This window comes from Streptococcus sp. HMSC071D03, from assembly GCF_001812125.1.
Lineage (GTDB): Bacteria > Bacillota > Bacilli > Lactobacillales > Streptococcaceae > Streptococcus > Streptococcus pseudopneumoniae_N.
In genome coordinates this window covers 40,289-81,840 of the sequence record NZ_KV807718.1, presented here as the reverse complement: position 1 = coordinate 81,840, position 41,552 = coordinate 40,289, and the positions used below count along the sequence as shown (strand labels likewise).

Sequence of the window (41,552 nt, the reverse complement as noted above, 5' to 3'; positions counted from 1 at the left end):
AGAAACCGTATTATACTTGACAAATGGTAGAAAATAGAAGCGTCAAATCATAAAAAAGCCTGCCCTGATTCAATCAAGAGCTGACGCTATTTTCAATCTATTTTACAAAGACCATTTCCTTGTCACTAGACAGGTCTTCTCGATAGTGGAAACCTACAAAGCTGAGCTTTTTGATTTCTTCTACCGAAGTTACCTGATCTTCCATCAAGGCTGTTAAGAAACCACCTCTAGCTTTCTTTGAAATGGTTGAGTGGACTTTAAGTTTTCCATCTCTGTCTTCCATAAACTTAAAGGTCACCATTTTTTCACGGATATCTTTTGGAAAGACAGTTTCAAACTCCGAAGACAAGAGTGAAAAGATTAGTTCTTCACCCTTCACCGACTCTTCATAAGCTGACTGCCAGTGACTTTTCAGGCTTTTCCCAGCGATTTTAAGCTTCATCAAAAAGTCCAGTCTGTGAGGTGCAATCGATGCAAAGGCTGGAATCACACCGTAAAGAGCTGACGTTATCATGAGGTGATTCTCCAGATAGGCTTCTTCAGCCTTGCTTAGATTGTCCCGTTTGATGTTGCGATACATGAGTCCATCAAAGAGGTGCAAGGCTGGATAGTTTATCGCAGTTCCATTTTCTAAGGCCTGGATATGGTCATACTCCTCTTGCGCTTTTTCGGCAGATATTTTGTAAAAGTTCTCCAGCTCTTGGGCAGAATATCTGGCCAATTCATCCAGCACCGCCTGACTTTCAGGACGCAATGGTTTAGCCTCTAAACTAGGGATTTCGGTATTCATTTCTTTTGCAGTTGGGATTAGAATTTTCATAGTGTTAGTGTAGCATATTTTTTTAGGACTACCAAGGATTTGCACCTAAAAACCTCGGTGAATACCGAGGCTTCTTTCCTTATTTTGGCAATCCTAACCAGATTGCAAAGAGAACGAGTGCTGTCCCAAGGCAGCTTGTCAAGATAGATGACAGATTAAACTTTTTCTCCTTTAGGTGAGAAAATCCTATCTTCAAAGCGAAAAGACCAAGCAACATCGAACCAATCATCAGATAAAATCCCATTTGACTGTCCTCCATTTATTATTCTTTCATCCATTATCACAAATTTCAAACAAGAGTGCAAGAAAAACGAATTTTTTTAGTTATTTAGCTTGAAAAATCATCCACTATTCTAGTGAAAGATAATCTGAACCTGCTTATATGATAATCCCTTCTAAATGATCCAGTTCATGCTGACAGATCTGAGCAGGAAATCCTGTCAGGGTAATGGTTTGCTCTTGCCAATGGATATCTCGATAAGCCACGGTAATCTTTTCATACCGAGTTATTGGTCTCACTCCTGTCAAAGACAAACAACCTTCCTCTGTTTCGTATAAGCCTTCAAAAGATTGGAGAACCGGATTAAACATAACCATGGGAATCATTCCGATATTAAAAATAATAACACGTTTTTGTACCCCAATCATATTGGCTGCTAGTCCAACACAGGTTTCTCGGTTAGCCAATAGGGTATCCTGCAAATCCTTTGCTAGGGGTAAATCTTCCTGACTAGCAGGCTGGGATACCTGCGACAAAAACAAGATATCTTTTACAATTTTCTTTTCCAAGTCTTCTTTCCTCCATCTTTTTCTCTACTTGATTATAGCACAAAATCTATTGACATTTATCTTATATAAAAGCAAAAAAGCCATCCGAAGATGACTTTTCAATGCTTAAATAGCGTTTTTATCTTTTCCAAGTGCTCGTTGAACTGCTTTGACAATCTCAACAAGGACTACAATCATAAGCGCTCCTACAGCGACCACCATCCATTGAGTCAAACTCAAATGTGACACGTGGAAGAGATTATTAAATCCAGGAACCAAAATTGTCACCACAAAGAGAACAAAGGCAACTGGGATAGACCAGTTAAAGGTCTTGTTAGTAAAGAGTCCCACTTTAAAGATCGATTGGTAAACCGACTTAACGTTAAAGGCATGGAGCAATTGGATCAAACCGAGAGTTGCAAAAGCCATGGTAAGGGCATCCGCATGGATTTCAGTATGACTTTGGTGCTCTGGGAAAAGAAGAGCCCAACCATAAACACTTAGAACTAGCATGGTTTGGAAGATTCCTTGATATATAATAGCTCCAAAGACACCACCGTCAAAGAAGTTAGATTTACGTCCACGAGGTTTGTGGGTCATAACTCCTGGCTCAGCTGGTTCTACACCAAGAGCAATGGCTGGAAGCGTATCTGTTACCAAGTTAATCCAGAGAAGATGCACTGGTTGCAATACATCCCAACCAAACAAGGTTGCAAAGAAGATCGTGAAGACTTCAGCCATATTAGCAGACAAGAGGTATTGGATTGATTTTTGGATATTTGAGAAGACTTTACGTCCTTCTTCAACCGCTACGATAATGGTTGCAAAGTTATCATCAGCAAGGACCATATCCGAAGCTCCCTTAGAAACTTCTGTACCAGTAATCCCCATACCGATACCGATGTCCGCTGTCTTAAGTGAAGGCGCATCGTTGACCCCATCACCCGTCATGGCAACAACCTTGCCTTCATTTTGCCAAGCTTTAACGATACGAACCTTGTGCTCAGGCGATACACGCGCATAAACAGAGTATTGCTTGAAGACTTTTTGGAATTCTTCATCCGTGAGTTCATTCAACTCAGCACCCGTGAAAACATGGTCTTCTGTATCATTTGAATCGATGATACCGAGACGTTTGGCAATAGCTTCTGCTGTATCTTGATGGTCACCCGTGATCATGATTGGACGGATACCCGCTTCCTTAGCGACACGAACAGCTTCTGCAGCTTCTGGACGCTCAGGGTCGATCATGCCGACCAAACCAGAGAAGATCAGGTCAGATTCAACAATTTCAGATTCCAAGGTTGGAATTTCGGCGCTTGTCTTATAAGCCATCATCAAGACACGAAGGGCTTGTTTAGCCAAGTCTTTGTTGGTAGCAAGGATGGCATTTTTATCTTCTTCTGTGATTGGGCGAACTTCCCCATTGACTTCAATACGAGTCACGCGCTTGAGCAATTGGTCAGGCGCACCCTTGACAGCGATAAAGTAAGAACCGTCAGATTCCTTATGAATGGTAGACATGAGTTTACGGTCTGAGTCAAATGGCAATTCAGCTACACGTGGCTCATCCTTCAAGACTTCACGAACATCAAAGTTGTGGTCCAAACCAAACTGTACCAAAGCTGTCTCAGTTGGGTCCCCAATCAGCTTGCCAGATGGGTCCACCTTGGTGTCATTGGCAAAGTTCATGACACGGAGCGTATTATTGTTAGCAGCAATCTCAGTTGCTGAGCTTTGCACTTGACCGTTGGTATAAACCTTTTCAACAGTCATTTGGTTCATGGTCAAAGTACCTGTTTTATCAGATGCAATGATTTCTGTTGAACCAAGCGTTTCAACCGCTGGCAATTTACGGACAATCGAATTGCGTTTAGCAAGGGTTGTAGTTCCCAAAGATAGAACGATGGTTACAATGGCAGGAAGCCCTTCTGGAATAGCCGCTACTGCAAGAGCAACCGCAACCATCAAGCCTTCTAATGGATGTTCGCCACGAACAAAGACACCAACCAAGAAGGTAATCACTGCAATCACAATGATTAAGTAAGTCAAGGCCTTAGATAATTGTTCCAAGCTTTGCTTCAACGGTGTTTCTGTTTCGTCTGCATTGGCTAACATATCCGCAATCTTACCAACTTCTGTGTACATACCAGTGTTGGTCACGACACCAATACCACGACCGTATGTTACGTTTGAGTTTTGGTAACCCATATTAACACGATCCCCGATACCAGCATCTGCTTCAACAAGTCCTGTCACATCTTTTTCAACTGGGACAGACTCCCCTGTAAGAGCTGCTTCTTCGATTTTAAGAGAAGCTGCTTCAAACAAACGCATATCTGCAGGCACGACATCTCCCGCTTCAAGCAAGACGATATCTCCAGGTACTAATTCTTTCGAGTCAATCTCAATAACATGACCATCACGACGAACACGAGCCATCGGGCTAGACATATTTTTCAGAGCTTCAATGGCTGCTTCTGCTTGACCTTCTTGGTAAACACCAAAGGCAGCATTCAAGACAACTACGGCCAAGATGATAATGGCGTCTGTTAAGCCATCCATCCCTTCTGTAATGACAGAAAGTGCCGCTGCCGCAAGCAAGATGATAATCATCAAATCCTTAAATTGATCAAGGAATTTAGCTAGTAGGCTACGTTTCTCTCCCTCTTCCAACTCATTACGACCATAAGTCGCTAAGCGTTCTTGAGCTTGAGCAGTTGACAAACCTTCGATAGATGAGTCCAAGTTCTCTAGGACTTCTTCTGCAGTTTGTGTGTAAAACAAGTCTTTATTTTGTTCTTTTGACAAAACAGTCTCCTCCTTTTTGGCCTCTTTTTACAAAAAAAGAGACCTGTTTTTTAAAAAAACAAGTCTCGCTGTTTAATATAGTGCCGGAAATAATTCGTAATGACGACACTATCGCGGTTTCCCGCCAGCTACTCCCTTGAGTAGTTCTATTATAACAGAATTTCAAAAGTTTTCAAGTGCTGGAGTGGAGTGAGTCACCTCCATTTGAATTTTCCTTACAAAACCAGTATAATGATAGAATACAAAAATTCTAGGAAGAGAGTCAGATGAATCAATCCGTTTCAAACTTGAAATTAGCTGAACGAGGTGCTATTATAAGCATCTTGACCTACCTTTTCTTGTCAGCAGCTAAGTTAGCAGCAGGCCACCTCCTTCACTCGTCCAGTTTAGTAGCAGATGGTTTCAACAACGTTTCTGATATCATCGGAAATGTTGCCCTCCTCATTGGGATTCGTTTGGCCCGCCAACCAGCAGATAGAGACCATCGTTTCGGTCACTGGAAAATCGAGGACTTGGCAAGCCTCATCACTTCCATCATCATGTTTTACGTTGGTTTTGATGTCTTGCGAGATACGATTCAAAAGATTATTAGTCGCGAAGAAATAGTGATTGACCCACTGGGAGCGATTCTAGGAGTGATCTCTGCTGTAATTATGTTTGCTGTTTATCTCTACAACACCTACCTCAGCAAGCAGTCCAAATCTAAGGCGCTTAAAGCGGCTGCCAAGGACAATCTATCAGATGCAGTCACTTCACTTGGAACCACTATCGCCATCCTAGCCAGCAGTTTTAACTTCCCTCTCGTGGATAAATTGGTTGCCATCGTTATTACCTTCTTTATCCTCAAGACTGCCTATGATATCTTTATCGAGTCATCCTTCAGCCTTTCTGATGGTTTTGATGAACACTTGCTCGAAGATTACCAAAAATCTATCATGGAAATTCCTAAGATTAGCAAGGTCAAATCTCAACGCGGTCGTACTTACGGAAGCAACATTTATCTGGACATTACTCTGGAAATGAACCCAGATCTCTCTGTTTATGAGAGTCATGAAATTGCGGACCAGGTTGAATCAATGTTATCAGATCGATTTGGTGTCTTTGATACAGACATTCATATTGAACCAGCACCAATCCCTGAGGATGAAATCCTAGATAATGTCTATAAAAAATTGCTCATGAGAGAGCAACTAATCGACCAAGGAAATCAACTGGAAGAGTTACTTGCAGAAGATTTCATATATATCCGCCAGGACGGACAAGAACTGGACAAGGATGCCTATAAGGCTGAAAAAGAACTGACCTCTGCCATTAAAGAGCTTCATTTAACCTCTATCAGCCAGAAAACAAAACTCATCCGCTACCAAGTCGGTGATACCATTCATACCAGCATCTGGCGCCGCCACGAAACTTGGCAAAATATTTTCCATCAGGAAACGAAAAAAGAAAAAGACTAAAAATGAGGCCGGGATAATTTCCAACCTCATTTTTCATGTTTATTTTGCAACGCTCTTAGCAAGAACGAAGTTTCCAAGTGTAGCCGAACCATTACCTGCAACAGCTGGTGTTACGATATAGTCACGTACATCTGGAACTGGTAGGTAACCATTGAGAAGAGATGTGAATTTCTCACGTACTCGGTCCAACATGTGTTGTTGAGCCATAACCCCACCACCAAAGACGATGACATCTGGACGGAAAGTTACAGTTGCGTTTACAGCTGCTTGAGCGATATAGTAGGCTTGAACATCCCATACAGGGTTGTTGAGTTCAATGTTTTCCCCACGAACACCTGTACGAGCTTCCAAACTTGGACCAGCTGCATAGCCTTCCAGACATCCCTTATGGAAAGGACAAACACCGTTGAATTCTTTTTCAATATCCATTGGGTGTCTAGCCACATAATAATGACCCATCTCAGGGTGACCAACACCGCCGATAAACTCGCCACGTTGGATAACACCTGCACCGATACCTGTACCGATTGTGTAGTAAACCAAGTTTTCGATACGGCCACCAGCATTGTTACGGGCAACCACTTCACCGTATGCAGAACTATTTACGTCTGTTGTGAAATACATCGGAACGTTTAGAGCGCGACGGAGAGCACCGAGCAAGTCTACATTTGCCCAGTTAGGTTTTGGAGTTGTTGTGATAAACCCGTAAGTTTTTGAGTTTTTATCGATATCGATTGGACCAAATGAACCAATGGCAAGTCCTGCAAGATTGTCGAATTTTGAGAAGAACTCGATAGTTTTATCGATTGTCTCGATAGGAGTTGTTGTTGGGAATTGTGTTTTTTCTACAATATTAAAGTTTTCATCACCGACAGCACAGATAAATTTTGTACCGCCCGCTTCCAAACTTCCGTATAGTTTTGTCATGATTAACCTCTTGTATTTATTTTCTTTATTATAGCATATTTCCAGACTGAAAATTGCTCAATATTTTAGATTTTCCTCTGTAAATTTTACCATTCAATCAAAAACGAACAAACATGACATTTGTTCGTTTTTATAAATCTATTAAGCTTTAACTTCGATGATTGCATCACCTTTAGCAACTGATCCAGAAGCAACTGGATTTACTGAAGCAAAGTCTGCAGTGTTTGTCACGATAACCATTGTTGTGTTATCAAGACCTACAGCAGCAATCTTAGCTGAGTCAAATGTTCCAAGAACATCTCCAGCTTTAACCTTGTCACCTTGAGCAACTTTTTGGTCAAATCCTTCACCGTTCATTGAAACAGTGTCGATACCCACGTGGATCAAGATTTCAGCTCCGTTTGCAGTTTTCAAACCATAAGCATGTCCTGTTGGGAAGACGATTGTCACTTCAGCATCAGCTGGGGCGTAAACAACATCTTGACTAGGTTTTACAGCGATACCTTGTCCCATAGCTCCACTTGAGAAGACTGGGTCATTAACATCTGAAAGGGCAACTACGTCACCAACGATTGGTGTTTGGATTGTTTCGTCTGTTAGCTTAGATGCAGTTTCTACTACTTCTTCGCTAACTTCAGGCTTTTTTACAGTTGATTCTCCATCAGTTTCATCTTCATAACCAAACATGTAAGTAAGAGCAAAACCAAGAGCGAATGATACAGCTACCATAAGAAGGTATTGTGGAAGTTGTCCGTTACCAATGTAAAGCATTGTACCAGGGATGATTGTGATACCATTACCAGTACCAGCAAGACCAAGGATAGATGCCAATCCACCACCGATTGCACCAGCGATCAATGAAAGGAAGAATGGTTTACGGAAACGCAAGTTAACCCCGAAGATAGCAGGCTCAGTAATACCTAGGAAGGCAGAAAGAGCAGCTGGGAAAGCAAGTGTTTTAAGTTTTGGATTTTTAGTTTTCACACCAACGGCTACTGTTGCAGCACCTTGAGCAGTCATGGCAGCTGTGATGATAGCGTTGAATGGGTTAACATGGTCAGTAGCAAGCAATTGAACTTCAAGCAAGTTGAAGATGTGGTGAACACCTGATACGACGATAACTTGGTGAACTCCACCAATCAAGAAACCACCAAGACCAAATGGCAAGTTAAGGATAGCTTTTGTTCCAAGAAGGATATAGTTTTCAACAACGTGGAAGACTGGTCCGATAACAAACAAACCAAGAATTGACATTACGAGGAGTGTTACGAATGGTGTTACCAAGAGATCAAGTACATCTGGAACCACTCTACGAACAGCTTTTTCAAACTTAGCTCCGACAACCCCGATGATGAAGGCCGGAAGAACTGAACCTTGCAAACCAACAACTGGGATAAATCCGAAGAAGTTCATAGCAGTTACTTCACCGCCAGAAGCAACAGCCCAGGCATTTGGAAGTGAACCAGAAACGAGCATCATACCAAGAACGATACCAACAGCTGGGTTACCACCAAATACACGGAAGGTTGACCAAACAACCAAACCTGGCAAGATAATGAATGCTGTGTCAGTCAAGATTTGAGTGTAAGTTGTAACATCTTCTGGAAGTGTCATTCCAAGAGCATTCAAGAGACCACGAACACCCATGAAGAGACCAGTTGCTACGATAACTGGAATGATTGGAACAAAGACGTCACCAAAAGTACGGATGGCACGTTGGAACCAATTTCCTTGTTTAGCAGCTTCTGCCTTCATCTCATCCTTAGATGTCGTTGGCAAACCAAGAGCTACGACTTCATCGTACATCTTGTTAACTGTACCTGTACCAAAGATGATTTGGTATTGACCTGAGTTAAAGAAAGCACCTTGAACTTTTTCCAAGTTCTCAATAGCATCTTTGTTAATCTTCGCTTCATCTTTCACCATAACACGAAGGCGAGTAGCACAGTGAGCTACACTGTTAACATTCTCACGTCCGCCCAAGGCTTCGATGACTTTTTTTGCAATTTCTGTATTGGTCATTTGCAAAAATCTCCTTATAAAAAAATTTGTTCTTGTTTGAAAGCGATTTTACTCGCCCCACGAATATTATTCTATCACGTTTAAAAAATATGTCAAGCGTTTTGCAGAAAAAATTTTGCTATTTTTTATTTTTTGATTGTTTTTGCTATTTTTTTCATCAACACAGCCATAACACCCTCTAAAATCAAGGTTTTTACTTTAAAGTTTTTCAAAAACTTTCATATTTTCATCATTTTCCATAAAATTACGTTTCCAAACTCTGTCAATCGTTTGACATTTTTTTCTTTAATTTAGTGTAAAAGACTTGCTTTTTTATAAGGAAACGTTTACTATTAAGATAGTAGAATTTATGGAGGAAATAGAAATGGAATGGACTACTGAACGTCGTTACAGACGTTATGAAGATTGGACACAAGAAGAAAGAAAAGAAATCCAAGAAAAGATGGTGCAATCCCCATGGCATGTCAGCTATCACATTGAACCAAAGGAAGGACTTCTCAACGATCCAAACGGTTTTTCTTATTTTGATGGTAAGTGGATTGTATTTTACCAAAACTTCCCCTTTGGAGCAGCCCACGGCTTGAAATCTTGGGTTCAACTTGAGAGTGACGATTTGGTGCACTTTACTGAAACAGGTGTAAAAATCTTACCTGATACTCCACTGGATAGCCACGGCGCTTACTCAGGATCTGCTATGCAGTTTGGTGATCAATTGTTCCTATTCTATACAGGAAATGTCCGTGATGAAAATTGGGTTCGCCACCCTTATCAGATTGGTGCCTTGATGGATAAGGATGGAAATATTAAAAAGATTGATAAGATCTTGATTGATCAGCCTGCTGATGCTACTGACCACTTCCGCGATCCACAGATTTTTAACTTTAAAGGACAATACTACGCTATCGTTGGTGGTCAAGACTTGGAGAAAAAAGGGTTTATCCGTCTTTACAAAGCTGTCGAAAATGATTATACAAACTGGCAAGAAGTTGGTGATCTTGACTTCAACAATGACCGTACTGCCTATATGATGGAGTGCCCAAATCTTGTCTTTGTTGGAGAACAACCTGTCCTTCTCTACTGCCCACAAGGTTTGGATAAAAAGGTTCTTGACTACGATAATATCTATCCAAATATGTATAAAATCGGTGTTTCCTTCGATCCTGAAAATGCTCGTATGGTAGATGTGTCTGAACTACACAATCTAGACTATGGTTTCGAAGCATATGCCACTCAGGCCTTCAATGCTCCTGATGGACGTGCTCTGGCAGTTAGTTGGCTTGGTTTGCCAGATGTGTCTTATCCATCTGATCGTTTTGATCACCAAGGGACTTTCTCATTGGTCAAGGAACTTACCATTAAAGATGGCAAACTCTATCAGTATCCTGTAGCTGCTATCAAAGAACTCCGTGCTTCACAAGAGGAATTTTCAAATCGTTCTGAAACCAAAAACACCTACGAGCTCGAGCTTAACTTAGCAGCCAATAGTCAAAGTGAAATCGTTCTTCTTGCTGACAAAGATGGCAAAGGACTCTCTATCAATTTTGACCTTGTCAATGGTCAAGTTACTGTTGACCGCAGTCAAGCAGGTGAGCAATATGCTCAAGAATTTGGAACTACTCGCTCATGTTCAATCGACAACCAAGCTACTACTGTAAATATCTTCATCGATAATTCAGTCTTTGAAATTTTCATCAATAAAGGAGAAAAAGTATTTTCTGGTCGTGTCTTCCCTCACAAAGATCAAAATGGAATCCTCATTAAATCTGGAACCCCAACTGGAACTTACTACGAATTAGAATATGGTCGCAAAACTAACTGATGTCGCAGAACTAGCAGGCGTCAGCCCAACTACTGTCTCACGTGTTATCAATAAAAAGGGCTACCTGTCAGAAAAAACTATTCAAAAGGTCAATGAGGCCATGCGGGAGTTAGGCTACAAACCCAACAACCTTGCTCGTAGCCTCCAAGGGAAATCAGCCAAGTTAATTGGGTTGATTTTCCCAAAAATCAGCCATGTTTTCTATGCTGAATTGATTGACAAACTGGAGCACGAACTCTTCAAAAACGGCTATAAGACCATCATCTGTAATAGTGAGCACGATTCGGAAAAAGAACGTGAATATCTTGAAATGCTAGAAGCTAATCAAGTGGATGGCATTATCTCTGGTAGCCATAACTTAGGGATTGAGGACTACAATCGCGTAACGGCTCCAATCATTTCTTTTGACCGAAACCTATCACCAGACATTCCTGTCGTTTCCTCTGATAACTATGCTGGTGGAGTCCTAGCAGCTCAAACCTTGGCTAAAACTGGATCCAAGTCTGTCATTATGATTACAGGTAATGACAACTCCAATTCACCAACTGGACTTCGCCATGCAGGCTTTGCTTCTATCTTCCCAAAAGCTCCCATCATCAATATTTCCAGTGACTTTTCACCCCTCCGCAAGGAAATGGAAATCAAAAGTATTCTGAAAAAACAAAAACCAGATGCTATTTTCGCATCGGATGATTTGACTGCCATCTTGGTAATGAAGATCGCCCAGGAACTTGGCATCTCTGTTCCAGAACAACTCAAGGTTATTGGTTACGATGGAACTTATTTTATCGAGAATTTCTATCCTCACCTTACTACCATTAAACAACCCTTGGAAGAAATTGCTCGCCTGACAGTTGATTTACTACTTCAAAAAATCGAAGGAAAAGAAGTTGCCACAACCGGTTATTTCTTACCAGTTTCCCTCCTACCAGGAAAAAGTATTTAAACAAAAAGAGTCTGAGACAAAATAGTTCTCAGACTCTTAATTTAGTATACTATCAATAAATAATATTATAGAAGCAATAATAACTATAATTTTACCTATTTGGATAAGCTTATTTTGAGATTTAAATATATTTTCTAACAAAAATATTTGGATCACACACATTATAGGAATTAAATTTTTTGAAATCGAGAAGTATCCAAACAAATAGACTATAAATAATAAAAATAAAACTACATTGTATTTCTTATTCAAAACAGTTATCACCAATTTCCTTAATTCCCAAAATAGTAGACCCCATGTCAACTACAGCATATCCAAATTTTGTAATATTTTCGTAATTAGCTCCAGATTCAGCAATGGATATTAAAGCAGAAGCGGCTGCCTTGATACCTCCTACTGCTGCTATAAATTGTTTAATTTTAACAAGCATACCAATACCAACAGCAGCAGATCCTACCGCCCAAGCAACTGCACCGACACATCCCCAAAAGTCCCTGAACTGTACTTCATTATCAAATTTTAAATCTATACCTTTACTAAGCATATATTTATCAATTTCTTCCTGATTTCCTCTTTCCAACATTCCTTGTGGCATTTCATCTACTGCTTTTAAAATTAATAAAATAGATTCTTCCGATAAATCTTTAAAAGTATTTCCAAGTTTTGTAGCTGAAGCCACCTCATTAGCATGAACAACTGAAACACCTTCTGTAAGTGCTATATTCAATATTACTGTACTAAGTAATGCAACACTCAGCATTTTAATTTTTTATTCCTAATCAAAAATCCTCCTCTCTATATTTTTTTGATTAGGAATCTTAATAATTTACAGTTATATTATAATAAAAATCAAAGCGTCATCAATGCATACATCTTGTTTTTTTGAACAAAAACAGAAAAACTGTCAAATAATGTCATTGAATTAAGAAACTCAAATACGATTCTGTATTTGAGTTTCTTTTATTTGAAAAAACAGTAAAAAGCGCAAAAAATCAAACCAGTCTGAGTTTTTCTTATGATCTTAAGTTTTTCAAAAGAGTTTGGGCTTTTTCTAAATTAAAAGTTTTTTCAGCAATCAAGCTTTCTGCTAGCTTAGGTACTTCTTTCTCTGTAGCTCCTGCTAAAAGTGCTAGAGATTTTGCTTGAAGTTTCATGTGTCCATGCTGGATCCCTGTGCTGACCAGAGCTTTAAGTGCTGCAAAGTTTTGAGCGAGACCAATCGAAACGATAATTTGAGCCAATTCTTTGGCAGATGGATGACCAAGCAACTCATGGCTGAGAACGACTCTAGGATTGAGACCAATTGATCCACCCTTGGTAGCAACCGGCATCGGCATGGTCAGCTCTCCTATTAGCTCTTCTGTTTCCAAATCCATCGTCCAACGACTGAGACCTCGATAGGAACCATCATGACTGGCATAGGCATGCGCTCCCGCTTCGATAGCCCGCCAATCATTTCCAGTAGCAATCAAGAGAGCATCGATTCCATTAAATATTCCCTTATTGTGAGTAGCTGCTCGATAAGGATCTGCCTGAGCAAACTGGCTGGCTAAAACCATTTTTTCAGCTAGTTCACGCGCTTCATCCTTCTGGCGACTCAAATAACGAAAGGCAATCCGACAAGTTGCAGTTACTAGAGAATCTGTTGCGTAGTTGGATAAAATGCCCATTAAACTTTGCCCTTGACTTAGAGCCTCTAAGCTAGGTTTTAAAGCTTCAAGCATGGTATTGAGCATATTAGCTCCCATGGCTTCCTGAGTATCCACATGGAGATAAACCACTAAAAAATCAGCCTCACCAGAAATTTTCTCAACTGTTAGCTCTCTGGCTCCACCACCACGTTTGACAATAGATGGATAGGCTTGGTTTGCTTGTTCGAGCAGCTCTGCTTTCTGACTCAAAATAGCCTGACATGCTTTATCCCTATCTGGAACCTGATAAAGAGCTACCTGACCAATCATTTGGCGTTGATGAACCTGAGCAGTAAAACCACCCGCACGTTTGATAATCTTACTAGCAAAACTAGCTGCAGCAACAACAGATGGCTCTTCGGTCACATAAGGAACGGTGTACTCTTGACCGTTTACCAGTACTTCTGGAACTATTGAGTATGGAAGCGAGAAGGTCCCCACCACATTCTCACTCAGCTGGTCCGCAACTGCTAGACTAAGATTTTCATTTTGCTCAAGACTGTCTTGGGCTTCCATAGAAGTAAGCGCCTGAGACTTAACGAACTCAAGGCGCTCTTGAATTGATTTTTTAGCAAATCCATTCCAATTTTTTTTCATTATTTTTCAACCTTGCTGTAGCGACGTTGGTGTTCTACAATCTCAACCAGAGCATAGTCCTGTCCTTCATAGCCTGACATGGTTGCAGAACCAGACTCATCAAAGTTTGCTTCCTCAAAGAAGATTCGTTCATAATCAGCTACGCTCAATGCTTGACGCTGGTCTAGCAAGTCTAAGCGATTTTTCTGCAATTGCTGTTCATAGCCTTCGACCAATTCCACACTGAAGAACTCAGATACAGCACCACTACCATAGCTGTAGAGGGCAATCTTATCCCCAGCTTTCAGACTATCAGAATTTTCAAGAAGAGACAAGAGTCCTAAAAAGAGTGAACCCGTATAGATATTTCCAACTTTTTGACTATAAATAATGGATTCATCAAAGTGCTTTTGAAGTAAATCCTTTTTCTCTTGAGGTAGAGATTTATCGAGGATTTTTTTCAATCCCTTGAGAGCTAGTTTTGGATATGGCAAATGGAAACAAATAGCTTCAAAATCATTCAAGTCGCAATCATAACGCTTTTGGTACTCTTCCCAAGTCGTTTTTAAGCTATCAAGATACTGCTGTGTTGAGTAAACCCCATTTACAAATGGTGTCGTTGAATAATTTGGACGCCAAAAGTCCATAATGTCACGAGTCTGCGCAACGTTATCGTTGTTGAAGACCATAACGCGTGGATTTTGGCTAATCAACATGGCAACACAGCCTGCACCTTGAGTTGGTTCTCCAGGAGTTTCAACACCATACCTTGCAATATCACTGGCTAGTACCAAAACTTTTGATTTTGGAGAATTTTCTACGTGTAACTTAGCATAGTGAAGTGCTGCAGTTGCACCATAGCAAGCCTCCTTGATTTCAAAACTACGAGCAAAAGGTTGAATTCCAAGCAAACCGTGTACAAAGACAGCTGCAGCTTTACTCTGGTCAATCCCAGACTCTGTCGCAACGATAACCATATCAATCTCTTGCTTCTCTTCTTCAGTCAGGATAGAATTTCCTGCACTAGCAGCCAAAGTAACAATATCCTCTGTTAAAGGAGCGATACTCAATTCTTTTAAAAGGAGTCCTTTACTCAATTTTTCAGGATCAATTCCTCGGGTTTCTGCTAAATCTTGTAATTTCAAAACGTATTGACTGGTCGCAAAACCAATCTTATCAATACCGATTGTCATATTTACCTCTATTTTTATCATTCATTGTAAAAATTCGTTCACCTCTATTTTATCACAATTGAAGTCAAAAGCGCTAAAAAAGACTTGATTCCCCAAATCAAGTTCATTTTCAAAACCTTATCTCATTTTTAGGCTAGTCCAACAAACAGAACTTTAGGGCTACAAAAAATCGAGTCTTAGCTAGCTCGATTCTTTTTGAGATAATGATACAATTTCAACAAAACTGTTCCACTGGCCATTCCAATGGAGATAACGAGAGCCGACATCATGACTAACATGGCACTAGAAATGGCATGACTGTAGTCACCTGTAACGAAGAAGGAAGTGGTTCGATAGGACAGATAACCTGGTACTAGTGGTGCCAATATAGCCAGAGCAAAAACAACTGCTGGTGTCTTATAGAGGATACTCATAATCTGGCTGACACAAGAACCAATCACCGCAGCAATAAAGGTTGCCAAAATAACATTGGTTGGTTCCTTGAGTATCAGATAGAGTAGCCAGATAGACATTCCCAAAACACCACCAGGTATGAGCATGGAACGCTGGACATTTAAGACGATTAAAAAGGTGATAATAGCAAGCAGACTTGCCAGAGCTTGCAATAAAAATGTTGTTAGTGTCATATTAGTTCATGAGTAAGAGGGCGACTGATGTTCCAGCCCCTAAGGCAAGGGTAATCAGCAAGGATTCAAACATCTTGCTCATACCAGAGTTGATATGGTTGGTCATAATATCTCGAACAGCATTGGTAAGGGCAATTCCAGGCACAAAGGGCATAACCGCACCTGCAATCACTAAATCCGCCGTCGATTGTAAACCAGAATAGCGCGCCCAAAATTGTGCAATCAAACCAAAGACAAGAGCTCCTGCGAAAGCAGTCATAAAAGGGATACGAATAAACTTTTCTACATAGAGAGAGCAAGTAAAAGCAAACAAGGTCGCCACTCCTGCTCCGATTGCATCGTAGACATTCCCACCGAACATGATTGAAAAGAAAGGAGCACTGAGGGTCGCTGCAGCAGTTAGTTGAACATTGGTATAGGGAGATGCCTTGGCATTTAATTCCTTTAGTTGGATAAAGGCTGTCTCCAAATCCAGCTGTCCTGATACAAGCTGCCGTGAAATCTGGTTGACATCACACACCTTCTCAATATTATAAGCAGAGGAGGTCACTCGCTTCATACGAGAGATATTTGTATTTTCAATGGAGAAAAAAATGGCGGCAGGCATGGCTAAAACATTACAATCCATAATGCCCTGTGAATGAGCAATCCGAATCATGGTATCTTCAACACGATAAATCTCAGAACCATTACGAAGTAAAATCGTTCCTGCCAGCATGATGACATCAATAACTGCATTCAGTTTTTTTGATTCTTCCATGTTTCCCTCCTTTTTCAAACTCCATTTTATTTTATCATAATTTCGGAGGAAAAAAAATCTTTGCCACAAAAACTGTGACAAAGATTATTTAGTTATCCGTGTTATGTTCGTCCACATGAGTTGGTGTAGACGAAGATGGTGTCGATGGTCTTTGAGACGGCACCGTATTATCTGTCCTGTTAGAGTTACGCTGGCTCGAAGATGGAACAGAAGAAGATGATGGTGGGGTTTTTGGTTTATAAATAGAAATCTTTATACGGGTCGTAGCTAAATCAACTTTCTCACCTAGTTTTGGACTTTGATCCACAACAGTTCCTTCAGCAGTACCCTCAGGAGCTGTCGATACCTCTACTACTTCGATATTGGCTTCTTTGACACCAACAATTTGAATTAAGTTATTCTTTGTAAATTCAAGACTTGAGCCAATATAACTTGGCATGGTCACGGTTGTCACCTTTTTAGCAACAGTCAAAACGATAGAAGTTGCCTTGCTAAGATCATAGGTTGTACCTTCTGCTAGACTCTGTTTTAAAATCACACCTGATTCTGATTCACTGGACTCTTCTTCTTCAATCTTAATCAGATTTTCAGGAACCTTTTTCCCTTTCAATTCTGCAATAACATCAGTAGATTTGCGTCCAATATAGTTTCCAATCTTAAATGATTGTTTACCTGAAGATATGATTAGATTAACTTTAGACCCTTCTTTGCGAGCTGAGCCAGCATCTGGATCTGTACGAATAACTCTCCCTTCTTCTACCGTATCACTCGCTTCCGTTTTCTCATCACCGACTTCAAAGTTGGCTTTTTTCAAGGTTTCCTTAGCTTCAGCGACTGTTTGTCCTGCAACTTTTGGAATCTCAACAGTAGCTGGTGTTCTGGATAAAATCCACACCAAAGAAGCGGCAACCAATACGAAACTTGCTAGTAGAACTAGATAACGTGCTTTAAAACGACGGTTTTTCACTGGTTTTTCCACAGATTTTTTAGTACTTACTTCTGAGCTAGCTTTAGTTGCCTGATGGCTATCTGTCTGTGGTTGAACCTTAGGAATAGAGGTCAAGGTTGTTTGAGAAACCTTTGGCAATGTCTTTGTGTCCGCCTTAGTAGCATCATCAAAAACAAGTTTAGGTTCATTTCTACGGTTATAAGATAGACTGCTAGATAAATCAACATACATCTCTGAAACCGACTGGTATCGATCTGTTAGCTTTTTAGCAGTTGCTTTGATAACCACATTCTCCAAAGCTTGGGGAACAGATGGGTTTTCAGCGATAACTGACGGCAGTGGTTTCTGGAAATGCTGGAGAGCGATGGTTACTGCACTATCGCCATCATAAGGGATATGCCCTGTCAGCATTTCATAGAAAATAATCCCCATGGCATAGATGTCACTTTGGAACGTTGCTTTAGAACCACGAGCCTGCTCAGGTGACAAATAATGCACAGAACCCAACATAGAGTTGGTCTGAGTCAGACTGGTCTCTGCAAAGGCTACGGCAATCCCAAAGTCCGTTACCTTGGCCGTCCCATCCGGAGTTAAAAGAATGTTTTGAGGTTTTAAGTCACGATGGACAATACCTTTAGTGTGCGCTAAGCGCATAGCTAAGAGAATCTGACCCATGATACGGACAGCTTCTTCATTTGATAGGGGATAGTGTTCTTTGATATAGCGCTTGAGATCAAGACCGGCTACATATTCCATAGCCAGGTACTGTTGACCGTCCTCTTCGCCGATATCCGTTATCCGAACGATATGGGGATGATCTAAGTCAGCCATTGCACGCGCTTCACGCTGAAAACGAGCAACAGCAATCGGGTCAGTCTGGTAGTTAGTCCTCAAGACCTTTACAGCTACCTCTTCCCCGTCTAAAATCAAATCCTTGGCCAGGTAGACATCTGCCATACCTCCACGGCCAATTTGTTTGACAATCCGATACCGCCCGGCAAAAATCTTGCCGATCTGGATCATAGTGCCGCCTCCTCCTCAATTGAAACAAGGGCAACTGTAATGTTATCAAGCCCTCCGGCATTGTTTGCAAAACGAATCAAGGTCGCTGCTTTATCATCAAGCGAGATATCACTTGTGACAATATCACAGATTTCACTAGGTGAAATCATATTTGTCAGACCATCGCTATTGAGCAAGAGATAGTCTCCAGCTTCCAAGCTGACAATTCCCAAGTCAGGTTGAATTTCGTCTTTTTGTCCGATAGATTGGGTGATAATATTTTTTTGTGGATGCGCTTCTGCCTCTTCTGGTGTCAGTTGACCTGCCTTGAGCAATTCGTTAACCAAGGAATGATCACTTGTCAGTTGACGGTACTCTTCCCCTCGAATGAGACCGATTCTAGAATCTCCGATATGGGCATAAATTGCCTGATTTCCGATAACCGCAAGAGCTTCGAGGGTTGTCCCCATTCCCTTGTAGGCTTCATCTCGTCCTAGTTGATAAATCTTTTGATTTTCAACTTCTAGATGGTGGGCAAACCATTCGCGAACTTCATTAACGGTGTCGATCTGGGTATCTACCCATGACACACCCAAGTCAGTCACAGCCATTTCGCTAGCAATATTTCCTGCGCGATGACCTCCCATTCCGTCAGCCAAGAGAATCATTGTACAACCTGCTCGATTGACAAAAAGATTGACATAGTCTTGATTATTTGTACGTTTCTGACCCACATCTGTTAATAATGAAATCTCCATTGTGTCAGTTCCTTCCTAATTGGACATCTTACGAAATTGGCTGATGAAGAATCCATCACTTCCGTATAATTCCGGAGTAATAAGGATACAGCCATCTTTTAGAATATCCTTGCATTCGTGTTCTAGTTTAACCTGCTCGAACTCGGGATGACTTTCTAAAAATGCTTGAACCACTTTAAAGTTCTCTTCCGAGACAATAGTGCAGGTACTATAGGTTATTATACCACCTTTTCGTAGTGTTTGACAAACACTACCTAATATTTCCAGCTGAATTTCCTGTAATGACGCGAAATCTGATGTTTCTTTATTGTATTTGATATCTGGTTTCCGACGCAATAGACCAATCCCTGAGCAAGGGGCATCAACAAGAATCTTATCAAATTGATCCTTACCAAAAAACTCGTGAACCTTTCGGGCATCCAATTTTTGTGTTTGAACACGGTCTGCTACGCCTAAACGCTGAGCATTTTCTTGAATCAAGTCTAACTTGTGGTCATACAAGTCTAGAGCTATTACTTGACCGGTCGTGAGGTAAGAGGCTATATGAGCTGTCTTACCACCTGGGGCTGCACAGGCATCCAAAACCTGCTCAGTGCCTTGTAAATCAAGAGTTGGAGCAACCAGTTGACTAGACTCGTCCTGAATAGTAATAGCACCTTCAGCAAATAAATCATGGCCTGCAAAATGCCCCTGCTCCTTGACCAGACCAGAAGCTGATAAAGCAGAATCACTTGCACCGAGCAGAGCTTTGATTTCCTCTTTTCGGTTCAAATCTGTTACGCGAATACTGGCTTTATTCCGTTGCAAAAGACTCTCAAAAATCGCTTGCGCTCGCTCCTCCCCGTACTCTTCCTTGAGTTTCGAAATCAACCAAACTGGTAAAGAATAGGCAATAGAATCACGCTTATTTTTACGCTTGATAGAGGCAATATCTGGCAAACCTTCTCGCAGGATACGGCGCAAAACTGCATTGACCAATTTTTCGCTACCCTTTTTGCGAAGTTTAGCCAGTTCCACCGCTTCATTGACCACTGCATGATCAGGAAGCTTATCCAAGTATTGGAGTTGGTAGACACTCATGAGAAGCAAAACATAGAGCCAGCTGTCTAGCTTGTCTCTATCCTCAATAAAGTGAGACAAATACCATTCTAAAGTTAGTTTACGAGCTACGGTTCCATAAACAAGCTCTGTCACTAAGCCCTTGTCTGCTGCTGACAGTTGACTTCCCTTAAGGTGTTTATTTAAGGCGATATTGGAGTAGGCTTGATTGACAAAGACATCCTCTAGCACCTTTAAGGCTAAGTTTCTAGCCGTTTCTACTTTAGTCACCAAATCGTTCTCCTACAGCCAAACTTCGTCCAACACCGTTGAGGAAGGAAGCAATGTCCATCTTAGGTTTTCCTGCTGGTTGAACCTGTTTGAGAGATAGAGCTCCTTCTGCTGTTGCGACAATCAATTCTTTCTTACCGATGGAGAGTATCTCACCCGGATTACCCTTCCCTTCTACAGGCAGAGCTTCATAGATTTTGAAGCGTTCTCCCTTGAGGAAGGTATGAGCAACTGGCCATGGATTCATCCCACGGATTTGATTAAAGAGTTGACGGTTGGTCTTGTTCCAGTCCAACTTTTCTTCCTCAGGTTTGATATTAGGCGAAAATGTAACCTGGCTTGGATCTTGCGGTTGAGGCTGAATTTCACCAGCTATATAAGCAGGAAGGGTCTCTAAAAGTAAATCACGACCCACTATAGCCAATTTTTCAAATAAGGTGCCGACATTGTCCTCATCAGTAATTGGAATACTACGACGAGAAATCATATCTCCTGCATCCATTTCCTTGACCATTTCCATAATGGTTACTCCTGCCTCCTCATCACCCTGAATCAAGGCATAATGGATAGGAGCACCACCACGGTGTTTAGGAAGGAGCGAAGCATGAACATTGACTGCAAAATCCATGCTATCAAGGAGTTTACTTGGGAGGAATTGTCCAAAAGCTGCTGTTACAATCCCATCAGCTCCCAAATTCATGATGGCTTCCATTTCTGGACTACCCGATAATTTTTCAGGTTGGTAAATAGGAAGTCCTGCCTCTTTGGCAACTTGTTTCACTGGGGTTTCTTGGATGACTTTTTTACGTCCAACTGCACGGTCTGGCTGAGTTACAACTGCTAGAATCTCATAGCGATCATCTGTCAAAAGTCCCTTTAAAACAGTCGCTGAAAATTCAGGCGTTCCCATAAATATTAGTTTTGTCATATCTTCTCCTTCTTATAAAAATTGTTGCGGTTCGTGGTCAATACTGAGACGAAGTTCGCTATTTTCCCGTTCTTGTGTCAAGGCCAAGACCTGGTTAAGGGTTGGACCAAGATCATCTTCTAAACGGTATTTGATTAAAATCTGGTAATGATAGAGGTTGTGGGTTCGAGCAATAGGTTTTGGCGTTGGACCAAGAATTATACTAGCATCCGACAAACCTGACCGCAATATTTCCATGACTTGATAAGCACGTTTAAGAACCTCTTCTTCTTTCTTATGAGACAAGGTAATTCCAATTGTGAAATAATAAGGTGGATAACCCAACTGACGTCTGATGCCCATTTCATAGGCATAAAAGCCTTCATAGTCCTGATCCTTGGCAAAGCGAATAGCATAGTGCTGAGGATTGTAAGACTGGATCAAGACCTGCCCAGCTTTTTCAGCCCTTCCTGCTCGTCCTGCCACCTGGGTCAAGAGTTGGAAAGTTCTCTCAGAAGAACGGAAATCAGGCAGGTTCAAGGCTGTGTCCGCATTGAGAACACCAACCAAGGTCACATTTGGAAAATCCAATCCCTTAGCAATCATCTGGGTCCCCAGTAAAATATCTGCCTCTCCTTTTCCGAACTGGTCTAGTAGAGCTTGGTGACTGCCCTTCTTACGAGTTGTATCCACATCCATGCGCAGAATACGTGCCTCTGGAAAGAGTTCTGTTAGCTCATCATAGGCTTTCTGAGTTCCTGTTCCATAGTAACGAATACTGCGTCTTTGACAGTTTGGACAGACATGAGGAATTTCCTTAGAAAAACCACAATAATGACAATTCATAGTCTTAGTATCCATGTGCAAGGTCAAGGAAATATCGCAGTTAGGACAGGTATCGACGGTCCCACATTCCCGGCACATGACAAAACTGGAATAACCACGACGATTGAGCATGAGAACAACCTGCTCTTTTTTGTCCAGTCGATCTTGAATTGCCTCAATGAGAGGAGGTGTAAAGTTTGATGTTTCATTCTGCCCGATGTAATCACGGAAGTCAATGAGTTGAACTTCAGGAATACTTGCTAAAGGATTGGCCCGTTGAGTCAGACGCAGATGCTGATAGACACCCTTGCCAGCACGTGCACGGCTTTCTAAACTCGGTGTTGCAGAACCAAGGACTAATGCTGCTTGATTGTACTGGGCTCGTAAAAGAGCCACATCCCTAGCATGATAACGCGGATTGCTATCTTGCTTGTAGCTGGCCTCATGCTCTTCATCGATAATGATAACACCTAGATTTTTTAAAGGCGCAAAAATAGCAGATCTGGCCCCTACAACTACCTGAGCATCTCCACGCTCCACCTTGCGCCATTCATCGTACTTTTCACCATTGGACAAACCCGAATGGAGAATGGCTACTTGTTCACCAAAACGAGCAATAAATCGCTCTGTCATTTGAGGTGTCAGAGAGATCTCTGGTACAAGAACAATCGCTGTTTTTCCCATATCCAAGGCACCTTGGATAATCTGCAAGTAAACCTCAGTTTTCCCACTTCCTGTAATTCCTTGAAGGAGAAAGGGAGAGTGTTGCTTCCCTATCGCGCCAGCAACCGCCTCACAGGCTACTTTTTGCTCTGGGTTTAACTCTAAGGCTTGATTTGACTCGATTCCTTCAAAGTAAGCAGCTGAACGTTGAACTTCCTTCTGAAGAATCGTCAAAGCACCCTGTTCCACAAAGAAATTGACTTGTTCCCGTGAGTAATTTTCTAATAAGGCTGACAAAGGAGTACTTTCTGGATGAGCTAATAAATAATCTCGCAGTTCCAATTTCTTCTTGGCACGATTTGAGATTTCTAGTTTTTCTAAATGATTAAGATTCACTTGAATCCAAGACTGCGTCTTAACTTTCTTCTGATCCACAGCCTGATACTCTAGCTTCAAGATTCCTTTTCGGGTCAAACGCATCATCTCAGCTTGCTTTCCCAGGTCAAGAGATGAAAATGCTAGAGACTCCTGCGAACCAAACAATCGCTCTTTATCTTCCTGACTCAAGCCTTCCAGAGGATAGAGGATTTTATCATAACTAGAGTTCAAAAATCCAGGAAGCATGGCTTTAAGAATAGAGATTTTGTATGAGAAGACTGATTTACGTAGTTCTTCAGCTAGCCAGAGTTGTTCCTCCGTTAAGACAGGAGAAAAGTCCAGTACCTCGGCAATTTCTTTTAAGTCCTCGTCTGCCACATCTGCATCAGATTGAGACTCCAACCCAAGAACAATTCCCTGAATCAAGCGATTGGCCTTCCCAAAAGGCACATGAACTCGCATGCCAACTTCCAGCATCTCTTCAAATTCCTCTGGAATCTTGTAGCTATATGGCTGGTCTGTCTGCATCAAGGGAACATCCACAATGATTTTTGCAATAGCCATATCCTCACCTCCTTCTTTGCTTAAATCCTTTTAATTGATTGAGTATTCTTACAATAGAAAAAATAAGATTGAGTCCCCCCAACCTTAAATTTTTTCACCTTCTTCTTTTTCTTTCGCGATTTGCTCTTTAATTTTCTTTTCTTCTTCTTCTTTCAATCGTCTTTCTTCTTCGATACGACGACGAACAGCTTCGCGTTTCCCTTCTGGATCTGGGTGGATGGTTACATTCCCAGATTCAATTTCTTCCAGGGCACGAAGAGTAGATTTTTCAGATTTAAATTCTTGAGTAGCAGGTGCTCCAGCTTCTAATTCATGAGCACGCTTTGCTTCCAAGATGACGAGTGAATATTTTGATGGTACCTTGTCAAGTAAGGTATCAATAGAGGGTTTAAGCATCATTTGTTTGTACCTGTTTTCTAAATTTTATCGAATAGTCGGAGACTTTGGTAGCATATCCTGATAATGACCAATCACGCGGTCTACACGGAAATGTTCTGCTTCAATCACACGTTTGACACGTTCTGCGGCAAGAGGAACATGATCATTTACAATAGCGTAGTCATACTCACGCATCAAAGCAATTTCTTCCTTGGCTTTTTCGATACGCTGAGCAATTACTTCTGCACTATCGGTACCACGGCCTACGAGACGGTCTTGCAATTCTTCCAGATCTGGTGGTGTCAAAAAGATAAAGACAGCATCTGGAACTTTTTTCTTAACCTGAAGAGCTCCCTGCACTTCAATTTCAAGAAAGACATCGATTCCCTTATCAAGCGTTTCGTTGACATAGGTCAGAGGAGTTCCGTAGTAGTTGCCTACATACTCTGCATACTCTAACATTTGCCCTTGACGGATCAATTCTTCAAATTCTTCCCGTGTACGGAAGAAATAATCAACACCATCTACTTCACCTGGACGTTGTGCCCGCGTTGTCATAGATACAGAATATTGAAATTGGTTTTCAGAACTCTCAAAAATTTCTCGTCTAACCGTTCCTTTTCCAACTCCTGAAGGACCTGAAAAAACGATTAGTAAGCCTCGGTCTGCCATTATGTCTCCTTTAGATAGTTTGTGAAATGACTTGAAAATTTCTGTAAGATTATATGTCTAAAGCCATTTCTGCACACTACAATCTTTCTATCTAGTGTAACAAAAAAGCAGTAATTTTTCAACTGCTCTTTCTTATTTATTTTGCATAATCAACTGCACGAAGTTCACGAATCACGGTTACCTTGATATTTCCTGGATAATCGAGATTGTTTTCGATTTTCTCACGAACTTTATGAGCCAAGATTGTGACTTTGTCATCTTTGATTTGACCTGGATTTACCATGATACGGATTTCGCGACCTGCTTGAAGGGCAAAGCTATTTTGAACACCTTCAAAGCTATTAGCAATTTCCTCTAAATCATGGAGACGTTTGATGTAGCTTTCAAGTGATTCACTACGAGCTCCTGGACGGGCAGCACTCAAGGCATCCGCCGCAGCAACGATGACTGCGATCACACTTTCAGGTTCTACATCTCCGTGGTGACTGGCAATAGTATTGACCACAACTGGGTGTTCCTTGTACTTGCGAGCCAATTCAGTACCAATCTCAACGTGGCTACCCTCTACCTCACGGTCAATGGCTTTACCAATATCGTGAAGGAATCCCGCGCGACGAGCAAGGGTAGCATTTTCACCAAGTTCACTAGCCATGATACCAGCCAACTTAGCCACTTCAATCGAGTGACGCAAGACGTTTTGTCCGTATGAAGTACGGAACTGCAAGCGACCCATAATCTTCATCAAGTCTGGGTGAAGATTCGGTGCACCAATTTCATAGGCTGCAGCTTCACCATATTCACGAATCTTGTTATCAATCTCTTGACGATTTTTCTCAACCAACTCTTCGATACGAGCTGGGTGAATACGTCCATCCTTAAGCAAGGTTTCCATAGTCATACGGGCAATCTCGCGACGGATAGGATCAAAACCTGACAAGGTTACCACTTCTGGCGTATCATCAATGATGACATCAACCCCTGTCAAACTTTCAAAAGTACGGATGTTACGCCCTTCACGACCAATGATGCGACCTTTCATGGTATCATCAGGCAGATGAACCGTAGAGTTAGTAGACTCAGCCACATACTCACCAGCAATTCTCTGCATAGCTTGGGACAAGATATCCTTAGCCAATTTGTCTGAACGTTCCTTGACTTCTTGCTCAGCCTCACGAATACGACCAGCAATTTCCTTAGTTAAGTTTTCCTCTGTCTGAGCCAAGATAATGTCTTTTGCTTCCGACTGAGTCAGAGTTCCGATACGTTCTAGTTCAGCTTGCTTTTGTTTCTCAATTTCTTCTAGTTGCTCTTCACGTACATCAAGGTTTTTTGCTCTATCAGAAATACTTTGTTCTTTTTGTTCAAGTGTTTTTTCTTTGTTCGTCAAATTGTCATCTTTACGATCAAGACTGCTAGCACGTTCGGTCAAACGACTTTCGATTTGCTTGAGTTCTTGACGTTCTGATTTAAATTCAGCGTCCACTTCTTCACGGTATTTTCTGGCTTCTTCTTTGGCCTCCAATAGTGCTTCTTTTTTAAGAGACTTGCTTTCGCTCTTAGCTTCATTGAGTAATAAATCCGCTTCGCGCTCAGCTTGTCCTCGTAAATTAGTTGCTTCTTGTTCAGCATTTAAAAGCATCAGCTCTGCAGCCTCTTGTGATGATTTCATCTTGACTGAGATGCTGACATATCCAATGACTAAACCAATGATGACGGCAAAAACAACGATAACAATCGCCATAATTTCCATGTTTTTACCTCAATTTATTTGTTTATCCGAATGATATGCATTCTTATATATTTTACCATAAAAAATCATTTTTAACAAACCTTAATTTGAAGTTGTTTTGGTCATTTCAAGGCTAAAAATCCTTATTTTCCCTAATAAACTAGGCTATTGTTACTAAGAAAATTTTTAAAGATTTTTTACACACAAATTATAAAAAGTCCACCTCTCAGTAGACTTAGTAGTAATCTTTAAAGGACAAGAAAGCGATGCTATCTCCATCCATCATATATATCAAGCGATTTTCTGCATCAATACGACGTGACCAAGCTCCTTGGTAATCATACTTGAGCGGTTTTGGTTTACCAATTCCTGTAAAAGGATCGCGTTGAATATCCTTGATTAGTTTATTGATTCTTTTTAGTGTTTTCTTATCTTGGTTCTGCCAATAGCAATAATCCGCCCAGACGTCTTCTGTAAACTTGAGTAGCATCCATCACTCCTCAATCACATGCACCTGAGTGTGTCCCGCACGAACTTGGGACATTCCTCGCAAGACCTTGTCAGAAAGTTCCTTATTCTGAGCAATTCTCAAGGTTTCTTGAATACTATCCCACTCGCTCTTTGAAAGGACTACAATGTCCTCGTCTGGATTTTTGTTGACAACTGTCAAAGGTTCAAATTCATCGTTTACCTTCTTCATATAGTCCTTTAAATGATTTCGGAAAGTTGAGTAAAGAACTGCTTCCATAACCATACCTCGTTTTACCTCTTTTCCACTATTATACACGAAAAGAAAGAAATTGTCAGGAACTTGTACAAGTTTTTCCATTTCTATCTATTTATTCGAAAAAACTTAAAAAGCCTACCTCTCAGTAGACTTAGTTCGATTCGATTTTAATCGGTACTCTACCAAAATTCTGCTCTGAGAAATTTGGATTCCCCAATTGATAGATTTGATCTGCCTTTTGGGTCATGACATCCCAGGGCTCTTTACCAATTCGGCTGACTAGATGGACTTGTTCTTTCAGAGATTTGAGGTGGTTCCTGCCTTTTTCGGTAAAACCGAGAACATGAATACCTTCTGGCGAATCACTTTCTCTAGCCTGCACCAAGATATAGGTCAAGAGGCGTCTAACACGCGCCTTGGTGTAACGCTTGGTCGCAACCACCTCAACCAAGTCTTCCACAGACTTGGCTGTTTTAATAGCCTCTTTAATGCGCACTGCCATTTCCTGATTGACCTGATAGATAGTGGTTAGGTCTGGATTGGACAAGATTTGATAGCGGAGCAAGGGAAAATAGTCTTCCCAGCTCACCTTACTGGCCTGCTCAAATATGGCAACAGAAGACATAAAGCGTTCTAAGAAATCTTTGTCCCTTTGGTGCTGACGGAGGGCTGTCGCCGAGGCGAAGTCCACATCCTGGTCCACAGAATGGTAACCAGCCCCCTGACGCTGAATCGGATGAAGTCTGATGTTTCGTCCTGCAACCGCCTTGGCATAAGCGAGAGCAAGGACATGATTAGGCGTATTGCCTGAAAAATCAAGACCTGCAAACTCCTTCCACATAGCTTGCGTTTTCTGAGGATAAGAGAGAGAATCAGGCAGATTTTCCACAAATTTCTCCATCTCAACTCCTTTCTCTGTGTATAAGTCAGCGATTTTCTGATAATCTCGAACTTCCTCTGTCCCAAAAACTAGACTATCAATGCCCAAGCGAGCCAAGATACCCACAGCTCCTTGACCGAAAAAATCTGCTGCTTGGACACTGACTAAAAAGGGCAATTCTACCACTAAGTCCGCCCCATTTTCCAGCGCCATCTGAGCCCGTGTCCACTTATCCACGATAGCAGGCTCCCCACGCTGTATGAAATTCCCAGACATGGCAACAATTTTCAGTCCCTCCGCCTGGTCCAGCAGGTATTTGTGGCCATTATGAAAAGGATTGAACTCCGCGATAATACCTGTAATGGTCATGATATTCTCCTACTTTTGTGCCACAAAAAACCAACGGGTGCTAGTTTCTGTAGGCTCCTTGTCTTCAAAGTCCGCAAAGAGTTTGAAGGATTTGAAACCAGCCTGTTCCAGCAAGATATCATAGGTCAAGACCTCGTAAGTTCGTTCCTCATGTACCTCATCATGACGGCTAAAGGAACCATCTGCCTCCTTGACAAAGAAGGTCAGTTCATGCACGATGGAGTGAGGAGCATCGTCCTCATAGGTATCCCAAAGCATGGCAAAGTCTTCGGCGTTTTCATGGTAGGAATAGCCTGGGAAGACCTCATCTGTCTGGTAAGTCGAATGCACATCAAAGATAAAGACCCCATCCTCATTGAGAGCATTATAGACTTCTTTAAAGACATCCCCTACTTCCACTTCATCCTGCATGTAACAGATTGAGTCCGAGTAACACGTGACAAAGTCGTATTGACCAGCCTTGGATAAATCCAGCATATTGCCTTCAATGAAATCAATCTTTTGCTTGGCTGAAGCCGCTCTCTTTTCGGCAATCTTCAACATATCCGCACTCAAATCAAGTCCAGTCACATCAAAACCCGCTTGAGAAAAGCGCACAGACTGGATCCCTGTCCCGCAAGCAAGCTCCAAGAGTTTCTTTCTGTCCTTGGTTTTAGGTAAATGACGCAGAGAAAAGTCCGTCCATTTGTCGTATAAACTATCATCCATAACCGCATCATAGACCGCCGCAAAAGTTTCATAAGTTGCCATAATCATGATACCAAGAGCCCCATGGTAAACACCACTAGCCCTTACCTTTCTAACAATTTTCTTCTAACATAAGCAAATAAAACCCAGTTGATTACAACTGAGTTCATCTTCTATGCTAAGGCTTCTGAAATGTCTACAGAATTTGCCTCATGCCATAGTTTTTCGAGGTTATAGTGGGCACGCATTTCTTCTGAGAAGATATGCACTACGACACTACCGAGGTCTAATAGGACCCAGCCTCCAGCTGCATCGCCTTCAACATGACTACCTTTAAAGCCAGCTTCAGCTACTTTTTCACGGATATTGTCAGCGATAGCATCCAACTGACGGCTATTCATAGAGCTAGTAATAACAAAATAGTCTGTCACACTGGTCAAATCTTGTACGTCAAGTGCGAGGATATCCTCCGCACGTTTCTCATCAGCCGCTTTCACGACTAGTTCTAGTAATTCTTTTTCGTTCATTTAGTCCTCTTTCTAGAAAATATATTTGTAATCTAGGACATCTGCAAAGCGCTCCTCCCAAATGTCCTCATAAAATTCATTTATCGTTTCAGCTGGAATGTCATCCCCATCAAACGTTGTGCAAGTTCCTTCTGGAATAATAAGCTTATAGCCATATTCAAAAGCAACCTTGACAGAGGTATCCACACAATATTCTGTCTGCATACCACATAAAACTAATTTTTTAATCCCCTGTTTATCCAAGTATTCTTTTAAACCAGTTTCTTTGAAAATACTATTATACTTCTTCTGAAAGACCTTTTCATCAGGTTTTCGATTTAAAAGCGCAGATAACTGCCAATCTTCTGATGTTTGGGCTTCAGGGTTCTCAATATGTTGAACATAGATAATTTCGATATTCTTACTTCTAGCTTGGTTTTGTAAATAAGAAATTTTTTCCAATAGACCTTTTGTCTGAAACCCCGTTTTCACTAAAATATTTTGTACATCAATAATGATAAAAGCCGTCTTCATTTAATCCTCTTTTAAATAGTGCACATAGGCGTTATAGGTTTCAAGGGTTTGGGGATAGATGGGGAATCCCTGATGAGCTAGATGCTCCACAGTGCGAGCTGTTTCGTAGGCCACTGCCTTATTGAGCGATAGCTCAGCAATCTCACGTGCAATATCTACTCCAGGAAAGGCACGATTATGCTCTATATAGTCTGCGACATAGATAACCTTATCAAGATCAGTCATCTGGTCAGCCCCGACTGTATGGATTTCAATAGCTCGTAGGATTTCAGCATTTTGTAAATCCAAATCTTCCTGAATCTTGTAAATGCCGACCATGCCATGCCAGACATTATTGCCCCAGTTTTTAAGATCAGAGTCAAGTTGATAACGATCTATCAAGTCTAAAAATTCTTGATCTGATAGCTTTTTAGCATAGTCATGAAGGAGACCTGCCAAACCAGCTTTCTCAACATCCACACCAAAGCGCTGAGCCAATTCTATGGCCGCACGCTCTACACCCAAACAATGGGTTAGACGTTTTTCAGGTAGGAGCTCTGCCATTTTTTCCAACAATTCTTCACGCGAACAGTTGATATAGTCTTGATATGCCATCAGTAAAGCCCTTCTTTCTCAATATAGTCTAGCACTGGTTTGGGTAGGAGAAAGTTGGGTGTGCGTCCTTGGGCGATGAAATCACGCACCATACTAGATGAAATATCCATGAGGGGCACATCCACCCAGATGACTGGATAAGAAGTCCCAGCCTTGTAGCGTGGTCGCTGAACTCCTACAAACTGAACGAGGTCGACCAGTTCATCAATTCTATACCATTTGGGTAAATAGTCTACCATGTCAGCACCGATGATAAAGTAATAATCGGTATCTGGATTCTTCTCTGTCAGAATCTTCATGGTGTCGTAGGTGTAGGAAATGCCCTTGCGCTCTAGCTCAATGGTTTCAATAGCTAAACCTTCAATTCCGTCAATTGCCAATTCAAGCATCTTGAGACGATGGTGCTCAGGGATGGTTTCCTTTTTGTCTACGTGAGGCGGTTGATACTCAGGCATGAGCAGAACTTGATCCAATCCCAACTGCTGGCGCACTTGGTCTGCCACGATAAGATGGGCATTGTGAACAGGGTTAAAATTTCCACCCAAGATACCGACTTGTTTGCGTTTTTTATCCTTTATTTCTGGCTCTAACTCCACTTTTGTAAAGGGAGTTAATAGTTCGATTGCCATAGGCTAATCTCCTTTAGTCTTCTGTAAAAACAGTTTTTTGGAGTATATTTTTAAATTTCTTTAACTTTTTTAGAAATCTTACGATTTTCTTTCTTGCTTGATTGCTTATACAAAATCAAGATACGACCGATTTTTTGGACTGTATCCACACCAATTTCTTCTTCCAAGATTTCAGCTACTTCGTGGATGTTTTCATCTGTGTTTTGCAAGAGAGTGACCTTGATCAATTCACGGGCATCAAGTGCCTGACGAACGCTGGTTTTGATTTGGTCGTTGAGTCCATTTTTCCCGATTTGGATGATAGGTTTGAGGGTGTGTGCCTGGCTGTTGAGGAAGGCACGTTGTTTCGATGTTAATGACATATTCTTAAATAAAGGAGTTTCTTTTTATACTTTTCTGAAGTGGTGACGGACGTCAGCAAAGTCCTTCGGACTTTCATGACTAAAATTTGAGCCTAAGGTCTCAAATTTTCCGCAGTTGGTACAATCACTTGTACCAACTAACACCACGCGAAAAGTATTCTTTATGGGGCTCGCCATGCTCGCCCAAATTTAGACAACTCTTTCCTTTCTGTGTTTAAATAATTGCTTTTCGTGTGACGACGGCAACGCCTTCTGGGGCCCAGACGGCGACTTTGGCGGTGCCTGTTACGCGGATCCAGCCTAGACCTGAGATGACTAGGTCTGTCTTCTCCTTAATGGTAAATACATGTTGGACTAGTTTTGGAAAGTCTTCTTTTTCCTTGCTATTTGGTGGTGTTAGAAGGGTTCCAAGGTGCTTGTCGTAGAAAGCACTAGCCCCTTCAAGCTTGGTACGATGAAGTTTGAGTTCATTGTCAAAGAAAGCTGTAAATCCTTGCTTTTCTCCTGCAATGAAGTCAAAGCGTCCCAAGCCACCTAAAAATAGGGTTTGCTCTGGATTGAGCTGGTAGGTTTTAGGTTTGATTTCCTTTTTAGGACTGACATACTTGAGATTTTTAGCCGTCAAGTAGTGAGCCATCTGGTGACGATGGATAATTCCAGGCGTATCGTAGATATAAGAACCATCATCGAGCGGAATCTCAATCTTGTCCAAGGTTGTTCCTGGGAAGCGTGAAGTTGTGATGACGTTCTGGTCACCCGTGATCTCCTGGATAATGGCATTGATAAGGGTTGATTTCCCGACATTGGTCACACCAACTACGTAAACATCACGTCCCTTACGGTAGTGCTCGATCTTGTCAATGACTTCCTTAATGGCATGCTTATTTTGCGCTGAAGTTAGGACGACATCGACTGGACGAAGACCCTCCTCATGGGCACGTTCCATGAGCCATTGGCTAATTTTACCAGGCTTAACAGACTTAGGAAGGATGTCTTTTTTATTTCCAACCAAGAGCACATCATTACCTGACACAAAGCGTGGCAATCCTGGGATAACAGAGCCATTGAAATCAAAGATATCAATCACATTGACCACCAAGGCATCGCTATCTCCAACCTCGTGCAAGAGTTTGAGGAAATCATCATCTGTCAACTGAACATCAGTGATTTCATTGTAGTGACGAAGACGGAAACAACGTTGGCAATAAACTTCTCCAGTTTCCAAACCTTTTTCAAGTGCTGACTGAGGTGTAAAACCTAAACCAGTCTTATCTTCCGTCTGAATGGTTGCTCCACAACCAATACAGAGAATTTCTTCCATAATTAGATTCCTTTTTTATAAGTGATAGGGCCGTACTTTTCAGCGATTTTTCTCATGACACGACGCTCACGCGCTCGGTTAATCTGAGTCTTAATAGAGTCGTGCTGGACCAAGGGTTTAACCAAAATCGAGCGAATGCCGGCTCGGTGGGCTGCTCGAATATCCGTCATCAGCTGGTCGCCTACCATGACCACTTGGTCTTTTTCATAGTGGAAATGTTTCATGGCACGGTTAATTCCTAAAGTAAAGGGCTTCAGTGCCCAATAAACATAGTCAATATCAAATTTTTCAACTGCTCGTTTGACACGTTTGGGTGTGTTATTGGATACTACAATGATACGAATCCCAGCATCTCGCAAATCATGCAACCATTGCTTCATCTCTACTGTTCCATCTGGATTATTCCAAGCAATCAGGGTATTGTCCAAATCAACCAAAACAGCCTTGATCCCCTGCTCCTGCAGGCTTTGGACTGTCAGATCATAAACTGCTTCCACAGCAAAATCTGGCATATAATTTTCAATCGCCATTCTGGCTCCTTTTCTTTCTATTTTTTAGTTTCTAGCAATTTTCTTTAGATACTGAGCCAAGATTGCCCATAAAATTAAACTAGCAATCAAAATATATATCCAGGCATTAGGCTCTTCTGTAAATGGCAGAGGGACATTCATTCCGAAAAATCCTGTAATGACTGCAAGAATGGCTAGCAAAACTGAGATAATGGTCAAGGTTGTCAAATTATCATTCAGATTGTTGTTTAGGATATTATTGTAAGATCCTGAGAGTTGTTGTAAAACCTGGGAAATCAAATCTGTCATGGACACCAACTGATGAGCTTCAATCATAGCATCGTCAAACTGCTCTCTTTCCACTTCGTTAAAGTTCCGATAAAGCGCATGTCCCTGGATATGCTCCAAGAGGAGGCGATTTTGTTTAGCCGCTGCCGTTAGATAAACCATACCAGTTTCCAAGTCAGAGAGGGCAAAGAGATTTTTTTTAGTGGTTGTTTGACGCAACAAGGCACTGATTTCATCCTTACTTTTATCCATCTGTTCAATGACAGGATAATAAGCATTGCTGATAAGCTCTAAACCGGCAAATAGAAACTTGTAGATTGAAATGATTTCATGATTTTCAAGATAGCCTAGCATCTGATCAATGACATAAGCATTCTTGTGATTGCTGATGGTAATCATTCGTTGTTTTTCCACGATAAAGGTCATAGGAATGGCTTCATAGTATTCCTTGTCCCTTTCTAAGTCAAGAACGTTGTAGATGAAGGTGACTGTCCCGTTTTCACGATTATAATCCATGTGGGCTCGTTCGTTTCTATCCAGCGCATATTCGATGGTTTCTTTATCCAATCCATAGATTTCTGATAGGTCTTCAAGATTTTTGATGATTTCCACATCTAGATTAATCCAGGTACAACCATTCCCTAACTGCTTATCTAAAAACATCGTTTCTCCTTTACCAAACTCTTTCTATTGTACCATAAATCAAGTAAAATTTCAGTTCTCTTCTTTTCTTGAAAAATTGCTAACCACAGTAATATTGCGGTTAGGAACAAAGTGAAGGGCTTGGTCGTCACTTCTCAGTTGAGTCGTTCGAATTCCGACACTAACTACTTTTCCTGATACAGTAATAGGCCCATTGGTCAAAATAACTTCATCTCCTACATCCAACTGACGTTCAAAGAGAATAAAGAAGCCGTTGATGACGTCTGATAGAAAACCTTGTGCCCCCATACCGATAGCCACCCCAGCAATTCCTGCACCTGCAAGCAAGCTAGAAACAGGTAACCCTAAGATAGACAAGATACAGTAAATCAAGAAGAAATAAAGGATATAGTTAAAAATATTTTCAAGCAAACGAGAGATAGTCTTTTGTCTACCAGCATCTCGATTTGAAAATTTAAGTGATGGTTTGACAATCTTTCGTACAGCAACATGGAGGAACTTTTTAGCTATATAAGATAGAAGGATAAGAAGTAGAAGAGAAATCACCTTGGTCAAGAGATTTTCTAAAACAGTTGTTAGATCTAATTTATCCAGATAACGTTGAAAAAATTCTTGCATATAAAACTCCTTTTCTATCCATTATACCATAAATCCTTCCCAGCCATCCTTTTCATAAATATTCATTTATTCTAATAAAATCTATGAGACACTTGCTTTTCAAGTATATTTATACTATAATCATAAACAATACACAAAAAGGAGACCTTTATGAAAAGAATTATTCGTGCTTGGAACAAAACAAATCTGATCAAACGGATCGGAATCGGAATGACCTTGGGGGCTATTCTAGGTCTACTCGTTCCTAATCTAACTGGCATCGGTTTATTGGGAGATTTATTTGTAGGAGGACTAAAGGCCATCGCCCCTATCCTGGTTTTTGCTTTAGTCGCTAACGCCCTTTCCCAACACCAGAAAGGTCAAGATAGCAATATGAAAAAAGTCATTTTCCTCTATTTGCTGGGGACCTTTGCTGCGGCTCTTATAGCAGTTTTGGCTAGCTTTCTCTTCCCTGTTCAGATGGTCTTGAGTAGCGCTAGCACAGAAGTTACTCCTCCAGACGGTATCGGACAAGTGCTCAGCAATCTTCTGCTAAAAATAGTAGATAATCCTGTCAATGCCATCATCGAAGCTAACTATATCGGAATTTTGTCTTGGGCTATCGTCTTTGGGATTGCCATGCGAGAAGCTAGCAAAAATAGCAAGGAGCTACTCAAAACAATGGCCAGTGTGACTTCAAAAATCGTCGAATGGATCATCAACCTTGCGCCCTTTGGTATCCTGGGCTTGGTCTTCAAAACCATCTCAGACCAAGGTATCGCTAGTTTAGCAAATTACGGAATCCTACTCGGACTTTTGATTGCTACTATGGTTTTCGTTGCCCTAGTGATCAATCCTCTGATAGCTTTTCTCTTTATCAAGAAAAATCCATATCCCTTGGTGTGGAAATGTTTGCGTATCAGCGGAGTCACAGCCTTTTTCACCCGAAGTTCCGCTGCTAATATCCCTGTTAATATGAAACTCTGTGAGGATCTAGGTCTTAATCCAGATACCTATTCTGTCTCTATCCCACTTGGATCAACTATCAATATGGCTGGAGCTGCTGTTACCATCAACATCTTAACCCTAGCTGCTGTCAATACCCTTGGAATCTCAGTTGATTTTGCAACAGCCTTTGTACTCAGTATCGTTGCAGCCATCTCTGCCTGCGGTGCTTCAGGAATTGCTGGAGGTTCTCTCCTACTTATCCCAGTTGCTTGCAGTCTCTTTGGGATTACCAATGATATCGCTATGCAGGTTGTGGGTGTCGGATTTGTCATCGGTGTTATCCAAGACTCTTGCGAAACAGCCCTCAACTCCTCAACAGATGTCCTCTTTACAGCAGTAGCTGAATTTTCCTCTGCTCGCAATAAATAATCAAGGCAAGCCTATTTAGGGCTTGTTTTGTCTGGTTTCTATCATTCATTTTAGGAAATGTCTCATGTCTATCACCCAACGTACTTTTAAACTCGTTCTGGCAACCTGTTTGGCCTGTGTTCTAGCCTACTTTCTGGATTTATCTTCAGCAGTGTCCGCTGGTATCATTGCTCTATTGAGCTTATCGGATACCCGTCGAAGCACCATTAAGCTAGCTCGTAATCGTTTATTTTCAACTCTTCTTGCTCTTTTCATTGGTGTCCTTTCCTTTCACCTGACTGGCTACCATATCTGGAGTTTCGGTCTCTATTTGGCCCTCTATGTTCCTCTTGCCTACAAATTCGGCTGGGAAATTGGGATTACCCCAAGTAGTGTCTTGGTCAGTCATCTCTTGGTTCAGAAGTCTACATCACCAGAACTTCTTGTGAATGAACTCCTCCTATTTCTTATTGGTACGGGATTTGCCTTGACTGTCAATCTCTATATGCCTTCTCGACAAGAAGAAATCCATCTCTATCATCTCAAGGTAGAAGAAAAACTCAAACACATTTTACAACGTTTTGAATATTATCTTGGAAAGGGCGATGGTCGTAACCGTGCCCAACTCGTTGAAGAACTGGATCAGCTTCTTGAAGAAGCTCTCAAACTGGTCTATCTTGATCACTCTGACCACCTCTTTCATCAGACCGACTATCATATCCACTATTTCGAAATGAGACAGAGACAGAGTCGCATTCTTCGTAATATGGCCCAGCAAATCAACACCTGTAATCTAGCCGCAAGCGAAAGCCTGATCCTTGCCCAGCTATTTGCTAAAATTGCGGATCAACTCAGTCAGACCAATCCTGCCAACGATTTATTAAAGGATATTGAAAGCTACCTGCAGGTATTTCGCAATCGTAGCCTCCCTAAAACAAGGGAAGAATTTGAAACACGCGCAACCTTGCTCCAACTCCTGCGCGAATTGGAAAACTTTATCCAACTGAAAGTTGACTTCTATCAACGCTATTCTGAAGAAAAAAGCAGTCTATCATCATAAACAAAATACCTTTTGAACTGCGAAAACTTGCAATTCAAAAGGTGTTTTTCTGTCTCGAACCTAGCTAACTAGTTAATCTTACCGAGTAGCAAAATTGCTATGAACTCCTAATGATAGACTTATCTTTCCCTTAAGAAGTATAGATGGAATTTCTAAACTCATTTGATTCCTTGAGATATGCCTTGTATATAGCTTTTTTCAACTTCTGAACAGGAGTTTCAATGAAACGGTATTGTTTTTGGCTGATATTTCCTGCTTTAATCTGAGCAAGTTCTTCTTTTACAGCTTCTTCCATCAATTGCTTCATTCGTTCAGGACTGGCAATCACTTCTTGCTTACCTTTATAGTCAATGGTAATCGATTTCAACTTACTGATATTTGCAATCCTTTCATCCATTTGTTCCTTCTTGAATTGAGCATAGGTTTTACCAACTAAGATCTTTTCAAAGATGTACTGGTCTGACAAAGGACGATTCTCTTTTTCAGCATCTTGCTTGTACTGATTAGAGACATAAGGAACGAAACCTTCGTAGTAACCAAGACCTGCCATGAGTTCAAAGGCTTGTTTTCTAAAGCTAATATCGCCACTCATCCCCTTGTCATTTTCGTTGACACCATAAATCGTATCAAACATATCAACGGTATAATAGCCATTGGCATCTACTTTACCTGTAGCCGTGAACCCCTTGATAATATAGCGATTTACTACGATGTGATTATCAATCAAACTATGAACATCGCCTAGCATGCTAGCATCTGCCTCTGTCAAGGCCTTGATTTCCTCACTCTGGTGAGTTGGTTTGACAGATGGATTTGGATAAGAAACAGGAGTTCTTGAACCACTTGTCGCACACGGCAAGAGTTGCTTAAAGTAGACTGCCTTATCCGCTGCTGACATTCCTCGACTTGCCTCAGCTTCTAGATAATCCAAAGTATAGAGAACATCGAAACTACCGTGCATATATTCTTTCAAATCTGCGACTGATTTAAAGCGTTCTGGTGTTTTGTTGTAGAAACTTTCTTTGTCACTCTCATCATAAACAAAGTTCAAGTTAAAGTAGCTATCCGTTTCAGGAGTGTAGGAGTTTTCAAAGATTCCACGTGCATAGAATTCTGCTCCTGTACCATCTCGTCGACCATAATTGTTAAAGAGGACTGTGCGATCCAACAAATGAGTCATTTCATGAGAATAGGTTGCTGACCCTCGATCGTCCAAAACCCTATCAATAAAGTAGCGAACACCAGTCCCATTAGCCTCAGCACCTACTGATTGAGGCGGAGAATACATGCCTAGCGGAGACATGAAGTCCTTGACTCCCTTATCCGCCTCTGGACCAAACTCCTTAGACCAGGTTTCCTTGATGCCTGCATTTTGCTTGCTAGTATACTTTTTCATAGTATCCACAATCAAACGGTTGGTTACTAGTTTTGATTGATTGTCTTTTTTAGTGATTCTATAAAGCGTATCAACATAAGCTGCCTGACGCTCAGCTGTCAATTCAACCAGAGCCTTCACTTTTTCCAATTCAGTCTTATATTGGGTAGGATTGCTCTGAGCCAGTGAGCTATCCATATAAGTTCCGATATTCCCGTAAGAAACGGTTGCCATATTTGTAATGGCATAGATGCTTGGTTCCTTGATATTCACTAGGCCTAGAAGGGTTGCCATGTTATATTGTTTGCGATTATCAATCTGTTGAGGTTCTGCCCCATACTTGGCAGGATCAGAGGTTAATTTCGTGTAGAGACTTACATTTTCATCTGTTTTTTCTTTAGATTTCTTCTCAACAACGATAGCTTTTGTAGCATCCTTCAACCAAGTATCGCCATCCATATTTGTAAAGGTAGTTCGGTTATAGTCAAGGAAGTCTAATAGGCTTGACTTATCTGTTACTTTTCCAAAGTATGTTTCAAATGTTCGAGGACTATTAACCAGCTTCATCTCATCATAGCTCATTGAACCTAGAGATGTTAGCCATTCTAATGACGTAACCTTCTTGCCAAAAGAGCTTGGATTGTAGGCAAGAATATCACGGATATTGGTCTTGCCAAAGTCAATATTGTAGAAACGATTGATATAGGTCAAGCCTAAGAGTATTTTTTCCTTATTAGCTTCTAGATCTGCCTGAACCTTAGCTCTGGTTTCCGCTGTATTTCTGAGCACACTCAAGCTATAGGCTACAACTTTTTTAAGGTCTGTATCTAAGGTCTTTTTCGTTTCTTCAAGCGCATCTTTAATAGATAATCTCTCTAGATATTCTTTACGAAGGACTTCTCTAACCTCATCATCTGTAATAGTAGGATTTGTCTTTTTGAGTTCAATCTTCTTACTAATCACATCTCGACCCAGAATATTTGGTCTGAGAACATTTGTCACGTAAGGATTGGAAAGCAAATCCACAGCCTTCATTCCTTGGCTAGCAGGTCGTACATCGATAGCATTTTCTAACTCCGTATTCACTGGAAGAAGATGAGGTTTGTTTTCTTTGGTTCCCACCAAGATGACCTTTGGCTTCATTGCTTTTGTCACAGCACTTGTTTCCGTGTGTGATAGCAATTCACCTGTTTGAGAATTTACTTCATAAACTCTGGTAGTGGTGGTCTCGCCAGGATCGCCCTGGCTTTCTACTTTTTCAAGGTCCTTATCAAGTCTTGGATCCTGACGGCGTTCCTCCTTGATTGGAATTGGTGTCACGACGGTTTCGACATTTCCGACTTTCATAACTTTATCAATCGGAGCTGTTACTTCTTTTTGGTGATCTCTTTCTGTAACCTGACCTGTCTGAGTATCTACTTGGTAGCTGGTAGTCGTTTTTTCGATTCCTTCCTTACCTGAAATAGCAACTTTTTCTGTTTGATAAGGAAGTGTCGGATCCGCTTCATATATCGTATTATTTGCGATGACCTTTGTTTCTACACTTGGTTTGGTCCCAACTAGAACAACCTCATCTACCTTTTCCACCAAGTTTTTTGATGTACTAGACTCTATAATCTGGCCACTTGTTTGATCTCTTGTATATCGGGTAGTAGTTTCTACTTGTCCATTGACTCCATGAATTTTCGTCTTCCTAGTTCCGACATCTTGACTGTCATCTGCTTGATAAATTGTTTTGTAGAGGATTGTTTGGGTTTCAACTTTTGGTTGTGGTAAAGGCAGAGGCTCTTTTTTGGTCCCTACAAGGATGATTTCTGGAATCGGGGCTGTTGTTATTTCATTAGAAACCAGTTTGCGAGTTTCCTTGCCATCGAAAGTCGTCACCTCGGTTAAGATGGTACGCTCACCGGCTACTCCTGCTCTGATGACACGAGTTTGACCCTTAAGCAAGTCTGGGTCTTCCTTTTGAATAGTATCATAAGGAACTGGCTCTCTTGTTACTTCCAATTCTGGTTTTTCTTCAACAAGACTTGGTGCACCTTCACTTGGGATTGAGGTAGATTCTACCTTAGTGCCTACTGCGATAATTTCTGATACAGGGGAGGTGGTGACTTCATTGGAAACTACTTTACGAGTTTCCTTACCATCAACCTTGGTGACCTCGGTTAAGATAGTGCGTTCGCCTGTTACGCCTGATTGGATAAGGCGGATTTGACCCTTAAGTAAGTCTGGATCGTCCTGATGAAGAGTGTCATAGGCAACGGTTTCTGTCGTCACCTCTAACTCTGGCTTAACCTCGACCAAGCTTGAAGTACCTTCACTTGGGATTGAGGTGGAGTCTACCTTAGTACCTACTGCGATGATTTCGGTAACTGGTTCTTGGGTAATACTATTAGATTTGACTTGGCGGTCTTCCTTGCCATCTACGGTCGTAACTTCCGTTAAAATAGTACGCTCACCTGCAACGCCTGCTTGAACAACACGAGTTTGACCCTTAAGCAAGTCTGGATCGTCCTGATGAAGAG

Annotated in this window: 38 protein-coding genes; 5 read left to right on the top strand and 33 right to left on the bottom strand. The window is 41.3% G+C overall.

The window, feature by feature from the left end; all coding sequences use genetic code 11:
• Positions 1-97: 97 nt before the first annotated feature.
• The 4 genes from yaaA to HMPREF2837_RS03045 form a co-directional block, all read right to left on the bottom strand.
• Positions 98-820, bottom strand: a complete 723-nt coding sequence (yaaA, locus tag HMPREF2837_RS03060; RefSeq protein WP_049549292.1) for a peroxide stress protein YaaA — start codon at positions 818-820, stop codon at positions 98-100.
• Positions 821-899: 79 nt separating this feature from the next.
• Positions 900-1,064: a hypothetical protein gene (locus HMPREF2837_RS03055; protein WP_049494288.1), complete on the bottom strand. Its 165-nt coding sequence runs from the start codon at positions 1,062-1,064 to the stop codon at positions 900-902.
• A gap of 134 nt (positions 1,065-1,198) precedes the next feature.
• On the bottom strand, positions 1,199-1,609 hold the full coding sequence (locus HMPREF2837_RS03050) for a peptide deformylase (protein ID WP_049549288.1): 411 nt from the start codon (positions 1,607-1,609) through the stop codon (positions 1,199-1,201).
• Between the two features lie 105 nt (positions 1,610-1,714).
• Complete coding sequence (locus HMPREF2837_RS03045; protein WP_075230627.1) at positions 1,715-4,399, bottom strand: cation-translocating P-type ATPase; 2,685 nt, start codon at positions 4,397-4,399, stop codon at positions 1,715-1,717.
• A 266-nt stretch (positions 4,400-4,665) separates the two neighbouring features.
• On the opposite strand from HMPREF2837_RS03045, the gene HMPREF2837_RS03040 reads away from it, so the two are divergent.
• A complete protein-coding gene (locus HMPREF2837_RS03040; protein ID WP_075230626.1) occupies positions 4,666-5,856 on the top strand; it encodes a cation diffusion facilitator family transporter in 1,191 nt (396 codons plus the stop codon).
• Positions 5,857-5,895: 39 nt separating this feature from the next.
• Here HMPREF2837_RS03040 and scrK read toward each other — a convergent pair whose 3' ends face one another.
• Together scrK and HMPREF2837_RS03030 are read right to left on the bottom strand one after the other, a co-directional pair.
• Positions 5,896-6,783, bottom strand: a complete 888-nt coding sequence (gene scrK / locus HMPREF2837_RS03035) for a fructokinase ScrK (RefSeq protein WP_075230625.1) — start codon at positions 6,781-6,783, stop codon at positions 5,896-5,898.
• A gap of 141 nt (positions 6,784-6,924) precedes the next feature.
• On the bottom strand, positions 6,925-8,805 hold the full coding sequence (locus tag HMPREF2837_RS03030) for a sucrose-specific PTS transporter subunit IIBC (protein WP_075230624.1): 1,881 nt from the start codon (positions 8,803-8,805) through the stop codon (positions 6,925-6,927).
• 364 nt (positions 8,806-9,169) lie between these two features.
• Between HMPREF2837_RS03030 and HMPREF2837_RS03025 the strand changes: the two genes are divergently transcribed.
• Positions 9,170-10,624: a sucrose-6-phosphate hydrolase gene (locus HMPREF2837_RS03025; RefSeq protein WP_049528003.1), complete on the top strand. Its 1,455-nt coding sequence runs from the start codon at positions 9,170-9,172 to the stop codon at positions 10,622-10,624.
• The gene (locus tag HMPREF2837_RS03020) at positions 10,605-11,570 is read left to right on the top strand and encodes a LacI family DNA-binding transcriptional regulator (protein WP_049528006.1); all 966 of its coding nucleotides are present in this window, start codon (positions 10,605-10,607) and stop codon (positions 11,568-11,570) included. The genes HMPREF2837_RS03025 and HMPREF2837_RS03020 overlap by 20 nt, the downstream gene beginning before the upstream one ends.
• A gap of 244 nt (positions 11,571-11,814) precedes the next feature.
• Here the strand turns inward: HMPREF2837_RS03020 and HMPREF2837_RS03010 are convergent, their stop codons facing one another.
• The 26 genes from HMPREF2837_RS03010 to HMPREF2837_RS02885 form a co-directional block, all read right to left on the bottom strand.
• Positions 11,815-12,330, bottom strand: a complete 516-nt coding sequence (locus HMPREF2837_RS03010; protein WP_049549278.1) for a hypothetical protein — start codon at positions 12,328-12,330, stop codon at positions 11,815-11,817.
• 253 nt (positions 12,331-12,583) lie between these two features.
• Positions 12,584-13,858 carry a hydroxymethylglutaryl-CoA reductase, degradative gene (locus tag HMPREF2837_RS03005; protein ID WP_075230623.1) on the bottom strand — a complete coding sequence of 425 codons (1,275 nt, stop codon included), beginning with the start codon at positions 13,856-13,858 and terminating at the stop codon, positions 12,584-12,586.
• Positions 13,858-15,030 carry a hydroxymethylglutaryl-CoA synthase gene (locus HMPREF2837_RS03000; RefSeq protein WP_049549276.1) on the bottom strand — a complete coding sequence of 391 codons (1,173 nt, stop codon included), beginning with the start codon at positions 15,028-15,030 and terminating at the stop codon, positions 13,858-13,860. Before HMPREF2837_RS03000 ends, HMPREF2837_RS03005 begins: the two co-directional genes overlap by 1 nt.
• A gap of 176 nt (positions 15,031-15,206) precedes the next feature.
• Entirely contained in the window at positions 15,207-15,656 is a 450-nt protein-coding gene (locus tag HMPREF2837_RS02995; protein WP_049549275.1) for a threonine/serine exporter family protein, read from the bottom strand.
• 1 nt (position 15,657) lies between these two features.
• Positions 15,658-16,416, bottom strand: coding sequence for a threonine/serine exporter family protein (locus HMPREF2837_RS02990; protein ID WP_075230622.1), 759 nt, complete (start codon positions 16,414-16,416; stop codon positions 15,658-15,660).
• A gap of 88 nt (positions 16,417-16,504) precedes the next feature.
• Positions 16,505-18,388 (bottom strand): Stk1 family PASTA domain-containing Ser/Thr kinase, encoded by a 1,884-nt coding sequence (gene pknB / locus HMPREF2837_RS02985; protein ID WP_049549273.1) that lies wholly within the window; start codon positions 18,386-18,388, stop codon positions 16,505-16,507.
• Positions 18,385-19,125 (bottom strand): Stp1/IreP family PP2C-type Ser/Thr phosphatase, encoded by a 741-nt coding sequence (locus HMPREF2837_RS02980; protein ID WP_049549272.1) that lies wholly within the window; start codon positions 19,123-19,125, stop codon positions 18,385-18,387. The genes pknB and HMPREF2837_RS02980 overlap by 4 nt, the downstream gene beginning before the upstream one ends.
• Positions 19,126-19,140: 15 nt before the next feature.
• Positions 19,141-20,454 (bottom strand): 16S rRNA (cytosine(967)-C(5))-methyltransferase RsmB, encoded by a 1,314-nt coding sequence (gene rsmB, locus HMPREF2837_RS02975; RefSeq protein WP_049549290.1) that lies wholly within the window; start codon positions 20,452-20,454, stop codon positions 19,141-19,143.
• A complete protein-coding gene (gene fmt / locus HMPREF2837_RS02970; protein WP_049549271.1) occupies positions 20,447-21,382 on the bottom strand; it encodes a methionyl-tRNA formyltransferase in 936 nt (311 codons plus the stop codon). Before fmt ends, rsmB begins: the two co-directional genes overlap by 8 nt.
• Before the next feature lie 12 nt (positions 21,383-21,394).
• Positions 21,395-23,791, bottom strand: a complete 2,397-nt coding sequence (locus tag HMPREF2837_RS02965) for a primosomal protein N' (RefSeq protein ID WP_075230621.1) — start codon at positions 23,789-23,791, stop codon at positions 21,395-21,397.
• 84 nt (positions 23,792-23,875) lie between these two features.
• A complete protein-coding gene (rpoZ, locus tag HMPREF2837_RS02960; RefSeq protein WP_006146546.1) occupies positions 23,876-24,190 on the bottom strand; it encodes a DNA-directed RNA polymerase subunit omega in 315 nt (104 codons plus the stop codon).
• A 24-nt stretch (positions 24,191-24,214) separates the two neighbouring features.
• Positions 24,215-24,841 carry a guanylate kinase gene (gmk, locus tag HMPREF2837_RS02955; protein ID WP_000775049.1) on the bottom strand — a complete coding sequence of 209 codons (627 nt, stop codon included), beginning with the start codon at positions 24,839-24,841 and terminating at the stop codon, positions 24,215-24,217.
• Between the two features lie 136 nt (positions 24,842-24,977).
• Positions 24,978-26,591: a ribonuclease Y gene (locus tag HMPREF2837_RS02950; RefSeq protein WP_049549269.1), complete on the bottom strand. Its 1,614-nt coding sequence runs from the start codon at positions 26,589-26,591 to the stop codon at positions 24,978-24,980.
• A 214-nt stretch (positions 26,592-26,805) separates the two neighbouring features.
• Positions 26,806-27,060: a Txe/YoeB family addiction module toxin gene (locus HMPREF2837_RS02945; protein ID WP_049549268.1), complete on the bottom strand. Its 255-nt coding sequence runs from the start codon at positions 27,058-27,060 to the stop codon at positions 26,806-26,808.
• A 3-nt stretch (positions 27,061-27,063) separates the two neighbouring features.
• Positions 27,064-27,318 (bottom strand): type II toxin-antitoxin system Phd/YefM family antitoxin, encoded by a 255-nt coding sequence (locus HMPREF2837_RS02940; RefSeq protein ID WP_186822552.1) that lies wholly within the window; start codon positions 27,316-27,318, stop codon positions 27,064-27,066.
• 130 nt (positions 27,319-27,448) lie between these two features.
• A complete protein-coding gene (locus HMPREF2837_RS02935) occupies positions 27,449-28,546 on the bottom strand; it encodes a nucleotidyltransferase (RefSeq protein ID WP_049549267.1) in 1,098 nt (365 codons plus the stop codon).
• A gap of 9 nt (positions 28,547-28,555) precedes the next feature.
• Positions 28,556-29,296, bottom strand: coding sequence for a class I SAM-dependent DNA methyltransferase (locus tag HMPREF2837_RS02930; protein ID WP_049549289.1), 741 nt, complete (start codon positions 29,294-29,296; stop codon positions 28,556-28,558).
• 110 nt (positions 29,297-29,406) lie between these two features.
• A complete protein-coding gene (rsfS, locus tag HMPREF2837_RS02925) occupies positions 29,407-29,760 on the bottom strand; it encodes a ribosome silencing factor (RefSeq protein ID WP_049529957.1) in 354 nt (117 codons plus the stop codon).
• 12 nt (positions 29,761-29,772) lie between these two features.
• Positions 29,773-30,273, bottom strand: coding sequence for a cysteine hydrolase family protein (locus tag HMPREF2837_RS02920; protein WP_049549266.1), 501 nt, complete (start codon positions 30,271-30,273; stop codon positions 29,773-29,775).
• Entirely contained in the window at positions 30,274-30,867 is a 594-nt protein-coding gene (gene yqeK / locus HMPREF2837_RS02915) for a bis(5'-nucleosyl)-tetraphosphatase (symmetrical) YqeK (RefSeq protein ID WP_049549265.1), read from the bottom strand. It lies immediately after the preceding gene.
• Positions 30,867-31,496 (bottom strand): nicotinate-nucleotide adenylyltransferase, encoded by a 630-nt coding sequence (locus tag HMPREF2837_RS02910; protein ID WP_036759262.1) that lies wholly within the window; start codon positions 31,494-31,496, stop codon positions 30,867-30,869. Before HMPREF2837_RS02910 ends, yqeK begins: the two co-directional genes overlap by 1 nt.
• A gap of 50 nt (positions 31,497-31,546) precedes the next feature.
• Entirely contained in the window at positions 31,547-31,858 is a 312-nt protein-coding gene (gene yhbY / locus HMPREF2837_RS02905) for a ribosome assembly RNA-binding protein YhbY (protein ID WP_000060171.1), read from the bottom strand.
• Positions 31,859-32,072: 214 nt separating this feature from the next.
• Positions 32,073-33,179, bottom strand: coding sequence for a ribosome biogenesis GTPase YqeH (yqeH, locus tag HMPREF2837_RS02900; RefSeq protein WP_049549264.1), 1,107 nt, complete (start codon positions 33,177-33,179; stop codon positions 32,073-32,075).
• 2 nt (positions 33,180-33,181) lie between these two features.
• Positions 33,182-33,709 (bottom strand): YqeG family HAD IIIA-type phosphatase, encoded by a 528-nt coding sequence (locus tag HMPREF2837_RS02895; protein ID WP_049503426.1) that lies wholly within the window; start codon positions 33,707-33,709, stop codon positions 33,182-33,184.
• A 24-nt stretch (positions 33,710-33,733) separates the two neighbouring features.
• A complete protein-coding gene (locus HMPREF2837_RS02890; protein WP_049508908.1) occupies positions 33,734-34,639 on the bottom strand; it encodes a magnesium transporter CorA family protein in 906 nt (301 codons plus the stop codon).
• Between the two features lie 51 nt (positions 34,640-34,690).
• Positions 34,691-35,257 (bottom strand): mechanosensitive ion channel family protein, encoded by a 567-nt coding sequence (locus HMPREF2837_RS02885; protein ID WP_049549263.1) that lies wholly within the window; start codon positions 35,255-35,257, stop codon positions 34,691-34,693.
• Between the two features lie 150 nt (positions 35,258-35,407).
• Between HMPREF2837_RS02885 and sstT the strand changes: the two genes are divergently transcribed.
• Complete coding sequence (sstT, locus tag HMPREF2837_RS02880) at positions 35,408-36,613, top strand: serine/threonine transporter SstT (RefSeq protein ID WP_049549262.1); 1,206 nt, start codon at positions 35,408-35,410, stop codon at positions 36,611-36,613.
• A gap of 64 nt (positions 36,614-36,677) precedes the next feature.
• On the top strand, positions 36,678-37,652 hold the full coding sequence (locus tag HMPREF2837_RS02875; protein ID WP_049549261.1) for an aromatic acid exporter family protein: 975 nt from the start codon (positions 36,678-36,680) through the stop codon (positions 37,650-37,652).
• 130 nt (positions 37,653-37,782) lie between these two features.
• On the opposite strand, the gene HMPREF2837_RS02870 is transcribed toward HMPREF2837_RS02875, so the two are convergent.
• A partial coding sequence (locus tag HMPREF2837_RS02870; protein WP_075230620.1) for a ZmpA/ZmpB/ZmpC family metallo-endopeptidase occupies positions 37,783-41,552 on the bottom strand: 3,770 nt, incomplete at its 5' end.

Coding starts and splice junctions, on each gene's coding strand:
- yaaA (WP_049549292.1), bottom strand. CDS start 820: ATGAAAATTCTAATCCCAACTGCAAAAGAAATGAATACCGAAATCCCT.
- HMPREF2837_RS03055 (WP_049494288.1), bottom strand. CDS start 1,064: ATGGGATTTTATCTGATGATTGGTTCGATGTTGCTTGGTCTTTTCGCT.
- HMPREF2837_RS03040 (WP_075230626.1), top strand. CDS start 4,666: ATGAATCAATCCGTTTCAAACTTGAAATTAGCTGAACGAGGTGCTATT.
- scrK (WP_075230625.1), bottom strand. CDS start 6,783: ATGACAAAACTATACGGAAGTTTGGAAGCGGGCGGTACAAAATTTATC.
- HMPREF2837_RS03030 (WP_075230624.1), bottom strand. CDS start 8,805: ATGACCAATACAGAAATTGCAAAAAAAGTCATCGAAGCCTTGGGCGGA.
- HMPREF2837_RS03025 (WP_049528003.1), top strand. CDS start 9,170: ATGGAATGGACTACTGAACGTCGTTACAGACGTTATGAAGATTGGACA.
- HMPREF2837_RS03020 (WP_049528006.1), top strand. CDS start 10,605: ATGGTCGCAAAACTAACTGATGTCGCAGAACTAGCAGGCGTCAGCCCA.
- HMPREF2837_RS03010 (WP_049549278.1), bottom strand. CDS start 12,330: ATGCTGAGTGTTGCATTACTTAGTACAGTAATATTGAATATAGCACTT.
- HMPREF2837_RS03005 (WP_075230623.1), bottom strand. CDS start 13,858: ATGAAAAAAAATTGGAATGGATTTGCTAAAAAATCAATTCAAGAGCGC.
- HMPREF2837_RS03000 (WP_049549276.1), bottom strand. CDS start 15,030: ATGACAATCGGTATTGATAAGATTGGTTTTGCGACCAGTCAATACGTT.
- HMPREF2837_RS02995 (WP_049549275.1), bottom strand. CDS start 15,656: ATGACACTAACAACATTTTTATTGCAAGCTCTGGCAAGTCTGCTTGCT.
- HMPREF2837_RS02990 (WP_075230622.1), bottom strand. CDS start 16,416: ATGGAAGAATCAAAAAAACTGAATGCAGTTATTGATGTCATCATGCTG.
- pknB (WP_049549273.1), bottom strand. CDS start 18,388: ATGATCCAGATCGGCAAGATTTTTGCCGGGCGGTATCGGATTGTCAAA.
- HMPREF2837_RS02980 (WP_049549272.1), bottom strand. CDS start 19,125: ATGGAGATTTCATTATTAACAGATGTGGGTCAGAAACGTACAAATAAT.
- fmt (WP_049549271.1), bottom strand. CDS start 21,382: ATGACAAAACTAATATTTATGGGAACGCCTGAATTTTCAGCGACTGTT.
- HMPREF2837_RS02965 (WP_075230621.1), bottom strand. CDS start 23,791: ATGGCTATTGCAAAAATCATTGTGGATGTTCCCTTGATGCAGACAGAC.
- rpoZ (WP_006146546.1), bottom strand. CDS start 24,190: ATGATGCTTAAACCCTCTATTGATACCTTACTTGACAAGGTACCATCA.
- gmk (WP_000775049.1), bottom strand. CDS start 24,841: ATGGCAGACCGAGGCTTACTAATCGTTTTTTCAGGTCCTTCAGGAGTT.
- HMPREF2837_RS02950 (WP_049549269.1), bottom strand. CDS start 26,591: ATGGAAATTATGGCGATTGTTATCGTTGTTTTTGCCGTCATCATTGGT.
- HMPREF2837_RS02945 (WP_049549268.1), bottom strand. CDS start 27,060: ATGCTACTCAAGTTTACAGAAGACGTCTGGGCGGATTATTGCTATTGG.
- HMPREF2837_RS02940 (WP_186822552.1), bottom strand. CDS start 27,318: ATGGAAGCAGTTCTTTACTCAACTTTCCGAAATCATTTAAAGGACTAT.
- HMPREF2837_RS02935 (WP_049549267.1), bottom strand. CDS start 28,546: ATGACCATTACAGGTATTATCGCGGAGTTCAATCCTTTTCATAATGGC.
- HMPREF2837_RS02930 (WP_049549289.1), bottom strand. CDS start 29,296: ATGGCAACTTATGAAACTTTTGCGGCGGTCTATGATGCGGTTATGGAT.
- rsfS (WP_049529957.1), bottom strand. CDS start 29,760: ATGAACGAAAAAGAATTACTAGAACTAGTCGTGAAAGCGGCTGATGAG.
- HMPREF2837_RS02920 (WP_049549266.1), bottom strand. CDS start 30,273: ATGAAGACGGCTTTTATCATTATTGATGTACAAAATATTTTAGTGAAA.
- yqeK (WP_049549265.1), bottom strand. CDS start 30,867: ATGGCATATCAAGACTATATCAACTGTTCGCGTGAAGAATTGTTGGAA.
- HMPREF2837_RS02910 (WP_036759262.1), bottom strand. CDS start 31,496: ATGGCAATCGAACTATTAACTCCCTTTACAAAAGTGGAGTTAGAGCCA.
- yhbY (WP_000060171.1), bottom strand. CDS start 31,858: ATGTCATTAACATCGAAACAACGTGCCTTCCTCAACAGCCAGGCACAC.
- yqeH (WP_049549264.1), bottom strand. CDS start 33,179: ATGGAAGAAATTCTCTGTATTGGTTGTGGAGCAACCATTCAGACGGAA.
- HMPREF2837_RS02895 (WP_049503426.1), bottom strand. CDS start 33,709: ATGGCGATTGAAAATTATATGCCAGATTTTGCTGTGGAAGCAGTTTAT.
- HMPREF2837_RS02890 (WP_049508908.1), bottom strand. CDS start 34,639: ATGTTTTTAGATAAGCAGTTAGGGAATGGTTGTACCTGGATTAATCTA.
- HMPREF2837_RS02885 (WP_049549263.1), bottom strand. CDS start 35,257: ATGCAAGAATTTTTTCAACGTTATCTGGATAAATTAGATCTAACAACT.
- sstT (WP_049549262.1), top strand. CDS start 35,408: ATGAAAAGAATTATTCGTGCTTGGAACAAAACAAATCTGATCAAACGG.
- HMPREF2837_RS02875 (WP_049549261.1), top strand. CDS start 36,678: ATGTCTATCACCCAACGTACTTTTAAACTCGTTCTGGCAACCTGTTTG.